General features: G+C 34.9%; 34 protein-coding genes and 1 pseudogene (1 of these 35 only partly in view). 19 read left to right on the top strand and 16 right to left on the bottom strand.

Annotation, left to right across the window (positions count from 1 at the left end; genetic code table 11):
* From U6A24_RS22860 to U6A24_RS22845, 4 genes are all read right to left on the bottom strand, one after another.
* The coding region (locus U6A24_RS22860; RefSeq protein WP_324182355.1) for a class I SAM-dependent methyltransferase at positions 1-856 on the bottom strand (856 nt) is incomplete at its 3' end.
* Positions 857-1,945 (bottom strand): AI-2E family transporter, encoded by a 1,089-nt coding sequence (locus tag U6A24_RS22855; protein WP_324182354.1) that lies wholly within the window; start codon positions 1,943-1,945, stop codon positions 857-859.
* 150 nt (positions 1,946-2,095) lie between these two features.
* The gene (locus tag U6A24_RS22850; RefSeq protein ID WP_324182353.1) at positions 2,096-2,617 is read right to left on the bottom strand and encodes a TrmH family RNA methyltransferase; all 522 of its coding nucleotides are present in this window, start codon (positions 2,615-2,617) and stop codon (positions 2,096-2,098) included.
* Positions 2,617-3,261, bottom strand: a complete 645-nt coding sequence (locus U6A24_RS22845; RefSeq protein WP_324182352.1) for a DUF4159 domain-containing protein — start codon at positions 3,259-3,261, stop codon at positions 2,617-2,619. Before U6A24_RS22845 ends, U6A24_RS22850 begins: the two co-directional genes overlap by 1 nt.
* A gap of 44 nt (positions 3,262-3,305) precedes the next feature.
* Here U6A24_RS22845 and U6A24_RS22840 point away from each other — a divergent pair, with 44 nt between their 5' ends.
* Together U6A24_RS22840 and U6A24_RS22835 are read left to right on the top strand one after the other, a co-directional pair.
* Positions 3,306-4,022 (top strand): DUF1223 domain-containing protein, encoded by a 717-nt coding sequence (locus U6A24_RS22840; protein ID WP_324182351.1) that lies wholly within the window; start codon positions 3,306-3,308, stop codon positions 4,020-4,022.
* Positions 4,023-4,089: 67 nt separating this feature from the next.
* Positions 4,090-4,554 (top strand): DUF1572 domain-containing protein, encoded by a 465-nt coding sequence (locus U6A24_RS22835; RefSeq protein WP_324182350.1) that lies wholly within the window; start codon positions 4,090-4,092, stop codon positions 4,552-4,554.
* A 20-nt stretch (positions 4,555-4,574) separates the two neighbouring features.
* Here the strand turns inward: U6A24_RS22835 and U6A24_RS22830 are convergent, their stop codons facing one another.
* Positions 4,575-5,717 (bottom strand): esterase-like activity of phytase family protein, encoded by a 1,143-nt coding sequence (locus tag U6A24_RS22830; RefSeq protein ID WP_324182349.1) that lies wholly within the window; start codon positions 5,715-5,717, stop codon positions 4,575-4,577.
* A gap of 318 nt (positions 5,718-6,035) precedes the next feature.
* Between U6A24_RS22830 and U6A24_RS22825 the strand changes: the two genes are divergently transcribed.
* Positions 6,036-7,724, top strand: a complete 1,689-nt coding sequence (locus U6A24_RS22825) for a T9SS type A sorting domain-containing protein (RefSeq protein WP_324182348.1) — start codon at positions 6,036-6,038, stop codon at positions 7,722-7,724.
* A 74-nt stretch (positions 7,725-7,798) separates the two neighbouring features.
* On the opposite strand, the gene U6A24_RS22820 is transcribed toward U6A24_RS22825, so the two are convergent.
* Positions 7,799-8,503 carry a 16S rRNA (uracil(1498)-N(3))-methyltransferase gene (locus U6A24_RS22820; RefSeq protein WP_324182347.1) on the bottom strand — a complete coding sequence of 235 codons (705 nt, stop codon included), beginning with the start codon at positions 8,501-8,503 and terminating at the stop codon, positions 7,799-7,801.
* Between the two features lie 136 nt (positions 8,504-8,639).
* Positions 8,640-9,662, bottom strand: coding sequence for a tRNA (adenosine(37)-N6)-threonylcarbamoyltransferase complex transferase subunit TsaD (gene tsaD, locus U6A24_RS22815; RefSeq protein ID WP_324182346.1), 1,023 nt, complete (start codon positions 9,660-9,662; stop codon positions 8,640-8,642).
* A gap of 84 nt (positions 9,663-9,746) precedes the next feature.
* On the opposite strand from tsaD, the gene U6A24_RS22810 reads away from it, so the two are divergent.
* The 3 genes from U6A24_RS22810 to U6A24_RS22800 all read left to right on the top strand — a co-directional run bounded on the left by U6A24_RS22810 (position 9,747) and on the right by U6A24_RS22800 (position 18,322).
* Positions 9,747-14,180 carry a translocation/assembly module TamB domain-containing protein gene (locus tag U6A24_RS22810; RefSeq protein WP_324182345.1) on the top strand — a complete coding sequence of 1,478 codons (4,434 nt, stop codon included), beginning with the start codon at positions 9,747-9,749 and terminating at the stop codon, positions 14,178-14,180.
* Positions 14,181-14,321: 141 nt separating this feature from the next.
* Positions 14,322-15,308: a 6-phosphofructokinase gene (gene pfkA, locus U6A24_RS22805; RefSeq protein ID WP_324182344.1), complete on the top strand. Its 987-nt coding sequence runs from the start codon at positions 14,322-14,324 to the stop codon at positions 15,306-15,308.
* 1,049 nt (positions 15,309-16,357) lie between these two features.
* Positions 16,358-18,322 (top strand): AAA family ATPase, encoded by a 1,965-nt coding sequence (locus tag U6A24_RS22800; RefSeq protein WP_324182343.1) that lies wholly within the window; start codon positions 16,358-16,360, stop codon positions 18,320-18,322.
* Positions 18,323-18,468: 146 nt separating this feature from the next.
* Here the strand turns inward: U6A24_RS22800 and U6A24_RS22795 are convergent, their stop codons facing one another.
* The 4 genes from U6A24_RS22795 to U6A24_RS22780 all read right to left on the bottom strand — a co-directional run bounded on the left by U6A24_RS22795 (position 18,469) and on the right by U6A24_RS22780 (position 23,270).
* Positions 18,469-19,236 carry a hypothetical protein gene (locus tag U6A24_RS22795; protein WP_324182342.1) on the bottom strand — a complete coding sequence of 256 codons (768 nt, stop codon included), beginning with the start codon at positions 19,234-19,236 and terminating at the stop codon, positions 18,469-18,471.
* 109 nt (positions 19,237-19,345) lie between these two features.
* Positions 19,346-19,975, bottom strand: coding sequence for a chromophore lyase CpcT/CpeT (locus U6A24_RS22790; RefSeq protein WP_324182341.1), 630 nt, complete (start codon positions 19,973-19,975; stop codon positions 19,346-19,348).
* Positions 19,976-20,015: 40 nt separating this feature from the next.
* The gene (locus U6A24_RS22785; RefSeq protein ID WP_324182340.1) at positions 20,016-20,396 is read right to left on the bottom strand and encodes a RidA family protein; all 381 of its coding nucleotides are present in this window, start codon (positions 20,394-20,396) and stop codon (positions 20,016-20,018) included.
* 84 nt (positions 20,397-20,480) lie between these two features.
* The gene (locus U6A24_RS22780) at positions 20,481-23,270 is read right to left on the bottom strand and encodes a putative LPS assembly protein LptD (RefSeq protein WP_324182339.1); all 2,790 of its coding nucleotides are present in this window, start codon (positions 23,268-23,270) and stop codon (positions 20,481-20,483) included.
* 193 nt (positions 23,271-23,463) lie between these two features.
* Here U6A24_RS22780 and U6A24_RS22775 point away from each other — a divergent pair, with 193 nt between their 5' ends.
* The 9 genes from U6A24_RS22775 to U6A24_RS22735 all read left to right on the top strand — a co-directional run bounded on the left by U6A24_RS22775 (position 23,464) and on the right by U6A24_RS22735 (position 33,497).
* Entirely contained in the window at positions 23,464-24,588 is a 1,125-nt protein-coding gene (locus tag U6A24_RS22775; RefSeq protein ID WP_324182338.1) for an N-acetylmuramoyl-L-alanine amidase family protein, read from the top strand.
* A gap of 86 nt (positions 24,589-24,674) precedes the next feature.
* Positions 24,675-25,625: an MlaD family protein gene (locus U6A24_RS22770; RefSeq protein ID WP_324182337.1), complete on the top strand. Its 951-nt coding sequence runs from the start codon at positions 24,675-24,677 to the stop codon at positions 25,623-25,625.
* 5 nt (positions 25,626-25,630) lie between these two features.
* On the top strand, positions 25,631-26,950 hold the full coding sequence (locus tag U6A24_RS22765) for a (Fe-S)-binding protein (RefSeq protein ID WP_324182336.1): 1,320 nt from the start codon (positions 25,631-25,633) through the stop codon (positions 26,948-26,950).
* Between the two features lie 67 nt (positions 26,951-27,017).
* Positions 27,018-27,464, top strand: coding sequence for an LNS2 domain-containing protein (locus U6A24_RS22760; protein ID WP_324182335.1), 447 nt, complete (start codon positions 27,018-27,020; stop codon positions 27,462-27,464).
* 52 nt (positions 27,465-27,516) lie between these two features.
* Positions 27,517-28,308 carry a (Fe-S)-binding protein gene (locus tag U6A24_RS22755; protein WP_324182334.1) on the top strand — a complete coding sequence of 264 codons (792 nt, stop codon included), beginning with the start codon at positions 27,517-27,519 and terminating at the stop codon, positions 28,306-28,308.
* Between the two features lie 121 nt (positions 28,309-28,429).
* Positions 28,430-28,915, top strand: a complete 486-nt coding sequence (locus tag U6A24_RS22750) for an ABC transporter ATPase (protein WP_324182333.1) — start codon at positions 28,430-28,432, stop codon at positions 28,913-28,915.
* A gap of 64 nt (positions 28,916-28,979) precedes the next feature.
* Positions 28,980-31,847: a glycoside hydrolase family 3 N-terminal domain-containing protein gene (locus tag U6A24_RS22745; RefSeq protein ID WP_324182332.1), complete on the top strand. Its 2,868-nt coding sequence runs from the start codon at positions 28,980-28,982 to the stop codon at positions 31,845-31,847.
* Positions 31,848-31,894: 47 nt separating this feature from the next.
* Entirely contained in the window at positions 31,895-32,797 is a 903-nt protein-coding gene (locus tag U6A24_RS22740) for an aldo/keto reductase (protein WP_324182331.1), read from the top strand.
* Positions 32,798-33,044: 247 nt separating this feature from the next.
* Positions 33,045-33,497, top strand: a complete 453-nt coding sequence (locus tag U6A24_RS22735) for a hypothetical protein (protein WP_324182330.1) — start codon at positions 33,045-33,047, stop codon at positions 33,495-33,497.
* A gap of 26 nt (positions 33,498-33,523) precedes the next feature.
* On the opposite strand, the gene U6A24_RS22730 is transcribed toward U6A24_RS22735, so the two are convergent.
* Genes U6A24_RS22730 through U6A24_RS22720 form a run of 3 tightly spaced genes read right to left on the bottom strand, consistent with a single transcriptional unit; the run spans position 33,524 to position 35,510 of the window.
* Positions 33,524-34,060, bottom strand: coding sequence for an RsmD family RNA methyltransferase (locus tag U6A24_RS22730; RefSeq protein WP_324182329.1), 537 nt, complete (start codon positions 34,058-34,060; stop codon positions 33,524-33,526).
* Positions 34,061-34,063: 3 nt separating this feature from the next.
* Positions 34,064-34,885, bottom strand: coding sequence for a DUF3822 family protein (locus U6A24_RS22725; protein ID WP_324182328.1), 822 nt, complete (start codon positions 34,883-34,885; stop codon positions 34,064-34,066).
* Positions 34,866-35,510, bottom strand: a complete 645-nt coding sequence (locus U6A24_RS22720; protein ID WP_324182327.1) for a hypothetical protein — start codon at positions 35,508-35,510, stop codon at positions 34,866-34,868. Before U6A24_RS22720 ends, U6A24_RS22725 begins: the two co-directional genes overlap by 20 nt.
* A gap of 133 nt (positions 35,511-35,643) precedes the next feature.
* On the opposite strand from U6A24_RS22720, the gene U6A24_RS22715 reads away from it, so the two are divergent.
* The 4 genes and pseudogenes from U6A24_RS22715 to U6A24_RS22700 all read left to right on the top strand — a co-directional run bounded on the left by U6A24_RS22715 (position 35,644) and on the right by U6A24_RS22700 (position 39,655).
* Complete coding sequence (locus U6A24_RS22715; protein ID WP_324182326.1) at positions 35,644-37,071, top strand: ATP-dependent DNA helicase; 1,428 nt, start codon at positions 35,644-35,646, stop codon at positions 37,069-37,071.
* Positions 37,072-37,230: 159 nt separating this feature from the next.
* Positions 37,231-37,935 (top strand): annotated as a pseudogene (gene kdsB, locus U6A24_RS22710) (3-deoxy-manno-octulosonate cytidylyltransferase); the annotation flags it as partial.
* Positions 37,936-38,016: 81 nt separating this feature from the next.
* Positions 38,017-39,078 (top strand): iron-containing alcohol dehydrogenase family protein, encoded by a 1,062-nt coding sequence (locus U6A24_RS22705; protein WP_324182356.1) that lies wholly within the window; start codon positions 38,017-38,019, stop codon positions 39,076-39,078.
* Positions 39,079-39,100: 22 nt separating this feature from the next.
* Positions 39,101-39,655, top strand: coding sequence for a 1-acyl-sn-glycerol-3-phosphate acyltransferase (locus tag U6A24_RS22700; protein WP_324182325.1), 555 nt, complete (start codon positions 39,101-39,103; stop codon positions 39,653-39,655).
* Here the strand turns inward: U6A24_RS22700 and U6A24_RS22695 are convergent.
* Positions 39,652-40,152 (bottom strand): hypothetical protein, encoded by a 501-nt coding sequence (locus tag U6A24_RS22695; RefSeq protein WP_324182324.1) that lies wholly within the window; start codon positions 40,150-40,152, stop codon positions 39,652-39,654. The genes U6A24_RS22700 and U6A24_RS22695 overlap by 4 nt on opposite strands.
* A 120-nt stretch (positions 40,153-40,272) precedes the next feature.
* On the bottom strand, positions 40,273-40,463 hold the 3' portion of the coding sequence (locus U6A24_RS22690; RefSeq protein WP_324182323.1) for a porin family protein. 418 nt of this gene lie beyond the right edge of the window; the window shows 191 of its 609 coding nt (coding positions 419-609); the start codon falls outside the window, past its right edge; the stop codon is at positions 40,273-40,275.

The following is a 40,463-nucleotide window of genomic DNA, read 5'->3' as shown; positions in this document are numbered from 1 at the left end:
CATTAGGTTCGTATAAGAATTTCTTTGGCGTGCCCAAAGTCAAAGATTGCTCTGCTTCATCTTTTAAAATAAACGAGAACTCCTGTTTTTGATTTCTAGCTAGATTAACAGTCTTAATAATACGATCTGCTTCAAAACTTTTGTCTAATACCCAAAGAAGTTCTTTGACCTCATTTCTTACCGCAACCACATGAATCTCTTTTACATGTTGCAAAGAATTCAATCCCACTTTAATGTCAAGTAGAGGAGAGGTTTTGATTAAGATGTTGTTGGCTTTTATAAAAAGAAGTTCAAGATTATCGGGCACATTAGGTAAGCAATCTTCGAGAAAGAATACTTTTCCTTTGGCATCATGTCTTCTAGATGGGTCTATATAGATCCAATCAAAATTAGTATTGTTTGTAAGAGTTTCGAGTCCATCGCCAGAAATGCAAGTAACATTTTCTGTTTCCAGTGTTGTAAAGTTATGCTTGGCAAGAGTACTCAATTCATCATTAAGTTCACAATGAATGACTTGTTGCATTTTTTTTGAAAAGAAATAGTCATCAATTCCCAACCCTCCTGTAATATCGATCAATGTTTTTCCGGAAACCAAATTGCTCTTGTATTGCGCTGTGAGTTCTGAAGAAGTTTGCTCAAGATTAAGAGTTGGGGGATAGTAGATTCCTATTCTTGCATACCAGGTAGGTAATTTTTGTTTTGCTTTTTGTCTTCCTACAATTTGTTGTGCTAGTTCTTGAGCAGAAATGCCTTTAAATGGACTACCACTTAATATCAATTTACTTAGATCAATCGAAGCGTCGGATTTTTCAAAAATGTATTCTTGTACTTCCTTATGTAAAATTAACGTGTTCAATTAAAGGTCTTTGGTGAGCGTCTTTACAATTTTGTATTCAGATAAAAATTCTTTGGCAATAACCTTGATGGCGGTATAAGAAGGCACCGCAACAATTAATCCACCAATTCCAAACAGAAGACCAAATATTAATATCGCAAGAAAAATTTCTAGCGGATGTGATTTTACACTGGTTCCAAAAATTAAGGGTTGATTTAAAAAATTATCAATCAACTGTATAATCATATAACCAATCAAAATATAAGCAAGTTTAGGTAATATTACAGTTGGAAAATCAAATCCAAGGTTACTTGTAGTGGCCAGGATAAGAACAAAAATCCCACCAAAAAGAGGTCCTATATAGGGGATAAGGTTAAATATTGCAGCTATTAGTGCCACTGCAATAGCATTGTTAACATCAAAAACAAGCAAAAGTATGGTATAAAGCACAAATAGAATAAAAACCTGAAGCAACAACCCTACGAAATATCGAGATAGTAAATCTTTGATTTTGGTAAAAGCCCGCATAAACTTGTTTTCGTCTTCCTTTTTGGCAAAGACAAGTAGGCTGTTTTCCAATAAAAGACTATCCTTCAATAAAAAGAAAGAAATAAATAATACCGAAAAAACACCAATCAAAACCGATCCAAAACCACTCAAAAAAGAGTTAATAGTATTGGGTACAGCCTTAAGATCCAAGAACTGCATAAGATCTGTTTTTTTAACCAATTCAACAAAACTGAGTTTGTCGATATTAAAATAATCACTAATCTCCTGATTCAATTGATCAAGATCATCACTAATACTATTTACATCGATTTCACCTATTAATTGTCCCTGTTCTACGACAATTGGGACAAATAAGGTAAATATGCTTAAGAATAAGAGTATGGTTATGAATAGCGTGCATACAACGGCAACGGTATTGTTAAACTTTAGTTTTCGTTTCAAAAATGAGACTAATGGTCTTCCCATTAAAGAAATAACTGATGCAAAGGCGATATAAATTAATACCGATTGTATTTTATATAAAAACCATAATAGAATAAGAACACCCACTATAATGGCAACTGCCCGTAAAATACCGTATGCTATTGTTTTTGAATTCATTTTTTAAAGGTACAAAGAAGCAAAGTTAAAAAGTCTAAAAGAATCAAAACTACAAAGAAAAAGAGGATCTTTTTTTAACTTTTTAAAAAAAGAAAAGCAGATTTTTCACATTCTACTAACCACTAACCACTAACCACTAACCACTAACCACTAAACACTAGCCACTAGCCACTGTTTTGTTATTTCATATAAAGCAATACCGGTGGCCGTAGCAACATTCATACTACTATTGTTGCCATACATATTGATATGAACGCTTTGTTTCGATATTGAAAGTATTTCTTGGGACACTCCGAAATTCTCTTCTCCGATGACTAAGGCAATCTTTTCAGATGGCGCTATGGTACATTCAGATATAGGAATACTATCTTTTGTAATTTCCAGAGATAGAATGGTGTAATTTTCAGCAATGAGTTGTTGAATTACAGTAATTATTTCTTCAGATTGTTGATAAGGTACAATTTCATGAGTTGATCTCGCTGTGCGCTGCATACGTTTGCTAACAATAGTAATATCTTCTCCACAAAAGTAAATTTGTTCCACCCCAAAACTATCTGCAATTCTGAAAATACTACCAATATTAGCAGGAGAGTTAACACTATCACAAACTAATGTAATTGGGAATTGTTTTTTTATAAAGCGATTGTTATTGTGATTCAATTGTTGATCCATTAATTCTGAAACGCGTATTTAATAATATTAGCTCCCATTTTTAGTGCTTTCATACGAACTTCTTCAGGGTCGTTATGTACTTCTGGATTTTCCCAGCCATCTCCCAAGTCACTTTCAAAAGTAAATAGTAAGACAAGGCGACCCTCATGAATTATCCCCAGAGCTTGCGGACGTTTACCATCATGTTCATGAATTTTAGGTAATCCCTTTGGGAAATCGTAGTGAGAAGAAAAAATAGGATGTGAAACCGGTAGTTCTACCAATTCCTTATCGGGGAAGACTTTTATAAGCTCTTTTCGAACATAGGGTTCCATGCCATAATTATCATCAATATGCAAAAACCCGCCGCTTAAAAGGTAATTTTGAAGATTTTCAGCATCCTGATCTGTAAAAAACACATTACCATGCCCTGTCATGTGAATATATGGATACTGAAAAATATCTACACTTTCGGGCTTTACTGTTTTTGGTTTATCGGCAATACGCGTGTTAAGATTCTGATTACAAAACCTGATAAGATTAGGTATTGCCGTAGGATTACTATACCAGTCACCCCCACCTTTATAATGTAAAATAGCTATATCTTGACCATAAGTGGCATAAGAAACTAAAAAAATAATAAGACAACCCGTAAGTTTGTTCATGATAAACGTCTAAAATAAAGTCTAAATGTACTAAAATAAAACAGATGCAAAAGAAGCTTTTAATGCTATTAACAACTATGCTTTCAATGGCAAGTTATGCACAATCCAATGAATCTGCTATAGTACTTGAACTATTTACTTCTCAAGGTTGTAGTAGTTGTCCTCCAGCAGATCAGTTACTTGACAAAATTAAAAAACAGTATCAAGATCAAAATGTGTTTGTTTTATCGTATCATGTAGATTATTGGAATCGTTTAGGATGGAAAGATCCTTTCAGCAATGAATCTTATAGCGATTATCAAAGAGAATACGCAGAACAATTCAATAGCAGATCCATTTATACACCGCAACTTGTGGTGAACGGAAGGGAACATTTTACGGGCTCTAATCGTTACAAGGCAGAGGAAGCCCTTAAAAAATATGCAAAATCAAAATCGAGTAATATCATAAAGGTACAAGGTATCCAAAGAGAAGAAAAGGCAATCGAGTTTAATTACTCGGTAGAAGGGGATAAGTTTAATACTGTTACGTTTGCAATAGTAGTTTCTGAACGAGTAACTAATGTTTCAAAGGGAGAGAACCGAAACCGAAGTTTAGCAAATACAAATATTGTTGCCAATCGAGTTACTACAAAGGAAGCTAATGGGAAAATTGCTATTTCCATACCCGAATGGATTACAAATGAAGACCAACTGTCACTGATTACGTATACGCAAGATGTTTTTTTAAAGACAACCGGAGCTTTACAGGTCAAAATTTAAGAGAGTCAATGTATTCATTGTTCATACATTATAATATATTTATGTACTCATTAAATATGGTAATACAATGAAGCGAACAAAACAAATAGCAGATCGATTTAGAGAAGTTGTTTTAAATGGAAAATGGGTTGCCAATACAAATTATAAAGATCAATTACATGACCTTGACTGGATACAAGCTACCACCAAAATAGAGCCTTTTAATACTATTGCGGCGCTTACTTTTCATATTAATTATTATATAGGAGGGGTATTAAATGTATTAGAGGGTGGGGCTTTAGAGATAAAAGATAAATATAGTTTTGACTGTCCCCAGATGCAATCACAAGGGGATTGGCAACTTCTCAAAAATAGTTTATGGACGAATGCCGAAAAGTATGCCAGTCTCGTTGAACGTTTACCCGATGAGATACTGGATGAAGTATTTGTGGATAAGAAATATGGTAATTATTTAAGAAATCTTGAAGGAATGATAGAGCATGCATATTATCATTTAGGACAAATTACGTTGCTAAAAAAAATGCTTAATTGATAAATTGTTTCTTCTATCAATTAGGGAAGTACCTTGAAAACAATGAACTGGTTAAGTTGTGGGTAAAAAGAATTGAAGTTATTATCAGATATCACCACGATACTTCTACTACCATCGGCAAGTTTTGGCCCAAAAGTAATCCCTTCTAGATTGTCGACAGTATTTCGTGTTAATTGACTTCGCACTTGTTCAAAATCAAATAGCAAAGTTTTTGAAGCTTTTGTGTAACTGGTGCTGGCAAGATTATCAAGTAGTAATGTATTTGTGGCATTGGTTGCATCTACTTTATAGATTTTTACATTGTTTCCTCCGTCTATATATCCCGAGGCAAAAGATCTTTCTAATGCCAAAAACTTATTTTCATCATATTCCAAGAGTTCTACCAAGCCATTTATTTCAAAAGTGGTTCCCAATGTAGCTTCTCGGGCAACGGGATCAAGCTCATAAGCAAACTGCCGCTCTGGCATTCCTGTAGTTTTTTTAAAAAAAGTAATTCTTACCGGTGAATCGGTATCTGTAGTGGTTGGTTCTGGGCCATCTTCGATAAGAGGTAGTTCAAAAGAGGTCCAATATCCTTTGTTGTCAAAACTCAAAGACAAGCCTTCCAAAACTCCGTTATGTCTTGGGCCAGAAGTGTCACTAGCTGTATTTGCTTTAAAATTATCGGGTAATGAAAAACTTCTTACCTGACTGGCTTCCATCGAAATTTCAATCAGAGCAGGATCGATCCCATTATTAATAGAACCTTCACTTGTATACAAAATTGTGTTGGTAACAGGATCAAATCGTATGGCTTCGGGATCTACAACACCTTGTTCCAACGAAAAACCAGAGTTATCTTTAATCTCTACCATTTTGGCCATACTTACCTCTTGAAAACCTTCATTTGTATAAGTAATGTTAGCCTCATAATAGCGAATTGGTGGAGTAGAAGTGTCGCAAATGATATACCATTTCCCATTGTAATAATCAATTCCCGAGAATCCGCCTATTGGGACACCATTGATTTCTTGATCGGGTATTATGAATTCATCAATAAACTGGATCGCGCTAATTGTATTTTGATTAGAATCTGGGTTGGATGTGTTCGAGTCATTGCTATTAGATGAGCAATTCAAGAATAAAAAAAACAAAGGAAAAATACTGTAAATCGACTTTGGCATAACGCAATGTATTGTGATAATGTAAAGGTATTGATTTCTTACCGAATGATTCTTTTTAAGAAAGATTAATAGAGTATTTACTACAGTAAAACCTTACTGGGATAGAGTGATTTAACCCTGGTGTATTAGGTGTATACCTCTTGAATTTAGAAGTACTAATCTATTACTTTGCCTTCAGTTTTTATTAATGCTTGTACGGTTAATTACCCCCTTTCTGAATATTCAGAAGAACTTCGAACTAATAGTTGCAGGTTTCCATAGAGTGAACCTCACAGATTAAGGGAAAACATATTTATTAACTAATTTATACAAATCATTATGAAAACAATTTATTACTGTATTGCCTGTTTTTTTATTGTGAATTTGGGGTATTCACAATTTCAACATTCTTATGGAACAGAAACCTCTGAAATGGGTAGATCGCTTACCCAACTGAAAAAAGTTGAGAAAGGATATTTGATAGCTGGATATACCGCTCGTAGTTATATTGGAAGTCTGGAAGCTACCTTGGTAAAAACAGATCTTGATGGGAATCAAATATGGTCACGAGTCTATGGAGGAGAAAGTCATGAGTATTTTAATTCGGTTCGGCAAACCAATTATTTTAGTGCCAGTAACCCGGTAGCCTATGTAGCGGCTGGATTTACCAATAGTTATGGATTTGGACAAGGGGATGCATTCATGGTAGCCGTAGATGATAATGGATTTCCGGTTTTTTCGAGAGTATTTGGGGGTGAGAGATTTGATACTTTTCACTGTATACAAAGCATTAAAGATGAGAACGGAAAACCCGGTTACATCATGGTAGGTGAAACCAGAAGTTATGGTAATGCTTATCCAGGATCAAATATGTATGTAGTTAAAACCGATTTTATGGGCAATCTTACCGGAGCTACCGTAATTGGTGGTGAAGGAGATCAGAGAGGATTGTGGATCGAGCAAACTTGGGATGGTGGATATATCATTTCTGGGTCTACAACAAATAATCGATGCGGAGGAAGTGGGGCGTTAACAAACCCACCAACCGATCTATTTGTGGTTAAGCTGAAACCAGACCTTAATCTGGAGTGGAATAGAATTCTTGGATATCCAGATGAATTAGATCCTACTATTGGTTATAGAAACGAAGCTACTTGTGTAAAACAAAATAAAGATGGCGATTTCGTACTTACTGGTTATACCAATAGTTTTGGAATTAATAATTCTCATGATGCATTTTTGTTATACATGAGTAATGGAGGTAATTTTTTGGGAATGAAAACCTACGGGACCGAAAGAACAGAATATGGATACGGAATTGAAGTGACCGTTGACGCTTCAGGAAAACAAGTGTATACTATTGTGGGGCTCAATAATATTTCTTCAACTTTTAAAGCAATGTTGTTTCAAACCGATAGTTCCGGAAACTTACAATGGACGCGTAATTATGGACGAAATGGAAGTGAGATAGGAATAGAACTTGTAAGTGATGATTTTGAAAAAGGATTTGCTTTTACGGGATACACAACTTCAATAGGAGCAGGGGGTATAGATAAATATCTAGTTGAAACTACAGACACTGGAAAAACAGGAACACCCTGTGAAAAGGAAATTGATCTTAAAGAAATTAAACATGAACCCTGTGTTACTCGAAGCATACAGCAGATTTTTGTTGATGAGTATCGAGAAATCCAACATCATGCCATAAAAGTCGAATTTAAAGAGGATATATGTGGCACAGCTAGTGGTTCTAGAGAAAGTGGAATCAAAACACTCGAAAAGAGCCCTAAAGCAGAATTGTTTCCTAATCCTGTAAATAATTTACTAACTATACGTACTGGTGAGATCTCAAGAATTATAGAAATGAAAATTTTTGATATGAAAGGAGAAGAAGTTGTTCGAGATAATGATGTAAGTCAAACAGGAGAAATTGTAGTATCTACAGAGTCTTTGGCTCCTGGTATTTATATAGTAAAACTTAAGGCAGAAAATGGTAAAACTCATATTATGAAGTTTTTGAAAAAATAAAACCTTACTTATAAATTAAAATTGAGAGACTGTCGCATTGGTTACGCCCAAGGTGGCAGTTTTTTATAATTATCCTAAGAATTAATAAACGCAACGCTATGGGCCGCAACAATAGCAGCGGTCTCGGTACGCAGTCTGGTGTTGCCTAATGTTACCGGTTTATACCCCTTACTTAAAGCCGTCTGGATTTCCTTGGGAGAGAAATCACCTTCGGGACCAATTAATATAGTGATATTAGTCTTAGGTAGAAGTACATCCTTTATAGATTGTTTTTGAGTTTCTTCACAATGGGCTATAAATAATGTATCCGTGTTATTTTTTTCGAGAAAATCTGAAAGTGAGATTGCAGGGTTAAGTCTGGGTAAGTACGCCTGTAGGGATTGCTTCATTGCACTTTGTAGAATACGTTCAAAACGCTCTGCTTTTATAACTTTTCGTTCGCTATGGTCACAAAAGATTGGGGTGATTTGATCAATTCCTATTTCTGTAGCTTTTTCAAGAAACCATTCATAGCGATCATTCATTTTTGTAGGGGCTACCGCCAAGTGCAATTGATAAGGTTTTTTTGACTGGGTTTCAACAGAGTCGATAGTTGCATGGCATTGAGATGGATTAGAAAATGTGATTTTTGCTATAAAAAAATGACCCTTTCCATTGGTTATATGCAAGGCATCTCCTTCTTTTTTGCGCAAAACCTTAGCAATATGCTTGCTTTCTTCTCTAGAAAATTTTATTTCGGTACTCGATTTGGTAAGTGTATTATTATAAAATAACTGCATAATTGTAGAAAGTAGTCTTTAGTAGTTAGAGCGTAGTTTTTAAAGCGTTAACCTTTTTAGATTTTTAGCCGATAAAATTATAGGATTTTTATATCTAAATATGAATAATAAATATTTTCCATCAACCATCAACTCATTAAAACTTAACTCGGGCTTTTGCTACAACACTCATATCGGTAAAATCTTTTTTCAAAAACTTTAGATATCCTACAATACCAATCATAGCCGCATTATCTGTCGTATATTCAAACTTTGGCACAAAAGTTTGCCAACCGTATTTTTGTTCGCCTTCTTTAAGTGCTTTCCGTATTCCAGAATTAGCAGAAACTCCTCCTCCGATAGCAATACGTTTAATACCCGTTTGTTTTGAAGCTTTTTTTAACTTATCAATAAGAATATTAATGATGGTGTATTGAAGAGAGGCGCAAATATCGTTTCGATTTTCTTCAATAAAATTGGGATTTTCTTTTATTTTTTTCTGGATAAAATAAAGTACAGAAGTCTTAAGCCCGCTAAAGCTAAAATTGAGGTCTCCTACTTTGGGCTTCGGGAATGGGTACGCCTTTGGATCTCCCAATTGCGCGTATTTATCAATCAATGGACCTCCGGGATATGGGAACCCTAATATTTTGGCACTTTTATCAAAAGCTTCGCCAACAGCATCATCGATGGTTTCCCCTATGATTTCCATATCAAAATGATCATTTACCTTCACAATTTGTGTGTGCCCGCCACTTATAGTCATGGCAAGGAAAGGAAATTCTGGTTTTTCAAATTCATCTTCATCAATAAAATGAGCCAGAATATGAGCCTGCATATGATTTACATCGATTAACGGAATATCCAGGGCCAAGGCCAATGACTTTGCAAAGGATGTCCCCACCAATAGCGAACCCATCAAACCAGGGCCTCTTGTAAATGCAATGGCATTTAAATCATTTTTATCAATCCCTGCTTGTTTAATTGCTTGATCGATCACCGGAACAATGTTTTGTTGATGTGCTCTCGACGCAAGTTCTGGGACCACACCGCCATACAATTCATGAATTTTTTGAGAGGCTACAACATTTGATAAAACTTTTCCGTTGCATAATATAGCTGCAGAGGTATCATCACAGGAAGACTCAATACCTAGGATATATATTTTTTGTGGATTCATTATGAGGAAAAGGGCATAGAAATTGTTAATATTGTCTACAAAGTTAAAACAATAAAACGTATCAAAAAATTAAGGCAAATATTGTTGAGGATATTTCTTGTCCTCTTGTCACTTACTGCATTAATTGTAGTTACGTTTTCTATACCTGGAGTTCAAACATTTTTGGGTAAAAAGGCAACAGGATACCTTAACTCCGAATACGCGGTTGATATTAGTATAAAAAGAATAGGCCTTACCTATGCGGGTGATATACAACTCAAAGAAGTTTTTGTTAGGGATCACCATCAGGATACGTTGTTACATGCTACTGGTATTGAGACATCAATTGGCAGTATGAGTGATGTGCTTAACAATAGACCAGAATTAGGAGATGTGTCAATAGAGGATCTTACCTTCAGAATGAAGATATATAAAGATGAAGGAAGTGATAACCTCATGACGTTTATTCGTAAATTCGAAAGTGAAAATGCTACTTCATCAGGACAAAAATTCCTTCTTACTGCCAAGCAGATTATCATTACCAATGGGAAATATAGCTTCATTAATGAAAATCTAAATAATCCCGATGTTGTTAACTATAGTAATATCTTACTAGATGCCGATAATCTAATGGTAGACGGACCAGATGTATATCTTGATATTAATAGTCTGGCATTTGATGATAAGCGAGGTCTTAAAATTTCTAAATTACATACCTGTTTTTCTATTAAACCTGAAGGGATGCAGTTTCAGGAGTTGACCATTGAGACTCCGGATTCTAAAATAGCGGGTGATGTCGAATTTTCTTATGCCCCCGGCGGGTTGGATGATTTTGAGAATAAAGTAAATATTAATGCAATATTTAATAGAGCCACGGTATCGACCAATGATTTGATCCCTTTCTATAAAGGCTTTGCCAGAAATCAACGTTTCAAAATAAGAAACACGTCGGTTCAGGGAGTGCTTAATGACTTCAAAGTTGTTAATGCCAATATCTATGGGCTCGATAGATCCAATGTAAAGGGAGATATACGGATTCAGAATGCCGTTGCAGACCCTACCAAGTTTAAATTAGAAGGAGATTTTGATAATCTTACCACCAATTATTATGACTTAATAAATCTAATGCCAAGGGTATTGGGAAAGTCACTTCCCAAACAACTCCATGAATTTGGTAGTGTTATGGCTATTGGTAATGCAATTGTTACTACCAAAGCTGTAGATATCGATATGGATTTGTTTTCACAATTGGGTAAAGTTAATGCTTTTGTATTGCTAGAGAACCTGGACGATATAAATAAATCTACATACAACGGAAATGTTATCTCAAGTAGTTTTAATCTCGGTAAATTAATAGGTAGAGAAACAGTAGGCAATTCAGCCTTTAATGTTCATGTAGATGGAAGTGGTTTTACCTTGGAAAGCCTGAATACTAGAATTGAAGGAGACATTAGTAGGTTAGAATTAAATGGCTATACCTATACAAACCTTCGAGCCTTAGGAAACCTAAAAGATCGCGTTTTTGATGGAGATCTGAGTTCCAGAGATCCAAACGCCAGATTTACTTTTAAAGGGGTAGCAGATCTTTCTGAAGAAATTAATAATTATGATTTTGTTGCCAATGTGGATCATCTGGATCTTAACAGGCTCAACATATTTACTCGAGATAGCGTTGCTATTCTTAACGGAGATGTGTACATGGATATGAAAGGAACCGGGGTGAATGATGCTTTTGGAACCATTTCTTTTACAAAGACATTGTACACAAATCAAAATGCCGGGTATTATTTTGAAGACTTTGATATCACCTCCAGTTTTGATGAAAATAGGGTTAGAACCATTACCATCAATAGCCCCGATATTGTAGAAGGAAATGTAAAAGGCATTTTCAGGTTTGAAAATGTATATGATCTTTTTAGAAACTCGATCGGAAGTTTATACGCCAATTTTGAAGCCACCGAAATTACCGATGACGAATTTATGGAGTTTAACTTCAGTATCTATAACAAGATTGTTGATGTGTTTTTTCCTGAAATTCAATTTGCACCCAATACGGTCATTAAAGGAAAAGTAGAGAGTAACGAATCAGAATTTAAACTCAATTTCAAATCTCCTTCAATTAATGCTTTTGGAAATTATATGGAGGATATAGATGTTCAGGTCGATAATAAAAACCCACTTTTTAACACCTATGTCGCGATCGATAGCATCAATTCAAAATATTACAATGCATCAGAATTTAGTTTGATCAATGTAACATTAAAAGATACCTTGTTCATGCACTCAGAATTTAAAGGTGGTAAGAACAATGCAGATAATTTTAACCTTGAATTTTATCATACAATAAACGAAGAGAATAATTCTGTAGTCGGGTTCAGAAAATCAGATTTCACCTATAAAGGATATACCTGGTATGCCAATAGAGATAAAAGTAGGGACAAGAATAAAGTGATTTTTGATAATGATTTTCAAAACATAGATATACAGTCTATTGTGTTAAATTATCAAGATGAAGAAATTAAAATTGATGGTATCACCCGGGGGAAGGATTATAAAAATATAAAGGCGACTTTCGATAACGTAGATCTTAACAAAATTACACCTAGGATTGATAGCTTAGAATTTGGAGGTAAAGTTGAAGGGGAATTAGCCATACTTCAGGAAAATGGATTGTACTTTCCAAACTCGGCAATCGATATAAATGATTTGTCGATCAATCAAACGACTTTAGGACAATTAAAACTGAACGTAGCTGGAAATGCCGATCTTACCGAATATAATATCAATACGCGTTTAATTAATAATGAAGAGAAACGAACTTTATCTGCTATAGGAGCTATTAACGTAGCCAGGAATAATTCCTCGATAGATGTTGATTTGGATTTTGATGAGTTTAATATTGCAGAGTTTAGCGCTCTTGGAGGAGTCGTTATTTCTGATATGAGAGGATTTGTTTCGGGGCAGGCCAAAGTTTCTGGGAATTATAAAAACCCGGATATCGATGGTGTTCTTAACTTAAATGAAGTAGGACTTACATTTCCCTATTTAAATGTAGACCTTGATTTGGCCAATAACGCCAGAGTAGTATTAAGTAAACAACGTTTCGAGTTTGATAATATCGATATTCGAGATACAAAATACAATACTCAAGGTATTTTAAAAGGGTTTATTGCGCATAGACGCTTCGCTAAATGGAATCTAGGGTTAGAGATCCTGGCCAATGATCGTCTATTGGTTCTTGATACCGAAGAAGATGAAGAATCCTTGTATTATGGTACCGGCTTTATAAGTGGTGAAGCCAAGATTACAGGACCAACCGATGAGCTGGTAATCGATGTAAATGCAACCACCGAAGAAGGAACTATATTCAAAATACCATTAAATGAAACCGAGTCGATTGGAGATAATTCATATATCCACTTCTTGAGTCCCGATGAAAAACGAGCTAGACTCGAAGGAAAAGAAATTGTCCTTGAAGATATCAAAGGACTTGAGCTTAACTTCGAACTTGATGTAAATGACAATGCCGAGGTTGAAATTGTAATTGATAAAGAAACAGGAAGCTCGCTTAAAGGACGAGGTGCAGGAACCTTGCTTATCGAGATTAATACCAATGGTAAGTTTAATATGTGGGGCGATTTTGTGGCGTATGAGGGAACGTATAATTTTAGATATCGTGGTTTGGTTGAAAAAATATTTACCGTGCGCGACGGGGGAACCATCAACTGGGATGGCAGCCCTACCAGGGCGGTATTGGACCTTAGTGCGGTATATAAAACAGAAGCAAACCCGGCAATATTGCTAGAAAACGCATCGATCAATCGTAAAATCCCCGTAGAAGTAGTGGTAGATCTTCAAGGGCAACTTATACAACCCGATATCAATTTTGATATAGAATTCCCTAACCTGAGTTCGGTAGTAAAAAGTGAATTAGATTATAAGTTAAGTGATCAGTCTAATAAAGATATTCAGGCCTTGTCTTTGGTGTCTTCAGGACAATTTTATAGCGGAACTCTGGATACAGGCGCCATAACCGGAGGCTTATTGGCAGAGCGGGCTTCTAGTATTTTTAATGGGATCTTTTCTGATAAAGATGACAAGTTTCAAGTCGGGTTGAATTATGTTCAGGGGGTACGTACATTGGATCAGGAAAATGCAGATCAATTCGGACTTACACTGTCCACGCAAATCAATAATCGTATTTTGATTAATGGTCGAGTAGGAGTTCCCATTGGGGGTGTAGACGATTCTAATGCTAATGTGGTTGGCGATGTAGAAATCGAGTATCTGTTTAATGAAGATGGATCCCTAAGAGGAAAAGTGTTTAATAGGCAAGATGATATTCAGCTTATAGGAACAACCAACCAGGGATATGAGCAGGGAGTAGGGCTTTCGTATTCTGTAGATTTTGATAATTTCAACGAATTATATACCAAAATTTTTAAAAGCAAAAAAGTTAAAGATTCGATCATAAAACCTAAAGATACGGTGAAGCTGGAAACACCGGATTTTATTAACTTTACTGAGAAGAATGAGTAATGGTTCAGGTACTTGTCTTTATTATTCAAAATCGTCAGTGCGAGTGTCCCGATAGTAATCGGGATGTATCGAGAATAGCTTTTCATTTATACAGTACATAATTTGTTATACATTAAATAACCAACTAAATAACAATACTACATGGCAAGAGAGATCAGAACAATTGGTGTAATGACTTCAGGAGGAGATGCCCCAGGGATGAATGCAGCAATTAGAGCAGTGGCTCGTGCATGCGCCTATTACAATGTAAAGTGCGTGGGGTTTTATAGAGGTTTTCAAGGAATGATAGAAGGAGACCATTGTATTATGAATGCGCGTAGTGTACGTAATATTATTAGTCGTGGGGGAACTATTCTGAAATCTGCCCGTTCTGAAGAATTTCGCACACCCGAAGGAAGAGAAAAAGCGGCCCTTCAACTTAAAGAGATAGGGGTCGATGCGATGGTGCTTATCGGAGGAGACGGAACTTTTAGAGGAGGACAAATCTTTAGCGAAGAATATGATATCCCTGTAATTGGTGTACCAGGAACCATTGATAATGACATTGCGGGGTCCAACTACACTATTGGATATGATACTGCACTCAACACTGTAATTGATGCCATAGACAAAATAAGAGATACGGCTAGTTCTCACGATCGATTATTTTTTATTGAAGTAATGGGGCGCGATGCCGGTTTTATAGCACTTAATACCGGAGTAGGAGCCGGAGCCGAAGAAATTCTTATCCCAGAAGAAGATTTGGGATTGGATAGATTACTTGAATCTTTGAAAAGAAGTAAAAGATCAGGAAAATCCTCAAGTATTGTGGTGGTGAGTGAAGGAGATAAAATCGGAAAAAATGTATACGAACTTGCAGATTATGTTACCGAAAACTTACCAGATTATGATGTGCGTGTAACCGTATTGGGCCATATGCAACGTGGGGGATCGCCTACTTGTTTTGATAGAACCCTTGCTAGTAGGCTCTGTGTCAAAGCAGTCGAGTTATTATTAGATGGCGAAAAAAATGTAATGGTGGGCCTTATCAACAACAAGGTGGCTTCTACCAGTTTTGATAAAGGACTTTCTGGAGATCATGCGATCAATAAAGAATTACTGCGTATTTCTGATATACTTTCTACGTAGAGGGTAGTAGTTAGTATTGAGTAGTTAGAGGTTAGAAAAGTCTAGCATAACCACCCTTCGAGAACCTCAGGGTTCGAACCTGTACCGAGGGCTGAGGCTCTCGAAGCCCAGAATTGTTTTTCCATAAAATGTACACTTCGATATGCCTGTCCTGAGCGAAGTCGATGGGCTCAGTGTACGAATAATATACTATAAATAGAAGCAGCCTTGTACCGAACTAAATCCAAGGATTCGGTTAAAAAAAAAGAAAGAGTAATCAAAAAGATAAGTCCAAGAGTCTTAGAGGTACTTCTAGACCGCAACAAGGTAGCTCGAAGCATCAAAATCACAGCGCGAAGCACCCATGCAGGCGGTTCGAATTATCAAAAAGATAGTACAAAGCGATACCAAGGTAATTCGAACCACCTTTTTTTGGATCGGTACCCATCTGTCTATCAAAAATAATAGGTAAACTATCGCTTCGAAGCCGCAATGGATCAAAAACAAGGATCAAAAGATCAAAACGAAGCGGCAAAGTATCGCGTGCAAGCACCAAATTATCAACTAGAATCACCTTGACGCGGCCTCGACCCCTAACCAAAAGGGGTACACCCCCTTATATAATCGCGATAACTCGGATTTAAGGTTGCAATCCGAACAAAACTAAACATATACTCACACCAAAACACCCATACAAATACAAACCGATTCCCTCCTTGAGGAGGGCCAGGGAGGTGTTTTTATAAAGAATTGTAATTTTTTATTAACAATTTTTAACAAACTTTTTCCCAGGAATAGTGCGGTTTGAGCTAGCATAACAGGGGAAAAATCCCCTGCTTTCCCTACGGAAATCCGTAAACGGCTTTCAGATTAATTGCTTAGATTCGTGATCTCTCACGCAAATCGTTCCTTACAATAAGGAATTTTTATTTATAACATCAGTTAGTATTCCTCATGAATGTTTGTACTGTGGTTTTTCACACAGCTAGTGTTTAGGGTTGCTTTAATTTTGAAAATATAATAGAAGTATTAGAATTTGTTGTGCCTAATTTTAAAAAAAGGAATAATATATGATAATATCATTGATAATAAGACATTATAAAGTATATAAAGGAATTAACTATTTGCCTCTTTCAGATGGAACTAAATTTTCAAGTATTCTTGGTGAAAATGGAGCAGGGAAAAGTTCAATTTTAGAATCGTTTGATTGTTTTTTTAATAAAAAACCTTTTTCTGATTGGTCTATTAACTACGAAGCTAAATCCGAAGGAATAAGTGGTGATAATAGTCCTTATATTCTTCCTGTTTTCCTGATTCCAAAAGATAAACTACGCAATTCTTTAAAAGCTGATATAGAACAATACAAAAAAGCTGAAGTGTTATCAAACTTTCTATGGAATACAACCGAAAAAGCTAAAGGTTCATCTTTAGAGGCGTTTTATGAACATAGAAAAAACATTAAAGAGAAATTTGATCAGAATGAATACTTCTTATTACTAGTTGGAAGAAAATATAAGAGTAGTGGTTGTTTTTTTGGTTCATACCATAAGAAGCTTTCATTTATAAATAATGAACATCATAAAGAATATGCAGAGACCGAGTTACAAGATTATTTTGATGGTTTTTATGAATATATAATCTCACATTATTCATATTTATATATACCTGTTGAGACTGATGTTCAAACTTACACGAAATTAGAAACGCAGGATATGCAAAAATTAATGGATAAAAATGTTCAATCGGAAATTAAGAAAGCGATTACACAAAAAACCATTAGTCAAATAAATGGACATTTAGATAAATTTGTTAAAGACATAGAAAGTGTTTTAGAGACTTATACTTATAAGGGTAAATTTAAAAACAACTTGACAATGCCTGACTTAGTTTCTAAAATAATTGAATCTTATTTTTCAATTAAAGAACTTAACAAAAAGATACCAGGTTCAACAAAAACTATATCCGTAAATGAATTAAGTTCAGGAGAGAAGAGAAAAGCTTTGATAGGTCTAGCATATTCTTTCTTAAAAAAGAATTCGGATAGAGGTTCTAATCTAATAATTGCTATTGATGAACCTGAGTCTTCATTACATATTAGTAATTGTTTCGAACAATTTGAAAAATTGATTGAAATAGCTAAAGAAAATCACCAAATATTAATTACGACGCACTGGTATGGTTTTTTGCCAATAGTAACAGAGGGAACTGCTACTTCAATAAATAAAGGCTCTGATAATAAAATTTCAACAGATTTTTTTAGCCTAAGTAATTTTAGAGAATTTATAAAGCAAGAAAAAGAAAGACATAAAAAAGCAAAAATAAGAGGTCCTTTATCAATAGACTATCGTATCAAATCCTATAATGATTTAATTCAATCTATAATTATTTCAATAATACAAGAAGAGCCATATAACTGGATAATATGCGAAGGCTCTTCTGAAAAAATGTATTTTGAATATTATTTCAAAAAGGAAATAAAGGAAAAAAAATTAAGGATTTTACCTGTTGGCGGTTATGAGGAAGTATTGAAAATTTACAACTATTTGTTAGGGCCATTTAAAGATTCTGACTATGAGAAAAAAGGTAAAATAATTTGTTTAATAGACACTGATGCAAACAGAGTTGATGCAGAAACAGTGGTTAATAATAAAAATTTATATTTTAAAAGATTAGTCTTTAACAAAAAAGATAATACAATTTTGTATAAAATCAATTCTGATTTAACTACTGAAACGACAATAGAGGATTCTTTAGATTCGGCTAATTATGTCGAGACATTAAAATATTTATCTGATAATAATGAAGAATTAAAACCATTAATTAAATCTGAAAACATACGGGAAACATCAACATATTCTAAAGATGCATTAGATTTAAAAGACTCTGAAAAAGATATATTGAAGGATTTTTTTAATAAAGATTTTGGTAAGAATAAATTAGTTTTTGCTGAAAAATATCTAGAAATTACTGATAAGGTAGGTGTTAATAAAACCCTGGGTTGGATTGAAGAAATAAAAGAAATAATAAATAAATAGTCATAACAATAAACCAGATAGCTCGGATTGGCAATCCGAGAATTTCTGATTCAACAATAAAAAGTAACAAACCCACCCCATACAACTTAAACCCATAGCAATATCAAAAACACGGGTGGTAAAAGCATAGATTGCTCGAAGCTTTCTTAGTTTTTAAAAATCTGCGCATCTACAATTTGGGTAAGATCGGTTTTTACTTCGTAATACATGTTAAAAACGCCATCAACACGATCGGCATCGGTAATATCAGGAAATCGTTGGTAACTGGTTCCTGTACCTGGTGGCCAGGCTACCGATTCGGCTTTCACGGCGATATTTTGATTGGTAATGCCAATCTCTTGTATATTAAAACCATTGGTTTTGCCGTCATCTTTTTTGGCAATCATATAGGTTGCTTTTTCGATTGCACCGGTTTCGGGGTTTAGTTTGGCGATGATCGATACTTTGGGGCCACCGCCGGTACCATAACTTTTTTGATAAACATTGGCAAAAGCACCTTCTACAATGGCTTGCGTGGTGATATAGGTAGGGGTATTGCTGCCGCCCACTACGGTAAACACTACCCAGGGCGTGTTGTTGTTATCGATTAAGATCATCTTGGCTCTGCCGTCCACCTCAGATTTTTCATGTTCTACATACCATATCGTTTCGCCGGCTGCATTTTTCTTTCGTACAAAAGGATCTTGGTTAATCGATGTAACCTGGTTAAAACCTATTTCATAGCTGTTGCCGTTATCATCGGTGGCCGTAGTGGCATTCGTAAAATCTATGTTTTCAAGATTTGGGTTTGGGGTACCATTGTCATCTTTGGTGTCATCAGAAGTGCATCCAAGGAGAAAGATACATAGTAAGCAATAAGAAATCGATCTTCTCAGGTAGCAAAAAGATCGATTAATGTGTGGTTTAAACGCCATTTCGCTAAGCAGGTTTAGTACACTGCTAACGAAAAACCTGTCATTTTATTTTGAACGAGATGTTAAAAAACAAACCGGATACAGTAAGGGTCCATGTTATCTGTGGTTTTTACAATTTATCAAAGGTGTAGCCTGCTTTTTCGGCACCCCATACTTGCTTATGATCTTTATCAAAACCTTGATCCCAGCTATACACCAGGTCTTTTTTAATGGTTACTTTAGAGGTAGCATAGCTTGCTCCGCGCAGGGTACTTTTACAGTTGTCATCTAGTGTAGACCCTTGGTACACCCCATCTTTGTTTTTGGTTAGGTATACCTCGCAACCCGATCTTTCTTCAAGAATTGAAGTGTCGAACGTATCAAAAAAGTCTGTTGTTTTCCATTTACCAATAAAACTTTTTTCATCCTTTAATTTAAAAATGGTGGTCTTAAATTTATTCTCAGAAATATGCGCTACTTTATATACTCTTTGGCGATAAGGTGCATCTTGTTTGCTGTACAATGCCTGTTCTACATAGAGCCAGGATGTATTCTTGTCTTTTTTCCAAATAGGGTACATGTGCAACGATATATTGTAATATGTACTATCTGCTTTGGATTGTTTTTCACTATTGTATGAACCTGTCATAAGTGCTACCAAGTCTTTGGTTTTATGGGCTTTGTTTTGTCCATATGTATAGGTGATGCTACAAAATGCAATAAGCAAGACACTTGTAGTTTTAAAAAAAAACGTTTTCATTGGTATGTACTATTTGTGGTTGTTGTATTTTGGTTGTTAATTACTGTATTGCAATTACCGAAATTTCTACATTAACAAACTTGGGTAATGCGGCTACGGCAACGGTTTCTCTGGCAGGAGCCGTGTCTTCATTAAAATAATTACCGTAAACTTCATTTACTTGTGCAAAATTGTTCATGTCGCTTAGAAAGATGGTAGTTTTAATCACGTTTTCAAAGGTCATTCCAACCTCGTCCAGGATGGCTTTTAGGTTTTGCATTACCTGTTCGGCTTCGGTTTTGATGTCATCCATGATTAACTCACCTGTTTCTGGGTTGATAGCAATTTGTCCCGAAGTATATAAGGTATTCCCGGTTAAAATGGCTTGGTTGTATGGGCCAATTGGTGCAGGAGCTTTGGATGTAGTGATGATTTTTTTCATGTGAAGAATATTTTATGATGTAGTACTGTTTTTTTTATACTTTTTGTGCAAGGTACAAGAAATAAACTTCAAGACTAAGAAAGATTATAGTTGTCTATCAGGTTCTCTTCGTTTGTCCCATTTGATGTCACTAAGAGCAGAAGATTTTATACCAATAAAAAAGTTCCAAGACGTTCGATCGCTAAATGGAATCCAGTTAAAGTTCATTCGCCAACTTTCTAGATCTCGCTGAAACCTTAAATTGGTAAATGTAAATCCTGGGTTTGCAAAGTCATATCCCGACGATACACCAACCGACCAGCGTGGGGCAATTTCAACATCTCCGGAAAACATCAGAGAATGTGCCGATATTGTATTTTCGCGGGCATTATTGCTGTAATTTACGTTGTACGAAAGTCGCAGGGTCCATGGTATCTTATAACTATAATCCTTGGCATTAGGATCAATTTTTTTGTCCCTGTTCCTATCAAAGGACCTGTCTTCGCCAAAATCGGTAACCCCACCAAACAAGTCATCTGGTCGTCCTTCGTTCCTGAAATTCTGGTTTTCTAAGGGGTCTTCGATTACTTTTCCTTTTTCAAAATCCTTACTAGAAAAAGAATATCCAAAGTTGGCACTGGCCCTGGTAAGTCTAAAAAGGCTTCCGCCATTATCAATATTCCAGACATCAATCTTGCGATTATTGTTATCCAACGCATATGGATCCAAAGTGGCATTAAAGTTAATGTCTAGTTTATTTTGAATAATAGGGATATTTCCTGTAACCGATATTGGACTTAGTTTTAAAGAATCACCAGCAATATTATAGGCCGTGCTTATATTAAGGTTGTTTAATAAGATAATCTTTTTGGGTTCTGTAGCGGTGGTGTCTTTGTCTTTAACCTTCATCTCTACATTGTTACTCAAAGAAAAACCTATACTACTTGAAAATACATTGCTAGGCGCACCAAAAAAACCACCTTCAAATCGCGAATATTCTACAATTTCTTCGGATTCAATCTCGGGAGTTGTAGGATCGTCTTCAACAGTTCTTGTATAGGTATCATAAAACTGATCAAAGGCAGGATTAATACTATAGCTTATCGATGGTCGCATCGTATGTCGAATCGCTTGTATTTTTTTACCTTTTTTAAAGTTGAAAGTACCATAAATAGTTGTTCCCAAACTTGCCGAGAAGTTGTAGGTTCTAAAGGTATCAAAACCTTGAATAGTATCACGTACCACTTCGCCAGCCCCGTTATTGGCATCTGGATCAAAATCTTGTTTGATTGTTTCAAAAACCCAATTTTCCTGGTAATTGGTTCCGGCAGTGGCGCTTAAGTATTTAAAAATTTTGAAATTTGTACTTATCGGTATAGAATGCTGCATTCCTAACGTGGCACCTTCAAACATCTCTGCAGAGAAAAGATCATCATCTGTGGTTTCTATTCTATTTTCTCCTCTGAAGTTATACTGCGTATTTATATTTTGAAAGATTCCTTTTTTTACACCTACTTTGGGCGCAAAAGGAAATATTCTAGATACGCTGGCATTCATATTTGGCAGTGACATATTCACAATCCCGGTATTGGTGTTAGAATTGTGTGTAGCCGCCATATTAATATTCACTTGCGGGTCGCCCGGAAAGGTCTTTGAATAGGAAATAGAGGAACTAATCTGGTTGTTTAAGAAGTTTCCGGTATTTAATTGGTTTGTGGACTGTTGAAAGAAATCACTACTTCCAAAATTTACTGAAGCTGAAAAACGGGAATTAGGATTTGCTTTGGGATCCTGGCTATGTGTCCATTGGATATTGTAAGTAGTTCTTTGTGCAAAATCTGGAAAACCTCGCTCACTGGTTAGGTTGTTTTCATACCTAAACCTAAGGTTTCCTCTAAATCTATACCTGCGAGCATAGGCAGACTCTACAGCAAATGTGTAACTTCCGTTGGTATAATAATCCCCTAGTAATGTTAAATCTGCATAATCGCTAATAGCGAAGTAATATCCACCGTTTTGTAGAAAATATCCACGATTATTTTCTTCTCCGGGATTTGGGATGATAAATCCTGATGTACGATCTTCAGACAACGGAAAATAACCAAAAGGTAATCCTAACGGAGTGGGAACATCGGCAATAAACATGTTTACCAATCCGGTAACAATTTTCTTTTTAGGAACAAATTTGATGCGTCTTGCATAAAAATAGTATTCGGGATCTTCAATATTTTCAGAAGTAGTAAACTTTACATTTCTCATGTAAATTACCGAGTCATTTTCCCGTTTTGAGACTTCATTTTTAATTTTAAATCCGTTTTGCTCTGTGCGCGAATTGTAGATAAGCGCTTTTTCGGTATCAAAGTTAAATCGAATTGAGTCGGGTTCGACCACATTTGACCCTTGTTTAAAGACAGGGGTTTGTATATATTCACCTACAGAGTCTTTGATACCATAGGCATAGACTTCACTTTTTTCATTATCTACGACAATGCGACCGGCATTAATTTGCATATCACCATAAATGATTTCGGCTTCATTATAGAGATACATTTTATTTTCTCTTCGGCTTAATCGCATGTAATCTGTGGCTTTATAATCCACTTTATCGGTTAAAAGTTGAGGTTCTGGAGCAATAGAATCGGTTTTTGCCGTATCCTGGGCTTTTTCACCAATTAGCTCTTCCGGATTAATAACCACCCTTTTTGTAGTATCAACCATTACAGAGTCTTTTTCTGCAGGAATAGGTACCTCAGTAGTCTTATTTGTTTCTTGTGCAGAAATTTGACAAATACAAAAAAGTGAAAAACTTAGTGAATAAAGTATGTATCTTACCGTTGTTTGCAATGGTTTAAATCCTATTTTTGTATAACTATGGCTTAGTTTTTGAAGTGCCAAAATTACATATATTTTTGATGCCTAGATTGTAATTGGTAAAAAAATAAAAAATTATGTCATAGTTCTGCTCCCAAAAGGTTGTGTTTGACCGGGTAGCACTGTTATTTTTATGAATCATAATGTATTGGTTTGTTATTAAATACTGAAACAAAAAGGGAATGTTTCAAGTATATTGTAAAATTATTTTTAATTAATGAAACGGAATATAGCATATAGTATTTTTCTTGGAGGGCTAATTTTTATAGCAATGGCATTTCAAGTACCTGAAAGTTTGCAGAGTGAAAAGAAATTCATTGTGGTATTAGATGCCGGGCATGGAGGACATGATTCTGGTAACCGAGGAAATGGATATAAAGAAAAAGAAATTGCACTAAAAGTAGTTTTAACCGTGGGGGCCGCTTTAGAAAAAGACCCAAGGTTTAAAGTTGTGTATACTAGAAAGACAGATAAGTTTATAGAATTGCATGAGCGAGGAAAAATTGCCAATAAGGCAAATGCCGATCTGTTTGTATCGGTGCATTGTAATTCTCATCGTTCTCAAGCATACGGTACAGAGACTTTTGTATTGGGGCTTCATGCAAATGACGAAAACTTTAATGTAGCCAAAAATGAAAACTCGGTAATTCTACTTGAGGAAAATTATGAAGCAAATTATGATGGTTTTGATCCAAACTCTCCAGAATCTATAATCGGGTTAACCCTCATGCAAGAAGAGTACCTTGATCAAAGCCTTACTTTGGCCAGTTTTGTACAAAATAGATTTAAAAAATATTTGGATAGAAAGAGTAGAGGGGTAAAACAAGCCGGATTTGTGGTATTGCACCAAACGTATATGCCTAGTGTACTTATTGAACTTGGTTTTTTAACCAATAATAATGAAGGGAAATTTCTTAATTCAAAAAAAGGGCAGGAGCAAATGGCAAAATCTATTACTACTTCGATCATAGATTATAAAGAAAGCTTGGATGCTATTTATTATGTTCCGAAACCTGAAACTCCAGAGATTGTTAATACTTCTGCAAAAATGGAAGGGGATAAAGTATATGAGGATATAACATTCAAAGTACAAATTGCTGCGGGATCTGCAGATATTCCCCTGGAACCGTTTAACTTTAATGGTTTGGATCAATTATCAAAGGTGAGATCGGGAGAATTGTACAAATATTACTTTGGTAGCACAGCTAACTATACTCTTATTCAAGAATTAAAAGAGATTGCGGTAGGCAAAGGTTTTGATTCTAGTTTTGTGGTAGCGTTTCGCAATAATGAAGTAATTCCTTTAACAGAAGCACTAAAAGCTAACACATCTTCCAACTAATCTTAATAAATACTGAGAATTCCTTAAAGAATAATCCTTGGAAATGTATTTTTTATTCTAAATTTGTCACCAAAATTTAATCTATTTTGAAATTTACTCGAGAAGTCAAGACCGGAATATTAGCAGTATGTGCTATAGCACTCTTAATTTTTGGATATAGCTTTTTAAAAGGAAAAAATCTTCTGGAAAACGATAGAACGTTTTATGCAGTCTATAAAAATGTTGAAGGATTGATTCCTTCTTCTCCGGTAACTATAAATGGATTGGTTGTTGGACAAGTGGTAGCCATTAAATTTGCAGATACCCAAGGTAATTTGGTTGTAGAGTTTAATGTGGATAACGAGTTTTCCTTTTCAAGAAATAGCGAAGCCAAAGTATACGGAGGAGGATTAATAGGAGGAAAATCCTTGGCGATTATGCCAAAATATGAACAAGGCCTGGAAGCAAAAAATGGTGATACATTACCGGGTAGGATTGAAGCGGGGCTGTTAGAGCTGGTTAATGATAGGCTTACACCCTTGCAAGAAAAACTCGAAGCAGCAATTACCGATGCAGATACACTGTTAACATCGGTAAACGGAATTTTGAACGTAGATAATAAAAATAACCTGAATTCGATATTTAAAGATTTAAGTAGTACGGTTAAGAACTTTAAGGTTGCTTCGAATTCTTTGAATAATGTTTTAACGGGTAATCAAGACAAGCTGAACAATACATTAGCCAATCTTGATAATATGTCTACTAATCTTAATAAAGTTTCCGATTCTTTGGCAAAACTTAATGTTGCCAAACTTGGTAAAGAGCTGGAAACAGTTTTATCAAATTTTGAAAAAATTTCAAAAGATCTAAATACTGGCAAAGGAACTGCAGGAAAACTGCTTAAAGATGAAAAACTATATACAAACCTAGAAAGAACAACAAAAGAACTAGAGCTATTGTTACAGGACCTGCGGTTGAATCCTACTAGATATATAAATGTATCGGTATTTGGAAAAAAGAATAAACCATATAAAAAGCCAACAGACTCAATAAATTAAAAACTATGCAATATATTCCTAATATCTTATTTGTAATTGCCCTAGTGGCTGGAATTGGATATTTCACCAAAAACATCCGAAAAGTCATTCGTAATATTCGTCTTGGGAAAGATGTGGATCGTTCAGATAATAAAGGTGAACGATTTAAGAACATGGCTATGATTGCCCTTGGACAATCCAAAATGGTAAGACGACCCATCGCTGGAATACTGCATATTATAGTTTATTTAGGTTTTGTTATCATTAATATTGAGGTGTTGGAGATTATTATTGATGGTATTTTTGGAACGCATAGAATTTTTGCACCCCTAGGAAGCTTTTATGATTTTTTAATTGGATCTTTTGAAATCCTTGCTTTACTAGTGTTGGTAAGCGTTATTCTTTTTTGGATTCGACGAAATGTGATTAATATCAGACGTTTCAAAACGTTAAAAGGATGGCCCAAGAATGATGGGAATATTATTCTCTATTTTGAAGTTGTTTTGATGACGTTGTTTTTAACCATGAATGCTGCCGATCTTCAATTACAAGCCTTAGGTGCCGATCATTATATTAAAGCTGGTGCGTACCCGGTAAGTCAATTCATATCGCCTCTGTTTAATGGTATGACCGAAGGAAGTTTAATATTAATAGAAAGAGGAGCCTGGTGGTTACATATACTTGGGATATTAGTATTTCTCAACTATCTGTATTTTTCAAAGCACTTACATATCCTTTTGGCATTTCCAAATACATATTATGGAGATTTGAAACCTAAGGGAGAATTCGATAATCTAGAAGCTGTAACCAAAGAAGTACAGTTAATGATGGACCCAAGTGCCGATCCTTTTGCTGCGCCTGCCGAGGATGAATCTGAAGGTGAGCCTGAAAAGTTTGGAGCATCAGATGTTATGGATCTTAACTGGGCACAATTACTTAATGCTTATACGTGTACAGAATGTGGCCGTTGTACCAGTGAATGTCCTGCAAACCAAACGGGTAAAAAATTGTCACCACGTAAAATTATGATGGATACCAGAGACCGTCTTAAAGAAGTAGGAGATAATATAGACAAGAACGGAAGTTTTGTAGATGATGGCAAACAACTTTTAAATGATTACATCACTCCCGAAGAATTATGGGCATGTACAAGTTGTAATGCTTGTGTCGAAGCTTGTCCGGTAAGCATTAGTCCACTGTCAATAATCATGGATATGAGAAGATATTTGGTGATGGAGCAAAGTGCTGCACCTTCAGACCTCAATAATATGATGTCCAATATCGAAAACAATGGAGCTCCTTGGCCATTCAACCAAATGGACCGTATGAACTGGAGTAACGAATAAGATAAAAAGTCAAACCAAAACATTAACCAAATAAAAACCATATTAAAATTAAGAGAAAGTAAACGTTATGAAGAAGGAAGAAGTAGAAAAATTATTGCATGACAAGGTAGAGGCCGGAGAACATATAAGTCCCGTATTACCTGAAGGAATTAAGAATTACCTTATCGATATCGATGGAACAATTACTGAAGATGTACCTAATGAAGAGCCAGAACGTATGGTTACCTGTGCGCCGTTTCCCGACGCATTGGCAACATTAAATAAATGGTTTGATGAAGGACATATTATTTGTTTCTTCACCTCTAGAACAGAAGATCATAGAGAGGTTACCGAGACATGGTTAAATAAACATGGATTTAAATATCATAGCCTTTTAATGGGAAAACCAAGAGGTGGAAATTATCACTGGATTGATAATCATTTGGTAAAAGCAACTCGCTATACAGGTAAATTTACAGAATTGGTAGAAAGAGTTGTTACGATTGAAGTTTTTGATGATGGAAAACACGATTAATTAGGGGTAAGGTTCCTTGATTTTATAAAATTTAGAAATATAAAGTAGTATTATGAGTGAGACTATAAAAGTGCCAACTATGGCAGAGTATATGGCAGAGGGCAAAAAACCTGAAGTTTTATTTTGGGTGGGTTGTGCCGGTAGTTTTGATGACAGAGCAAAAAAAATAACCAAAGCTTTTGTAAAATTACTTCATAATGCTAATGTAGACTTTGCGGTTTTAGGTACAGAAGAAAGTTGTACCGGTGATCCTGCCAAAAGAGCGGGCAACGAATTTTTATTTCAAATGCAAGCGGTTACCAATATTGAGGTAATGAATGCTTACGAAATTAAAAAAGTAGTGACAGCTTGCCCTCATTGTTTTAATACTTTAAAAAACGAATATCCATCTTTGGGTGGAGATTATGAGGTAATGCATCATACTCAATTTCTTAAATCTCTATTAGATGAAGGAAGACTAGCTGTAGAAGGAGGTAAGTTTAAAGGTAAACGTATCACTTTTCATGACCCTTGTTATCTTGGACGTGCCAATAATGTATATGAAGCACCCAGAGATTTGCTAAAGAAATTAGAGGTTGAGTTAATCGAAATGAAGCGTTGTAAACGTAACGGTTTATGCTGTGGTGCAGGTGGAGCGCAAATGTTTAAAGAGCCAGAACCCGGTAACAAAGATGTAAATATCGAAAGAACCGAAGATGCTCTTGAAACAAAACCTAATATTATAGCAGCAGGATGCCCATTTTGTAATACCATGATGACCGATGGTGTGAAAAATAAGGAGAAAGAAGATAGTATTGAAGTAATGGATGTTGCAGAACTGATTGCCAATGCTCAAGATTTATAGAATTTTTTCTTAGTTATATACAATTTAATAAGGGTTAATATGTTGTTCATATTAACTCTTTTTTATAGAAGTAAATAGAAATAGTTTTTGTTACTTTAGTAACAAGTAAAAAGAATAGCGAATGTTGGTAGATTTTAATGACCTCCCGGAAACATCCAGAGTATGGATTTATCAAGCAAATAGGTCATTTTCTTTGGAAGAATTAGAGGAGATTAAACAGGAATTGGATCAATTTATAACTCAATGGACGGCACATGGTGCAGATCTTAAAGCGGGTTATGATATCAAATATAAAAGATTTATTACCATTGGATTGGATCAAGGAGTTAATGCAGCTTCTGGCTGCTCTATAGATGCATCTGTTCATTTTATTCAGGAATTAGAAAAAACGTATGATGTTGATTTGATGGATAAAATGAATGTATCCTTTAAACAAGGAGAATTTGTGGCCTATAAATCCCTTACCGATTTCAAAAAAATGGCAAAAAACAGATCAGTATCCCCAAATACTATCGTATTTAATAACCTGGTGACTAACATTGCTGAATATCGAACCAATTGGGAAGTGCCAGCAAAAGATAGTTGGCACAACCGTTTTTTAAACTAAAATTTTCGTGTGGCAAATAATTAAAAAGTACATTTCTTTCATTGTTTTTTTTATTACCTGTGGTATGCTTGCCCAACAAGATAATCCTCTGTTTACAGAGGATTATGAAGAGCAAAAACGCTGGGTAGATAGTGTTTATAATAGGATGACATTAAAAGAGAAAGTAGGTCAATTGTTTATGGTCGACGTGTTTTCTTCAAAATCCAAAAAAGATACCGATAAGATAAAACAGTTAATAGAAGAATATCATATTGGTGGGGTTATTTTTTCTAAAGGAGGCCCTAACCGGCAGGCTAAACTTACTAACGAATATCAGGAGTTATCCAAAACCCCTTTAATGATAGGAATGGATGCAGAATGGGGATTGGCCATGCGATTGGATTCTACACAGGCTTTCCCCTGGAATATGACCTTGGGAGCCATTCAAAATAATGACTTGATCGAGGAAACGGGAAGGCAAATTGCAAGACACTGTAAACGATTAGGGGTTCATATCAACTTTGCTCCGGTAGTTGATATTAATACAAACGCCAAAAATCCGATAATTGGTAATCGATCTTTTGGTGAGAATAAAGAAGAGGTAACCCAAAAATCTCTTGCCTTTATGAAAGGGATGCAAAAAGAAGGGATAATGGCTAGCGCAAAACATTTTCCGGGACATGGTGATACCGATAGTGATTCTCATAAAACACTACCTACAATTAGTTTTGATGCCAAAAGAATTGATAGCATAGAGCTTTATCCTTATCGTAAACTTATCGAAAAAGGATTGTCGAGCGTAATGGTGGCTCATCTTAATATCCCAAGTCTTGAGTCCAGGCAGGGATACCCCTCTTCGATTTCTAAAAATGTTGTTACCAATTTATTACAAGACAGTCTCAAATTCAAAGGTTTGGTTTTTACAGATGCTTTAAATATGAAAGGGGCATCAGATTTTAAGAGCCCTGGAGAAATCGATCTGGCCGCATTTTTGGCTGGCAATGATGTTTTGTTGATTTCTGAAGATGTTCCTTTAGCTTCTCAAAAAATCATTTCTGCATATTATTCAAAAATTATTACAGAAGAACGCCTCGCACATTCCGTTCGAAAGATCCTATTAGCAAAATACAAAGTTGGGCTTAATAGGTATAAGCCTATAGAAATGTCTTATTTGTATGAAGAACTTAATAGTGTAAAAAATGAGGTACTAAACCACGAACTGGTAGAAAATTCAATTACTGTTATAAAAAATGAAAGAGCAACACTTCCTGTAAAGAACTTAGATCTTAAGAAGATTGCTTACGTTTCGTTGGGAGATGATTCTGGCGAGGCGTTTTATGAACAGCTTAATAAGTATACTCAGGTAGATTGGGTAAAGGCGAGTCAGCTAGGTGAAATGATCGATAAGTTAAAAGATTATAATTATGTAATCGTAGGTTTTCATAAATCCAATGCTTCACCCTGGAAAGGTTATAAATTCACTGATAAAGAATTGGTGTGGTTGTATGAAATTGCCAGGCTGAATACAACAGTTCTTAGTGTTTTTGCCAGACCCTATGCGGTGCTTGATATGTTAACAACCAAGAACTTTGAAGGTATTGTAATGGCATATCAAAATAGTATTATTGCTCAAGAAAAGACCGCTCAATTACTTTTTGGTGCAATCGAGGCCAAAGGGAAGCTCCCGGTAAGTTTGGGAGAAGAATTTCCACAAGGAATGGGGTTAGAAACCAGGGCATTAAAACGACTTACTTATGGATTGCCAGAAAGTGTTGGAATGAATTCGTATAGACTTAACAGAATAGACTCTATAGTGAATAGCACTTTAAGAGAAAAAATGACTCCTGGATTACAGCTAATTGTGGCGCGAAAAGGGAAAGTAATTTTCAATAAAAACTATGGTTATCATACCTATAACAAGCTGAAAAAAGTAAAAGGATCAGATATTTATGACCTTGCGTCACTTACGAAGATATTAGCAACATTACCACTTACCATTGAGCTTAAAGATAAGGGAATAGTTTCTATGGACACTCGAGTAGGAGAGATGCTTCCTTCATTTAAAGATTCAAATAAAAAAGACATTACGCTGCGATCTATGTTATCTCATTATGCAAAATTAAGAGCATGGATTCCCTTTTATTTGAAGACTTTAGATTCTGTTACTCAAAAACCAGATAGAAAATATTACCGAAATAATTTTTCAGAAGAATTTAACATACAAGTCACAAATAACCTTTATCTAAGAAGTGATATGAGAGACTCGTTGATGTTAAGAATTAAAGATAGTGAACTGCGAAAAAGACTTAGATATAAATACAGTGATTTGCCATATTACCTTTTAAAAAAGTACATCGAAGATCATTATGATGACACGCTAAATGAGCTTACTCAGCAACATTTTTATAAACCTTTAGGGGCAAATAATACTTCATATCTTCCAATAAAAAAATTCAATAAAAAAAGGATTGTCCCAACAGAAAACGATCAAGCGTTTAGAAAGGAAATCATACATGGGTATGTTCATGATCAGGGAGCTGCAATGTTTGGTGGTATAGGCGGTCATGCTGGATTATTTGCAAATGCAAACGATGTGGTCAAAATTATGCAAATGTACCTTAACGGAGGGTATTATGGAGGAAAACAGTATTTTAAAAGCCAAACGCTAGAAGAGTTTAATACCTGTTATTATTGCCATAAAGATGTGCGTCGCGGTGTTGGTTTTGATAAACCACAATTGGGAGAAATTGGACCAACTTGTGGGTGTATATCAATGACAAGTTTTGGACATAGTGGATTTACGGGAACTTTTACCTGGGCCGATCCTGAAGAAGAAATTGTCTATGTATTTCTAAGTAATCGCACATTTCCAAATTCGGCAAATCGAAAATTAATATCTAATGATATTCGATCAGAAATTCAAAGAGTTATATATGAAGCGATTGATTATTGATTGGATTGAAACGTAATAACTACTTTGATAAGTAAAGAAAAATTTAAATGAAAGTTAAGATTTCAAAAGCAGGACCAGTTTTTTCACGTATTGTAGCGGGTTGCATGAATTGGGGTGAATGGGGAGCTAATTTATCGGTGCAACAAGCTCAAAAATTAATTGAAGATTGTATTTCGATTGATGTTACCACTTTTGATCATGCCGATATTTATGGTCATTATACTACTGAGGAACTATTTGGAAATGCAATCAAGGGTAACTCTTCACTTAGGGAGAATATTCAATTGGTAACCAAATGTGGTATTAAATTAGTGACTCCTAATCGTCCAGAAAATCAGATAAAATCCTATAAAACTACATCAGATTATATTTTTAAGTCTGTCGAGCAATCGCTGGCTAATCTACAAACCGATTATATAGATTTACTTTTAATTCATAGGCCAAGTCCATTAATGAATCCTGAAGAGGTCGCCGAAGCTTTTGTTAAACTTAAGGGAGAGGGTAAGGTTTTGCATTTTGGAGTTTCAAATTTTACTACTTCACAATTTGAGATGCTTAACAGTTATGTCCCGTTACAAACAAATCAGATTGAAATATCTCCATTACATCTTAATCCTTTTATAGATGGTACCCTTGACCAATGTGTCAAACATAAAATCAAACCCATGGGGTATTCTACTTTGGCAGGAGGTAGTTTCTTTGCTGCTAAACCCGAAGAAAGAGTTAAGCGTATTAATTTTGTAGCAGATCAAATAGCAGATAAGTATACTAGCACAAGAGACCAAGTGCTTACCTCTTGGATTCTTAAACATCCTTCGGTTATTTTTCCAATAATAGGCTCTACGAAAATTAATAGAATTCATTCAGCAGTGAAAGCGCTCGATGTCAACATCACAGATGAAGAATGGTTTATGATATGGGAAGCTTCTACAGGAGAAGAAGTGGCGTAAATCCGTGAAGTGTTAAAAAGTATTGAATATGTGTGATTTACGGGTGCTTTAACCTAGATTATTTATGGGTTTGCAGCAAAATGTTAATGTTAAAATACTTGTAAATTACATCACGAATATAGTTTTTTGTTTATATTTAACCATCGGACTCTTAAACGCAAATACAATTTTATGGTAAATTGTTAATCGTAAAACCTAATAAACCTCACACAAGTTAAACTCCCTAACATTAATCTCCCCCTGACCAATGAACAAGTATAGACTTACGCTTTTTGGATTGGTATTATCTGTTTTTATTTATTTTTCTACCATTTTCTTGGATCTAGATTTATTCGAAAAATTCATGGACTTTTTGGCAAGTTTGGAAGAATTTGAATTTGATGAATTGATTATTCCTTTTTTGATCTTTGTAGCTTTTCTGTTTATTGATACAACAAGAAATGCCTGGAAAATTCGAGTGGAGAACGAAAAAAAGAACGTATACAAGGCTATGTTGTCTTCAAGTCACCATATTTTAAATAATTTCATATATCAAATGGATATCTTTAAGCTTACTGCCGAAGATACTCCTGGATTTGACGCCCAGGTGTTAGCTTTTTATGAGGATATCATTAGTAACGCTTCTCATCAAATAGATTCGTTAAGTAACTTAAGTACTATAGATGAGTTTTCGATAAGAACGTCTGTGATGAGTGATTAAAGTAAGAGTTCTTAAAAAGAAGCAACCTATCTTTCGAAAAAACTAAATACAGACCCTCCATATTTTCTGGAGTAAGAGAAATTAGGAGTTTCTTCGATTGAGGTGTATTTTGAATGCTCAATGATTAACACCCCACCATTATTTAATAATTCTTTTTCGAAAACTAACTCGGCTATACGAGAGAATTGTTCTGGCGAAAAATCATAAGGAGGATCGGCAAATATAATGTCAACTTTTCGATTTACTTTTTCCAAATAACTGTATACATCACTTTTTACGGTTTCGATGGAGAAGTCAAGATCTTTTGATACGCTTTTAATGTAGCCCAGGCAAGCATAATGAGAATCTACAGCAGTTATATCACTAGCTCCTCTAGAAGCGAATTCATAACTTATGTTTCCTGTTCCCGAAAAAAGATCAAGTACCGATACATGATTAAAACTGTATGTATTGTTTAAAATGTTGAACAGCCCTTCTTTGGCCATGTCTGTAGTGGGGCGAACCGGTAATTTTTTTGGTGCAATGAGTCTTTTTCCTTTATATTTTCCAGAGATGATACGCATATTTTAGAAATGGCTTAATAGTACAAAATGTTGGTGTGGTTCGATTGGTTTGATAGTTGAGGTTAGTTGTTCGGATTTACTGTGATTGCCGAAACTCATATTTCTAATGTATTTGTGAGTAATGTTAACGTATTCACTAGTGGCAAGGATGTCTCCCAAAAAAACTAACTTAAATTCTTCTGGATTTAACTGTAACTGCTCTGTAGCGAATAATAAGTAATACAGAAAATCTTCTTTGGTTTCATGATTAAAAGTATTTGCTAGTAATAGTTTTCCCTTTCGTATCACTATTAAGTCAAAGGATTTTTCATTCATGTTAGCAAACACTGTAGTCTGGTAGCTATGTTTCTCTTGTGTAAGTAATGTACTGGTCAAAACGGTGCATGCGTGTTTATACGTAAACGAGCCAAAGGTATCAAAAAAGAAATTGTTGATATTAGTATAGGGTACATATACAGTTACAATTTCATGTTGCTCCATCTCGTCATAGGCCAAAAAATCATTTTCTAAAATTCGAATATTATGCATCAAATACTCCTTTAAAGAGTTTTTGTCAAATAATGCTTTGGGAACCAATGAATAAAGGTCATTTTGGTGAATAACTTCGACAACTTCAAAATCTTCCTGAAGTGCCGGATTATTATCAAAAGTATATTTTATTTTATCAAGTACCTGTTCTGGAGATAGCTGTATCCCAAAATTATCTTGTTCTAGAGCTTTTATTTTTTGATTAGCATCTAGAGTACAAAAAGAAAGTCCATTCAAGCTAACCTGAATGGACAGTTTTTTTGATATTGTATTTGTATTACTGGTCGTTTGCACCATAAGTTCTTGGCCAGTTACCAGAAGTCATTACTTCTGTCATAGAACCAACAGAAAGGAAAGGCCCGTTAACTCCATCAACAGAAACAACTTCTTTCTCTTGTGCTAATAAATCTTTATCTAGATCATGTAGAAGAACTTCTTTGGCTACTTTTGCTTCAAAAACAGCAATTCTAAGATCATTTTTATTGATATAACCAGCGTTCATTTCAAAATTAGCATCGACATCTTTTAAAGGTATTTTCATCATAGTCTTGTGTCTTCCTGTCTTAAATAAAGAATCTCTAACAGAAGCATATCCAAGGGTATCTACAACTACCGTATCTTTTGGTTCGTCAATCCTTAATATTTTATTATAACGGATAAAACTAGAATCTCTTCTTTGAGTAAGAGTAAACTTTGCCGTATCTATAAATGCTATTAATTTTTCAGGATCTTTTTCAAATCTACCGGTAACAGCTCTATGGGCTATTTGTGCTGTACGTATATCTCTAAGATTTTCAACTGCTTTTGCATATCGAGCCTCTTTTATTTCGTTGAATCTTACAGGCCCCATTACGGATTCGTATACAAGGTATCCTAAAAAACCTATCACTACCCAGAGAACTAATTGAATAACAATTTTCATTTTATGATTTAGCTTTAAACATTAGTGTATACGCAAATCTACAATTTTTTTTTAATCGTAAAAGTTTATTGCAAAAAAATCATTCTATCTTTGATTTATTAACTTTAGTATTAATGCAACATCTTACTGTTTAATGAGGGAAAAAGAATTTTATGAATTGTTAAGAAATGATTTCCCTTTTGAACCTACGTTAAAACAGGATATCGTTCTACAAAAATTGTCTCATTTTATACTAAAAGGATCCAAAGACGCTCTTTTTTTACTTAAAGGCTATGCGGGCACTGGGAAAACTACTTTGGTAGGAACATTGGTAAAAAATTTATGGAGAGCAAAATTAAGCGCTGTACTTTTGGCACCTACCGGAAGAGCAGCAAAAGTAATAAGTAACTATTCTGGAAGACAAGCTCAAACCATTCATAGAAATATTTATTACCCCAAAAAAAATAAGGCCGGTGGAATGGCTTTTCAATTAAAGCAGAATAAAGCTAGAAACACTATTTTTATTGTAGACGAGGCTTCGATGATTCCCGATACACCAAGCGACAGCAAGTTGTTTGAAAATGGATCATTGCTTGATGATTTGATGATGTATGTCTATTCTGGTCATAATTGTAAAATCCTTTTTATAGGTGATACGGCACAGTTACCCCCTGTTAAACTAGACGTTAGCCCCGCTTTAAATCCCGATAACCTATCCATGGGCTTCAATAAAGATGTAACACAGCTTGAGCTCGATGAAGTGGTGCGGCAAGCAGAAAATAGTGGGATTTTAATGAATGCAACCAGAATAAGAGAATTGTTAAATGATAATTTCTTTGATGCTTTTCAGTTTCAGATTTCGGGATATAATGATATTGTCAGATTTTTGGATGGACACGAGATCATTGAAGCCTTAAATGACGCATATTCAAACTCTGGCCATGAAGAATCTGTAATTATTCTTAGATCTAATAAAAGAGCCAATAGTTATAATCAGCAAATTAGATCCAGAATACTTTTTCAAGAAGAAGAGCTTTCGGCAGGGGATTATTTAATGGTCGTCAAAAACAATTATTTTTGGTTAGATAATAAAAGCGAAGCAGGATTTATAGCAAATGGAGATATAATAAAAGTTCTTGAAATATACTCTATTAAAGAATTGTATGATTTTCGATTTGCTGAGGTAAAAATTAGTATGGTAGATTATCCCAATCAAAAACCATTTGAGACAGTTTTGTTATTAGATACATTAACTTCTGAAACGCCTTCTTTGTCCTATGAAGAATCTAATAAGCTGTACCAAGAAGTTATGAAGGATTTTGAAGATGAAAAATCAAAGTACAAGAAATTTCTGAAGGTTAAGAATAACAAGTATTTTAATAGCCTACAAGTTAAGTTTTCGTATGCAATTACTTGCCATAAATCACAGGGAGGACAATGGGATAATGTATTTATAGAACAGCCTTTTCTTCCCGAAGGAATTAATAGAGATTATCTACGCTGGCTCTACACTGCTATTACCAGAGCAAAGAAAAAACTATATTTAATTGGGTTTAAGAATGAGTTTTTTGAGGAAAACTAGTATATTTAAATGCTTAGTTTACATGTGTTTAAGATATTTTTAAGACAATTATCTAAAACTTAAAACGTCTGATGTTCCGAAAATTGATATAAAAAAGTTAATTTTGCAAATCCAGAAAAGCAACAAACTTTGAACAAAAATACTCTAAAAATTATCGCAATGATACCTGCGAGATACGCTGCAACGCGTTTTCCTGGTAAATTAATGCAAGATCTTGGTGGAAAAACGGTTATTCGAAGAACCTATGAGGCGACTCTTGGCACAGGACTTTTTGAGTCTGTATATGTAGTAACCGATAGCGATATCATTTACAAAGAAATAACTGCTCATGGTGGTAAAGCTATTATGAGTAAGAAAGAACATAGCTGTGGTAGTGACCGCATTGCCGAAGCTGTAGAAGATATGGATGTTGACATCGTTGTTAATGTTCAAGGAGATGAGCCCTTTACAGATCGAGAAAGTTTAGAAAAAGTACTTAGTGTATTTTATGAAGATGATTCAGATCGCATAGATTTGGCTAGTTTAATGACTCCTATAAGCGATTGGGATGATATTATGAACCCAAATAGCGTTAAAGTAATTGTAGATGAAAACGATTATGCCTTATATTTTTCTAGGGCACCCATTCCTTACCCAAGAGATAAAGAATTAGATTACACTTATCATAAACACAAAGGCGTCTATGCTTTTAGAAAACAAGCAATATTAGATTTTTACAAACTCCCCATGCGTTCTTTAGAAGCTTCAGAAAAAATAGAATGCATCAGATACCTAGAGTATGGTAAAAACATTAAAATGATAGAAACACAACACGAAGGTGTTGAAATTGATACCCCGGAAGATCTAGAGAGAGCAAAGAAATTAATTAATACAGAAGATATTTTGAGTACAAAATACGTAGCTACTACTTCCGAAGTTTACACTTCTAATCATAGAAATTTCCCAATGGTCCCAAAGGTAGTATTCGGCAAGGGGTCATTTAATCAGATTGGAGAAATTATTGCATGCGAACGCAAGGGTGTTGCACCATTTATTTATCTAATAGATAGTGTTTTTGAAAATGATACTTCCTTTATAGAAGATAGGATTCCGCTTTCTACTGCAGATGAAATAGTTTATGTATCAACAGCCGAGGAACCTAAAACCTCCCAGGTTGACGAAATAGTTTCTAAACTAAAAAAGGATTATCAATATATTCCTAGCGGTATTATAGGAATTGGCGGTGGATCAATGCTGGATCTAAGTAAAGCGGTAGCAATAATGCTTACCAATACTGGTAGTGCTGCCGATTATCAAGGTTGGGATTTGGTAAAAAACAAGGCTGTATTTCATGTCGGTATCCCTACTATTTCTGGTACAGGTGCCGAGGTGTCTAGAACGACTGTTCTTACCGGACCTGAGCGCAAATTAGGAATCAATTCAGATTTCACACCATTTGATCAGGTCATCCTTGATCCAGAACTTATTAAAGATGTACCAAAGGATCAATGGTTCTATACTGGGATGGATTGTTATATACATTGTGTAGAGTCATTAGACGGAACGTATTTAAATGCATTTAGTCAGAGTTATGGAGAAAAAGCGTTGGATTTGTGCAAGGAAATCTTTTTAGAAAACGATCTAAGTAAATCTGAAGCCGATGCCAAACTAATGATGGCGTCGTGGCACGGTGGTATGAGTATTGCCTATTCTCAAGTGGGTGTGGCTCATGCAATGAGTTATGGTCTTGCATATGTCTTGGGAACAAAACATGGAATAGGGAATTGTATCGTATTCGATAAATTAGGAAAATATTATCCTGAAGGAGTTGCAGTATTTAAGAAAATGAAAGAATATCATGGTATAAACTTACCTGAAGGAATTTGTGCCGATGTTACCGAAGAGCAATTGAATATTATGACCAACGTGGCTCTAGGCTTAGAACCTTTATGGGAAAATGCCCTTGGTGCCGATTGGAAAACAAAGGTAAATGCTGATGTTTTAAAGGAAATTTACCGCTCTTTATAATTCACTATCTGCTTAATTTCATATGAAACGTATCTCTTCCTTTATATATCATAAAATTCTGGGCTGGAAACTCGTTGGAGATTTTAAAGGTGAAGAGATCAAAAAATGTGTGATTATTGTTGTTCCTCATACCAGTTGGCATGACTTTTATATAGGTTTGCTAATTAGACAATTGGTAAGTCTGAAAATTAGTTTTTTAGGAAAAAAGGAACTTTTTAAATGGCCATTGGGATGGTATTTCAAAAAGGTAGGGGGAATTCCTCTGGATAGAACACCTGGTCAGAATAAAGTAGAAGCCATAGCCGAGATATTTAAAAAAAGGAAAGAATTAAGATTAGCGCTTGCTCCCGAAGGAACCAGGAAAAAGGTAAAAGAATGGAAAACTGGCTTTTACCATATAGCAAAAGCTGCACAAGTGCCTGTCATAATGGTAACGTTTGATTTTGGGAAAAAACAAAATGCAATTTCAGAACCATTTTTTCCTACAGATGATATGGAAAAGGATTTGAAATTTATGTATAGTTTCTTTAAAGGAGTAAAAGGTAAAGTTCCCGAATATAGCTTTGACGTAGGCTAAAACTTACGTAAATGCTCTTTTTTTATTTCCTTAGGTTGTTTTTCTTGAGTGTTTCTTCCACCAAAAATTAATTCAGTACTGGTAAAGGTAGTGCCAAATGTTTGAGCGGCATAATATACTTGTGATATAGCACTTTCTACCTGTTCATTCGTGAGTTCTTTTAAAGGATGAATGTATACCGACCATAAAATTCCGTTAGCAATTGCATATTTAACATCCAAGGCAGAATGAAAGTTTGCAGTTAATGAATCCAATAATAATTCTTTATCCAGATTATCTGATTCTGTAATTGGAGCAATAATCCTCATTCTATTATTTGCTTCATCGGTAACGCAAAGCATAGGTGTTTCTTTATAAATAAATTTCCAATTACCAACCACACCACCAACAGTATCTGCTTTTTTCTCAATGATTTCTTGTAAACTAATATTGTTCATATTTTGAGCATAGGATATGCTTCCAGAAAGAAATAACACAATAACAATAAGTTTTTTCATACTATGGCTTTAATATATAGTCGAATAAATATAAAAAACATAACAAAAAAAGCCATCTTAAAAAAGATGGCTTTTATAGAGTACTCAAAAAATGAGTATATGATGCATTGTACTATTATACTAAAATTTATAACCTAGTGAGAATTGTAATACTCTATTGGTTGCTTTTGGAAAATTATCATCATCGGCATCGTTAGTGTCTGAAAGCCCAATATTATAACGCCCATCGATAAAAATCCCTATTGGTAACTGATACCCCAATCCCAAATTTATACCAAAATCAATGTTGCTAATCTCGTCTTTGATGTCTG

Origin of the sequence: Aquimarina gracilis (assembly GCF_035285365.1) — a bacterium.
Lineage (GTDB): Bacteria > Bacteroidota > Bacteroidia > Flavobacteriales > Flavobacteriaceae > Aquimarina > Aquimarina gracilis.
The sequence above is the reverse complement of the archived record's forward strand: the minus strand, read 5'-3'. Positions and strand labels throughout refer to the sequence as shown.

Coding starts and splice junctions, on each gene's coding strand:
- U6A24_RS22715 (WP_324182326.1), top strand. CDS start 35,644: ATGAGGGAAAAAGAATTTTATGAATTGTTAAGAAATGATTTCCCTTTT.
- U6A24_RS22850 (WP_324182353.1), bottom strand. CDS start 2,617: ATGGATCAACAATTGAATCACAATAACAATCGCTTTATAAAAAAACAA.
- U6A24_RS22745 (WP_324182332.1), top strand. CDS start 28,980: ATGCTTGCCCAACAAGATAATCCTCTGTTTACAGAGGATTATGAAGAG.
- U6A24_RS22820 (WP_324182347.1), bottom strand. CDS start 8,503: ATGCAGTTATTTTATAATAATACACTTACCAAATCGAGTACCGAAATA.
- U6A24_RS22755 (WP_324182334.1), top strand. CDS start 27,517: ATGAGTGAGACTATAAAAGTGCCAACTATGGCAGAGTATATGGCAGAG.
- U6A24_RS22830 (WP_324182349.1), bottom strand. CDS start 5,717: ATGCCAAAGTCGATTTACAGTATTTTTCCTTTGTTTTTTTTATTCTTG.
- U6A24_RS22795 (WP_324182342.1), bottom strand. CDS start 19,236: ATGGCGTTTAAACCACACATTAATCGATCTTTTTGCTACCTGAGAAGA.
- pfkA (WP_324182344.1), top strand. CDS start 14,322: ATGGCAAGAGAGATCAGAACAATTGGTGTAATGACTTCAGGAGGAGAT.
- U6A24_RS22845 (WP_324182352.1), bottom strand. CDS start 3,261: ATGAACAAACTTACGGGTTGTCTTATTATTTTTTTAGTTTCTTATGCC.
- U6A24_RS22800 (WP_324182343.1), top strand. CDS start 16,358: ATGATAATATCATTGATAATAAGACATTATAAAGTATATAAAGGAATT.
- U6A24_RS22750 (WP_324182333.1), top strand. CDS start 28,430: ATGTTGGTAGATTTTAATGACCTCCCGGAAACATCCAGAGTATGGATT.
- U6A24_RS22725 (WP_324182328.1), bottom strand. CDS start 34,885: ATGGTGCAAACGACCAGTAATACAAATACAATATCAAAAAAACTGTCC.
- U6A24_RS22855 (WP_324182354.1), bottom strand. CDS start 1,945: ATGAATTCAAAAACAATAGCATACGGTATTTTACGGGCAGTTGCCATT.
- U6A24_RS22705 (WP_324182356.1), top strand. CDS start 38,017: ATGGTCCCAAAGGTAGTATTCGGCAAGGGGTCATTTAATCAGATTGGA.
- U6A24_RS22840 (WP_324182351.1), top strand. CDS start 3,306: ATGCAAAAGAAGCTTTTAATGCTATTAACAACTATGCTTTCAATGGCA.
- U6A24_RS22740 (WP_324182331.1), top strand. CDS start 31,895: ATGAAAGTTAAGATTTCAAAAGCAGGACCAGTTTTTTCACGTATTGTA.
- tsaD (WP_324182346.1), bottom strand. CDS start 9,662: ATGAATCCACAAAAAATATATATCCTAGGTATTGAGTCTTCCTGTGAT.
- U6A24_RS22765 (WP_324182336.1), top strand. CDS start 25,631: ATGCAATATATTCCTAATATCTTATTTGTAATTGCCCTAGTGGCTGGA.
- U6A24_RS22760 (WP_324182335.1), top strand. CDS start 27,018: ATGAAGAAGGAAGAAGTAGAAAAATTATTGCATGACAAGGTAGAGGCC.
- U6A24_RS22785 (WP_324182340.1), bottom strand. CDS start 20,396: ATGAAAAAAATCATCACTACATCCAAAGCTCCTGCACCAATTGGCCCA.
- U6A24_RS22695 (WP_324182324.1), bottom strand. CDS start 40,152: ATGAAAAAACTTATTGTTATTGTGTTATTTCTTTCTGGAAGCATATCC.
- U6A24_RS22825 (WP_324182348.1), top strand. CDS start 6,036: ATGAAAACAATTTATTACTGTATTGCCTGTTTTTTTATTGTGAATTTG.
- U6A24_RS22735 (WP_324182330.1), top strand. CDS start 33,045: ATGAACAAGTATAGACTTACGCTTTTTGGATTGGTATTATCTGTTTTT.
- U6A24_RS22700 (WP_324182325.1), top strand. CDS start 39,101: ATGAAACGTATCTCTTCCTTTATATATCATAAAATTCTGGGCTGGAAA.
- U6A24_RS22730 (WP_324182329.1), bottom strand. CDS start 34,060: ATGCGTATCATCTCTGGAAAATATAAAGGAAAAAGACTCATTGCACCA.
- U6A24_RS22720 (WP_324182327.1), bottom strand. CDS start 35,510: ATGAAAATTGTTATTCAATTAGTTCTCTGGGTAGTGATAGGTTTTTTA.
- U6A24_RS22775 (WP_324182338.1), top strand. CDS start 23,464: ATGAAACGGAATATAGCATATAGTATTTTTCTTGGAGGGCTAATTTTT.
- U6A24_RS22790 (WP_324182341.1), bottom strand. CDS start 19,975: ATGAAAACGTTTTTTTTTAAAACTACAAGTGTCTTGCTTATTGCATTT.
- U6A24_RS22835 (WP_324182350.1), top strand. CDS start 4,090: ATGAAGCGAACAAAACAAATAGCAGATCGATTTAGAGAAGTTGTTTTA.